Genomic DNA, 44,960 nt, shown 5'->3' with positions numbered 1-44,960 from the left:
GAGACGGGCCCCGGCCCCCGCGCCGGTGAAGCCCGCCGCTGCCGCCCCTGCCGCCGCCCCGGCTCCGGCCGCCGCCGCGGCTCCCGCCCCGGCGAAGCCCGCCGTCGTGAAGCCCACCCCGGCGCAGCAGCCGACCCCGGCCCCCAGGGCCTCCGCCGGCGAGAGCCCCGCGGGCCCCGAGTTCGTGACGCTGCGCGGCCCGTCCGCGGCCGTGGCGAAGAACATGCACGCCTCGCTGGAGCTGCCCACGGCCACCTCCGTGCGCGCCATCCCGGTGAAGCTGCTGTTCGACAACCGCATCGTCATCAACAACCACCTCAAGCGCGCCCGCGGCGGCAAGGTCTCCTTCACGCACATCATCGGCTACGCCATGGTGCAGGCACTGAAGATCATGCCGTCGATGAACTGGTCCTTCGCCGAGAAGGACGGCAAGCCGACGCTGGTCAAGCCCGAGCACGTCAACCTCGGCCTGGCCATCGACCTGGTCAAGCCCAACGGCGACCGTCAGCTCGTCGTCGCGGCGATCAAGCAGGCCGAGACCCTGAACTTCTTCGAGTTCTGGCAGGCCTACGAGGACATCGTCCGCCGCGCCCGGGTGGGCAAGCTGACCATGGACGACTTCTCCGGCGTCACGGCCTCCCTGACCAACCCCGGCGGCATCGGCACCGTCCACTCGGTGCCGCGGCTCATGCCCGGGCAGTCGGTGATCCTCGGCGTCGGCTCGATGGACTACCCGGCCGAGTTCCAGGGCACCTCCCAGGACACCCTGAACAAGCTGGGCATCGCCAAGGTCATGACGCTGACCAGCACCTACGACCACCGGGTCATCCAGGGTGCCGCGTCCGGCGAGTTCCTGCGGATCATGAACCAGTTGCTGCTGGGCGAGAACAACTTCTTCGACGACATCTTCGAGGCGCTGCGCATCCCCTACGAGCCGGTCCGCTGGCTCAAGGACATCGACGCCAGCCACGACGACGACGTCACCAAGGCCGCCCGCGTCTTCGAGCTGATCCACTCCTACCGGGTCCGCGGCCACGTCATGGCCGACACCGACCCGCTGGAGTACAAGCAGCGCAAGCACCCCGACCTCGACATCACCGAGCACGGGCTCACCCTGTGGGACCTGGAGCGCGAGTTCGCGGTCGGCGGCTTCGCCGGCAAGTCCCTGATGAAGCTGCGTGACATCCTCGGCGTGCTGCGCGACTCGTACTGCCGCACCGTCGGCATCGAGTTCATGCACATCCAGGACCCGCTGCAGCGCAAGTGGATCCAGGACCGCGTCGAGCGCGCGCACACCAAGCCCGAGCGCGACGAGCAGCTGCGCATCCTGCGCCGGCTCAACGCCGCCGAGGCCTTCGAGACGTTCCTGCAGACCAAGTACGTCGGCCAGAAGCGCTTCTCGCTGGAGGGCGGCGAGTCCGTCATCCCGCTGCTCGACGCCGTCATCGACGCGGCCGCCGAGTCGCGCCTGGACGAGGTCGTCATCGGCATGGCCCACCGCGGCCGGCTGAACGTGCTGGCCAACATCGTCGGCAAGTCGTACGCGCAGATCTTCCGCGAGTTCGAGGGCAACCTCGACCCGAAGTCGATGCACGGCTCCGGCGACGTGAAGTACCACCTGGGCGCCGAGGGCACCTTCACCGGCCTGGACGGCGAGCAGATCAAGGTCTCGCTGGCCGCCAACCCCTCGCACCTGGAGGCGGTCGACCCGATCGTCGAGGGCATCGCCCGCGCCAAGCAGGACGTCATCGGCAAGGGCGGCACCGACTTCACCGTCATGCCGGTCGTGCTCCACGGCGACGCGGCCTTCGCCGGCCAGGGCGTGGTGGCGGAGACCCTCAACATGTCGCAGCTGCGCGGCTACCGCACCGGCGGCACCGTGCACGTGGTGATCAACAACCAGGTCGGCTTCACCGCCGCCCCGGAGTCCTCCCGCTCGTCGATGTACAGCACCGACGTCGCGCGCATGATCGAGGCGCCGATCTTCCACGTCAACGGCGACGACCCGGAGGCCGTGGTCCGCGTCGCACGGCTCGCCTTCGAGTTCCGCCAGGCGTTCAACAAGGACGTCGTCATCGACCTCATCTGCTACCGCCGCCGCGGTCACAACGAGGCCGACAACCCGTCCTTCACCCAGCCGCTGATGTACGACCTGATCGACAAGAAGCGCTCGGTGCGCAAGCTCTACACCGAGTCCCTGATCGGCCGCGGCGACATCACCCTGGAAGAGGCCGAGCAGGCCCTGCAGGACTACCAGGGCCAGCTGGAGAAGGTCTTCACCGAGGTCCGCGAGGCCACCGCGCCCTCCACCTCGCAGCAGGAGGAGAACGCGGCCCCCGGACCGGAGTTCCCGGTCCCGGTCGCCACCGCGATCAGCCAGGAGACCGTCAAGCGGATCGCGGCCTCGCAGGTCAACATCCCCGAGCGGATCACCGTCCACCCGCGTCTGCTGCCGCAGCTGCAGCGCCGGGCGGCCATGGTCGAGGACGGCACCATCGACTGGGCCATGGGCGAGACCCTGGCCATCGGCTCTCTGCTGATGGAGGGCACCCCGGTCCGGCTCGCCGGTCAGGACTCCCGCCGCGGCACCTTCGGCCAGCGGCACGCCGTCCTGGTCGACCGGGAGACCGGCGAGGACTACACCCCGCTGCTCTACCTCGCCGAGGACCAGGCGCGCTACAACATCTACGACTCGCTGCTCAGCGAGTACGCGGCGATGGGCTTCGAGTACGGCTACTCGCTCGCCCGCCCGGACGCGCTCGTCGCCTGGGAGGCCCAGTTCGGTGACTTCGTCAACGGCGCGCAGACCGTCGTCGACGAGTTCATCTCCTCCGCCGAGCAGAAGTGGGGCCAGACGTCCGGCGTCACCCTGCTCCTCCCGCACGGCTACGAGGGCCAGGGCCCGGACCACTCGTCCGCCCGCATCGAGCGCTTCCTGCAGCTGTGCGCGCAGAACAACATGACGGTCGCGGTCCCGACCACCCCGGCGAACTACTTCCACCTCCTGCGGTGGCAGGTCCACAACCCGCACCACAAGCCGCTCATCGTCTTCACCCCGAAGTCGATGCTGCGCCTGAAGGCGGCGACGTCGACGACCGAGGACTTCACCTCCGGTGAGTTCCAGCCGGTCATCGGTGACTCCGCCGTCAGGCCGGAAGAGGTCCGCAAGGTCGTCTTCTGCTCCGGCAAGGTCTACTACGACCTCGTCGCCGAGCGGGAGAAGCGCGGTGCCTTCGACACCGCCCTCATCCGGATCGAGCGCCTCTACCCGCTCCCGGGCCTGGAGATCCAGGCCGCCCTGGCCCCGTTCACCAAGGCCCAGAAGTACGTCTGGGCCCAGGACGAGCCGGCCAACCAGGGTGCCTGGCCGTTCATCGCCCTCAACCTCATCGACCACCTCGACCTGGTCCTGGGCGCCGCCCCCGACAACGCCGACCGGCTGCGTCGCGTCTCGCGCCCGTCCTCCTCGTCGCCGGCGGTCGGCTCCGCCAAGCGGCACCAGCAGGAGCAGGAGCAGCTGGTGCACGAGGTCTTCGACCTCTGAGGCACCACTGAGCGACACCACGCGAGGGGCCCCGCACTCGTCGAGTGCGGGGCCCCTCGCGTGCCGGGCTCAGATGGGCTGGGGCTCGAAGTCCCCGTACTGCCGTTCCCGATGGCGTACGGACACCGTGTGCGGGTGCCGGGCGCCGAGGGTGTCGGTCGACTGCTGCAGTGCCTCGCGCTCCCACCTGCCCGCCTCCTCGGTGCGCCGCAGGGACCTCAGGTCGTCCGCGAGGGCCGCCTTGCAGGACAGCGTCAGGGGGTGGGTGTCACCCATGATCCGCACGGCCTGCCGGAGAGTGCCGTGGCTCAGCTCGACGGCGTCCTCCTCGTGGCCCGCCGGGCCGAGCGCACCCGCGGCGTTGAGGGCGCAGCCGAGGACCCAGGGGTGGTCCTCGCCGACGGCCCGGCGCATGCCGGCGAGGGTGCGTTCGGCGATGTCCAGGGCGGCGTAGCGCCAACAGATCCCGCGGCTGCGTGCGGTTGGTCACGACGTGTTCGCACGGACTGCCTGAAGGGCACGGCCGGAACGCCCTCGCGCCGCACGGCGGCGACATCGAGCACTGCGGGGGGCCAGGGGGCGGGATCGTGACGCGTTGCCCTCACTCCACCCGCCGCGAGAGGCCCCCGGGGCTGTCGTCGTCATAGGAGACGGCGGGCTCTCCTCCCGGCTCCATCCGGTCCCGCAGATCGGCGAGGACACGCAGCGACTGCGGATGCCCTCTGCCCTCCCGCAGCATCCTCAGGGGATCGACCCCGGTGAAGTCGGGCAGCGCCACCCCGGCCACCGAGGGCGCCACGCCGCCCTGCGAAGCCACCAAGCTCCCCTCCCTCAGGATGTCTCGGCACAGCTTCCCGTGCCCGGGCCCGTACCTGTGGCAAGCCACGTCATATGCCGCCCGCGCACGGGTGCGCGGGCGGGCGGGGGAAGAGGGGGGAGCCTCCGGTTCACGTCGCGGGGAGTACTTATCCTGGCCTGTGACGTCATCCTTCGACCCCTGATCCGGAGCACCCCTTGTACTTCACCGACCGCGGCATCGAGGAACTGGAGAACCGCCGGGGCGAGGAGGAGGTGAGCCTCGCGTGGCTCGCCGAGCGGCTGCGCGAGTTCGTCGACCTCAACCCCGAGTTCGAGATCCCCGTGGAGCGGCTGGCCACCTGGCTCGCCCGGCTGGACGACGACGAGGACGAGTGACCCGAGCGACCTCCGGGGGCCCGGAGGTCCACCGGACCGCGTGCGCGCCTGCCGCGCCCGTCCCCCGGGTCTGACGCGACCCACCGGTAGCCCTGGGCAACCGGTCCTGAAATGCCCCGGCCCGGCCAGGACTCGGCGCCGCGGGACGCGCGAGGGCGCTTGACTTCCGTGTCACGCGATATATCGTGTCTATCGAGAGACGCGATATGTTGCGTTGTCGGTGTCGGCGCGGCCCCCGCGCCCGGCGACCCCGAGGAGGGGCGGAATGAGCGGAACACCCGGCACACGGGAGTGGAAGGTCACCGAGCCGCACAAGCTGGTCTTCGACGGAGCCGTCGACACCTTGCACGTGCGCATCGTCAACGGCGCGGTCAACGTCGTCGGCGTGGACGAGGGCCCGGCGCGGCTGGAGGTCGGCGAACTGGAGGGGCCGCCGCTGATCGTGACCCACGAGGGCGGCACCCTCACCGTCTCCTACGAGGACCTGCCGTGGAAGGGCCTGCTCAAGTGGCTCGACCGCAAGGGCTGGCGGCGGCACGCCGTGGTCTCGCTCGCGGTGCCGCAGCGCACCCAGGTCTCGGTCGGGGTCGTCGGGGCCAGCGCGGTCGTCTCGGGAATCACCGACCGCACGGCGGTCCGCGGGGTCAACGGCGACATCACGCTCGTCGGGCAGGCCGGCCCGGTGACGGCCGAGACGGTGGCCGGGAACGTCGAGGCCCAGGCGGTCTCGGGCGACCTGCGGGTGAACACCGTCTCCGGTGACCTCACCGTGGTCGAGGGCAGCGGCACCCAGGTCAAGGCCGACTCCGTGAGCGGCAACATGGTGCTCGACCTCGACCCGCGCGGCGGCTCCGAGGTCCGTCTCACCTCCGTCTCCGGCGAGATCGCCATCCGCATCCCCGATCCGGCCGACGCCGAGGTGGACGCCAACACCACCAGCGGCGACGTCTCCTGCGCCTTCGACGAGCTGCGGGTCAGCGGGCAGTGGGGCGCCAAGCGGATCTCCGGCCGGATGGGGACGGGGGGCACCCGGCTGAAGGCGACCACCGTCTCGGGCGCGATCGCCCTGCTGCGCCGGCCACCCTCCTCGGACGGCCCCTACGGTTCCGACGCCGCGGACCCGTTCCGGAAGGGCGTCTGACATGGCCCCCGTCTTCGCCCACGGCCGGCTCCGCCTCTACCTGCTGAAGCTGCTGGACGAGGCCCCCCGCCACGGCTACGAGGTCATCCGCCTCCTGGAGGAGCGCTTCCAGGGCCTGTACGCCCCCTCCGCCGGCACCGTCTACCCGCGGCTGGCGAAGCTGGAGCAGGAGGGCCTGGTCACCCACTCCACCGAGGGCGGCCGCAAGGTGTACTCCATCACCGACGCCGGCCGCGCCGAACTCGCCTCCCGCGACGACGAGCTGGCCGACCTGGAGAACGAGATCCGCGACTCGGTGTCCTCCCTGGCCGCGGAGATCCGCGAGGACGTCCGCGGCGCCGCGGGCGACCTGCGCCGCGAGATCCGGGCCGCCACCCAGCAGGCGACGCGCACGCAGCCGAAGAACTCCCAGTCCGACTGGAAGGAGCAGATGCGCCGGTCGAAGGAGGAGATCCGGCAGGCCCGCGAGGAGGCCCGCAACGCCAAGCGCGCCGCCAAGGAGGCCCAGGACGCCGCCCGCGACGAGGTGCAGCGCATCGCGCGCCGCGTGCAGGAGGAGGTCCAGGACCACGTCCGGCGCGGCGACTGGCAGGCCGGGGTCCGTGAGGGCCTGGCCGAACTCTCCCGTGAACTGGGCGCGTTCGGCCGCAACTCCGCCTGGCCGCCCCCGTACGTCAAGTCCGAGCAGCCCGCCGGGACCCCCGAATGGGGGGCGGAGGACGCCGCCGTGACCGATGACCCCGCACGCGACCTGGAACGCCTCCTCGACCGCTTCCGCGACGACGTGCGGGACGCCGCCCGCGACAACGGCGTCGACGCCGAGCAGCTGCGCGAGGTGCGCCGCCACCTGTCCACCGCGGCCGCCCACATCGGCGTCGTCCTGCGCGGCGGGCGCAAGGACCGGAAGGACTGACCGGCCGGCCCGCACGGACGGCGCGGGGGGCGTCCGTGCGGACGGCCCCCGCGCCGTCGGACGTTCGAGCGTCAGAGCGTCAGAGCGTCAGAGCGTCAGGACGACCTTGCCGAACAAGTCGCCTCCGGCCATCTTCTCGAAGCCCTCACGGGCCCGGTCCAGCGGAAGCACGGTGTCGACGACCGGACGCACGCCGGTGACCGCGCAGAAGCTGAGCAGGTCCTCCAGCTCGTCCTTGGTGCCCATGGTGGAACCGACGACCTTGAGCTCCAGGAAGAAGATCCGGTTGAGCTCGGCGGCCGGGGGGTTGGGGCCGGAGGTCGCGCCGGAGATGACGAGGGTGCCGCCCGGCCGCAGCGACTTGACCGAGTGGGACCAGGTGGCGGCGCCCACGGTCTCGATGACGGCGTCCACCCGCCGCGGCAGCCGCGCGCCCGGCTCGAAGGCGGCGTCCGCGCCCAGGTCCTCGGCGCGCTTGCGCTTGGCCTCGTCGCGGCTGGTGGCGAAGACCCGCAGGCCCGCGGCCTTGGCGAGCACGATCGCGGCGGTCGCGACACCGCCGCCCGCGCCCTGGACGAGCACCGAGTCACCGGGTCGGACACCGGCGTTGGTGAAGAGCATCCGGTAGGCCGTCAGCCACGCCGTGGGCAGGCAGGCGGCCTCCTCGAAGGACAGTTCCTTCGGCTTGGGCACCAGGTTCCAGGTGGGGACGGAGACCTTCTCGGCGAAGGTGCCCTGGTACTTCTCGGTGAGGATGGAGCGCGGCTCGTCCGGGCCGACGCCGTGGCCGCTGAGGCCGACGACCGGGTAGACGACGACCTCGTTGCCGTGCTCGTCGATCCCGGCGGCGTCGCAGCCGAGGATCATCGGCAGGCTCTCCTCGCCGAGGCCCACCCCGCGCAGCGACCACAGGTCGTGGTGGTTGAGGGAGGCGGCCTTGACGGTGACGGTGCTCCAGCCGGGCCGGGCCTGCGGTTCGGGGCGTTCCCCGAGTTCGAGGCCGTTCAGGGGCTGGTCGCGGTCGATGCGGGCGGCGTAGGCAGCGAACATGGCCATGACGCTAGCGGCGCGCGGCACTCCGGCGGAACCGCACCGGGATGTGACACGCGCCGCTGGGCGACCGCAACGACGAGAACGACAAGAACGACGAGAGCGATGAGAGGACGACCGGCTCAGCGCCGGGCGACGCCCTCGGCGCGGGCGGCGGCGGCCACGGCCGCGGCCACCGCGGGGGCGACCCGCTCGTCGAAGGGCGAGGGGATCACCCGGTCGGCCGACAGATCGCCGTCGACGACCGCGGCGAGCGCCTCGGCGGCGGCGATCTTCATGCCCTCGGTGATGCGGGAGGCCCGCACCTGGAACGCGCCGGAGAAGATGCCGGGGAAGGCGAGCACGTTGTTGATCTGGTTGGGGTAGTCGCTGCGGCCGGTGGCCACGACGGCGGCGTACCGGTGCGCCACCTCGGGGTGGATCTCCGGCGTCGGGTTCGCCATGGCGAAGATGAAGCACCCCTTGGCCATACCCGCGACGGCCTCCTCGCGGACGTTGCCGCCGGAGACGCCGATGAAGACGTCGGCGCCCTGCAGGGCCTCCTCCAGCGAGCCGGTGAGGCCGGTCCTGTTGGTGTACGAGGCCAGCTCCCGCTTGGCGGAGTTGAGGTCGTCGCGCCCGGCGTGCACCACGCCCTTGCGGTCGGTGACGGCGACGTCGCCGATGCCCGCCTCGACCAGGATCTTGGCGATCGCGACACCCGCGGCACCGGCGCCGGAGATCACCGCGCGCAGTTCACCGAGCGTACGGCCGGTCAGCCGGACGGCGTTGCGCAGCGCGGCGAGGGTGACCACGGCCGTGCCGTGCTGGTCGTCGTGGAACACCGGGATGTCCAGGCGCTCCTGGAGCTTGCGCTCGATCTCGAAGCAGCGGGGTGCGGAGATGTCCTCCAGGTTCACCCCTCCGAAGGACGGCGCGAGGCGCACGACGGTCTCGACGATCTCGTCCACGTCGGTGGTGGCCAATGCGATGGGCACCGCGTCGACTCCGCCGAACTGCTTGAAGAGGATCGCCTTGCCCTCCATCACCGGGAGCGAGGCCTCGGGGCCGATGTCGCCCAGGCCCAGCACCGCCGTGCCGTCGGTGACGACGGCGACCACCTGGGACTTCCACGTGTAGTCGTACACCAGCTCGGGCTTCTCGGCGATGGCCGTGCACACGCGCGCGACGCCCGGGGTGTACGCGAGCGACAGATCGTCGGCGTTGCGCACCGGGACGGTCGCGGACACCTCCATCTTGCCTCCGCGGTGCAGCGCGAAGGCCGGGTCCACCGGGCTCTCGGGGCCTTCACGGCCCGCGCTGTCACCGGATTCACTGCCATTGGTGCGAGGATTCAGAATCTCCGCTGCCACTCTCGACCCCTTTGTCCGAATTGTCTATGAGGGTACTACCCCCTGCGGCAGGGGATAGGTGGGCTGGCTTCCGCGCCCGGGCGCGCAGTGGTCCCGGGCAGCCCGGACGCCGGGCGCGCCGCACGCACGCCGGGGCCCCAGGTGAGGGGTAAGGGTCTGTTGTACCGGAAGACGGTTTCCGCCGACGAGCCAACTCCGCCGTTCCGCGGTGTCGCACATCGGAGAGTTCCTCCGGAACGCGACAAGTCGTCCGAATAGCGGGACGGGAAGGTGATCCGCACAACGCCGCGGCGCGACCTCACCGCGGTCCGGCCTTGGTGTACCGGCCCGGAGAGGCCCAGGGGATCGCCCGTTATGCGATTTTGACACAACCGGACACCTATGAAGACATGCCCGGATGGCAAGATGCGGGGATCACACGCTGTAGCGATAACCGAATACATGTACCCGGATGATCGGCTACTCCAGGACTCCCGCAGGAGGAACCAGCAATGACCGCACCCACCCCCCGTCGCTCGACCGTCACGAGCCGCCTCGCCGCGGTCGGAGCGATCGCGGTCGCCGGTGCCCTCGTGCTCACCGGCTGCGGCGACCAGACGGACAAGGGCACCTCCGCGTCGCCCTCCGCCGGCGCCCCCAAGGCACCGCTGTTCGACAAGCTGCCTGAGTCGGTGAAGTCCGCCGGTGTGATCAAGGTCGGCTCCGACATCGCGTACGCGCCCGTGGAGTTCGTCGACGGCGGCAAGACCGTCGGCATGGACCCCGACCTGGCCGACGCCCTCGGCAAGCAGCTCGGCGTCAAGTTCGAGTTCAACAACGGCACCTTCGACACCCTGCTCACCGGTCTGCGCGGCAAGCGCTACGACGTGGTGATGTCCGCGATGAGCGACACCAAGAACCGCCAGGACGGCGTGGACTCCGCCACCGGCAAAAAGGTCGGCGAGGGTGTCGACTTCGTCGACTACTTCACGGCCGGCTCCTCGATCATCGTGAGGAAGGGCAACCCGGAGGGCATCAAGTCGCTCGCCGACCTGTGCGGCAAGAACGTCGCCGTGCAGCGCGGCACCACCTCGCAGGACCTGCTCAAGGCGCAGAAGTGCGACAAGCCGATGGCGATCCAGCCCTTCGACACCGACGCGGACGCGCAGACCCGCCTCAAGGCCGGCGGCGTGGTCGCCGACGTCTCCGACTTCCCTGTGGCGGCCTACGCGGTGAAGACCTCGGGCGGCGGCCAGAACTTCGAGCTCGCGGGCGAGCAGGTCGAGGCCGGCCCGTACGGCATCGCCGTGTCGAAGTCCAACACCCAGCTGCGCGACGCCCTCCAGGCCGCGCTGGACGCCATCATCAAGGACGGCTCCTACACCAAGGTGATGGACAAGTGGGGCGTCGGCGACGGCGCCGTCACCGAGGCCAAGGTCAACGGCGGCTCCTGAGTCACGGCCGCAGGAGGCACTCCCCATGTCTGACATGTCAGAACCGAACGACGAGGAGAAGGCGGTCCCGGCCGGCACACCGGCCGGGCCCCCCGTCACCGTGACCTCCCACCCCGAGGCCATCAAGGCGATCCCCGTGCGGCACTACGGCCGGTGGGTCGCCGCGGTGGCGGTGCTCGCGGTGCTGGGCCTGCTCGTCAACGCGTTCGCCAACGCGAACATCAACTACGCGGCCATCCCGGACTTCCTGTTCGACTCGGCCGTCCTCAAGGGCCTGCGCAACACCGTGATCATCACGGTCGTCGCCATGCTCGTCGGCCTGCTGCTGGGCATCGTCCTCGCCGTGATGCGCCTGTCGAAGAACCCGGTCACCTCCTCGGTGGCCTGGGGCTACATCTGGTTCTTCCGCGGCACCCCGGTCTACGTCCAGCTGCTGATCTGGTTCAACCTGGCGCTGATCTTCCCGGTCGTCAATCTCGGCTTCTACAAGGACGAGATGAACCAGTTCATGACCCCGTTCATGGCCGCTCTGCTGGGCCTGGGGCTGAACGAGGCCGCGTACATGTCGGAGATCGTGCGGGCGGGCATCCAGTCCGTCGACGAGGGCCAGACCGAGGCGTCCCACGCGCTCGGCATGACCCAAAGCCAGAACCTGCGCCGCGTGGTGCTGCCGCAGGCGATGCGGGTGATCGTGCCGCCGACCGGCAACGAGTTCATCAACATGCTGAAGACCTCGTCGCTGGCGGCACAGGCCGCGCAGTACGCGGAACTGCTGCGCTCCACCACCGACATCGGCAACACCACCGGCGCCACGGTCGAGATGCTCTTCCTCGCCGCGGTCTGGTACCTGGTGCTCACCTCGGTGTTCTCCGTCGGCCAGTACTACCTGGAGCGCCGCTACGCGCGGGGCACGACACGCAACCTGCCGCCCACCCCGTGGCAGCGGATCAAGCAGAACCTGGGCTCCGTCCGCCGCAGCCCGGTAGCGGGAGGTGCCTGATGACCGACTTCAGCGAGGGCACCGGCGGCCGTCCCATGGTCAAGGCCGAGGCGGTGCACAAGTACTTCGGCCCGGCCCACATCCTCAAGGGCATCGACCTGGAGGTCGCGCCCCGTGAGGTCTTCTGCCTGATCGGCCCGTCCGGCTCGGGCAAGTCCACCTTCCTGCGCTGCATCAACCACCTGGAGCAGATCAGCGCGGGACGGCTGTCGGTCGACGGCGAACTCGTCGGCTACCGGCAGAAGGGCGACAAGCTCTACGAGCTCAAGGACCGCGAGGTCGCCGCCAAGCGCCGCGACATCGGGATGGTCTTCCAGCGCTTCAACCTCTTCCCGCACATGACCGCGATGGAGAACATCATCGAGGCACCGGTGCGCGTGAAGAAGGAGTCCAAGGCCGTCGCCCGCGAGCGGGCCGAGCGGCTGCTGGACCGGGTCGGTCTCGGCGACAAGGCGGGAAGCTATCCCTCGCAGCTGTCCGGCGGACAGCAGCAGCGCGTGGCGATCGCCCGCGCGCTGGCGATGGAGCCGAAGCTGATGCTCTTCGACGAGCCGACCTCCGCGCTCGACCCGGAGCTGGTCGGCGACGTCCTGGACGTCATGCGCGGGCTCGCCGAGGACGGCATGACGATGATCGTCGTGACGCACGAGATGGGCTTCGCCCGCGAGGTCGGCGACGCGCTCGTCTTCATGGACGACGGTGTGGTGGTCGAGTCCGGCCACCCCCGCGACGTGCTGACCAACCCGCGGCACGACCGCACCAAGGCGTTCCTTTCCAAGGTGCTCTGACCGGAGCACCCGGGCACGGGAACAACGACGACGAGGGACGGCGCCCGGCGGCGCCGTCCCTCGTCCTTTCCCGGACGTCCGGGTCAGCGCAGCCCGAGGACGATCGCGTCCGTCGCCGAACGCCACACCTCGCGCGCCTCGGCGAAGCCCGCCTCGCGCAGCGCCGCGACGTGCCAGGAGGGCGGCAGCTCGTCGCCGTCCGCGTGGGAGCCGTAGATCGCGTAGCGCTCCTCGGTGGGGCCGGCGAGCAGCGGGTCGGCCTTGGCGGTGGCCCACCACTGCTCCCAGTCCAGAGCGCCCTCGGTCCTCTCGCGGTCGCGGCGGGCGTGGTCGAGGGCGCGGACGGCGGCGTTGATCCGCGGGGTGGAGGCGTCGGGCATGTGGTCGGCGTTCATCAGCACGCCGCCCTCGCGCAGCAGCCCGGCGAGGGTGCCGTACAGGGCGCGCAGCGGCTCCGGCTTGAGCCAGTGCAGGGCGGTGGCGGTGAGGACGGCGTCGTATCGGCCGTGCGGCAGCCGGGCCGGCCATTGCGGGTCGCGCAGGTCCGCGGTGACGAACTCGACGCGCTGTTCGCCGGCGAAGTGGCCGCGGGCGATGGTGAGCAGCGCCGGGTCGAGGTCGACACCGGTGGACGTCGCCCCGGGGAAGCGGCGCAGCAGGCGGTCGGAGATACTGCCGGTGCCGCACGCGAGGTCCAGCACCCGGGGCTCCGGGCCGGCCAGGGCCCCGACCATGTCGAGCATGACCCGGAAACGCTCCTCGCGGTCCGGGAGGTACCACTCCTGCTGCCGGTCCCAGCTGTCCTGCCAGGCCTGCCAGTCAGCCGGCGCGGTGGTTTCGGACATACGGATCCCCTCCAGATGTAATACCCTGACAGCCAGATCAGCCATTACCGACCTTAGAGCGCGGGCGTAAGGACTACAAGTGGAACTGGCCCATTACTCAGATCTCGCCTCGCGCCTGGTGAACAGCGAGGAACCCGAGCGCGGCATCGACACCCTGACGTCGGTGGACGCCGTGAGGACCCTGTTCGGCCCGTCCAGCCTGGCGGCGGCCCGGGTCACGGAGGCCGATGTGCAGCGGCTGCGCGGCGTGCGCACCCGGCTGCGGGGGGTCTTCGAAGCCGCCTCCGAGGGCGACGAGGTGCGGGCCGTGGACCTGCTCAACTCACTGCTGCTGGAGTTCCCGGTCAGCCCGCAGATCTCCGGGCACGAGCACCTGGACGAGAGCGGCCGGCCCGACTGGCACATGCACCTGGCCGAGCACGCGGCCACCGCGACCGCCTCCTACGCCGCGACCGCCTGCATGGGCCTGGCGTTCCAGCTCACCGACCTGGGGGTGGACCGGCTCGGCATCTGCCAGGCCGCCTCCTGCCGCAACGCCTACATCGACACCTCGACCAACCACTCGCGCCGCTACTGCTCCGACCGCTGCGCCACCCGGGCCAACGTCGCGGCCTACCGCGCCCGCAAGCGTCTGGAGAACGACCGGTCCGCCCTCAGCGGCCGCACCGACGACGCCACCCAGCCCGCCACACCGGCCACCGAGCGCTGAACCTCGATCGGCGGCCGGAACCGGCCGAGCCCCCGGGCGAGCACCAGCTCGTCCGGGACGGTGCCGAACTCCCGGCTGTCGTTCTCCACGAAGGTGTTGTCGCCCAGCACCCACCAGCCGCCTTCGCGCCGCTCCACGGCGCGTTTGACGATGAGCAGGTCCTGCTGCAGCGGATGGCGCAGCACCACGACTTCGCCCTCGCGGACCTCGTCGGCGCCCGCGACGTGGCGCACGAGCAACCAGTCGCCGTGGACCAGTGTCGGCGCCATCGACGGACCTGTGACCTCGACCAGCTGGAACGGCACTCTCCTCCTCTGCCCAGCCCCCGGCTCCCGCATGCTCCGCCTCCTCGTCCCGTCCTCCACCAGCCCAGGGTGTCACCAGACTTTTGTCCTAAGCACCAAGGGGCCCCGAGAAAACCACCCGGACAGGGAGTAATCTCGCTCGTGGAAAGACGATCACGAGGAAGGACAGTCATGCTCGCTCGCCTGTTCGCGCCCAAGGTGAAGGTCAGCGCCCACTGCGACCTGCCCTGCGGCGTTTACGACCCGGCCCAGGCCCGCATCGAGGCGCAGTCCGTCAAGGCGGTCCAGGAGAAGTACCAGGCCAACGAGGACCCGCACTTCCGCGCGCGCGCCATCGTCATCAAGGAGCAGCGTGCGGAGCTCGTCAAGCACCACCTCTCGGTGCTGTGGAGCGACTACTTCAAGGCCCCGCACTTCGAGAAGTACCCCCAGCTGCACCAGCTCTTCAACGACGCGCTGAAGGCCGGCAGCGCCGCCAAGGCGTCGACCGACCCGGCGACGGGCCAGAAGCTGCTGGACCTGATCGACCAGATCGACGCCATCTTCCAGGAGACGAAGAAGGCCTGACCTGGCAACGGCAGGTGCGCGCCCGGCCGCTTCGGCGGCCGGGCGCTCGGCGTTCCCGGCACCACACGCCGTCAGGCGCGGGCTCCCCGGGGCGGGTTCACCCGCGGTCGCGGACGCCCGGCGGCGGCACCGGGGAAGGGGTGCCGCGCACTCGGCGCAGGAATGCCAGCTCGTCCAGGACGCACAGGACGGTCATGGGCAGCAGCGGCTCGGGGGCCGGCGGCCGGCGGCGCGCCCCGGCGAGACGTCGGACCAGGCGGGTGGCGCGCGGCAGGACGCCGCGGCCCGGCCGGAACGGGCGCGAACCCCGCCGCCCACGGAGGACCGCCCGCATCTAGGACGCCGCCGGTCTGGAACGCAGCCAGCAGATCACGGCGTTGACCGTCGGAAAGTCCAGTTCGGCGATGCGGGCGACGGCCCAGGCGTCGTCGCCGCGCATGCGGACCCCGGCGGCGTCCAGCGCGCAGTGCAGCATGACCTGGTGGGCCTGGGTGGCGGGCAGGGTCTGCCCCGGCCGGATGTGCTGCCGCAGCGACGAGGAGATCGGCAGCGGCGGCGTCGGTCGCTCCACGGTCATGCGCGGATCCCCTCGAAGTAGTCGGACAGGGCGCCGGTGAGTTCCGGCCTGCTGTGCCATTCCCGGTGGCCGACGAGTTCGTTGTAGACCCGGGACCAGAAGGCCGCGACCACCGCGTGGTCGGCGCGGTCGGCCACCAGACCGGTGGGCGGGGCCAGTCCGCCCGCGTGCGCCCGGTCGGTGAAGACGAGCGTGACGAGGGGGGCACGCTCGCTCTCCTGACCCGCGTCCGCGGGTGGCGCGTCGCGCAGGACGGCCCTGCTCAGAGCGTCCGCGGCGACCCCGGCGGCGGGTGCCGGCCCCGTGCTCCAGCCCATCAGCCGGCGGCTGTGGGCCTCCAGGACGACCACGCACAGCACGTCGCCCTGCCGGGTCGGCAGCGAGACGGCGTCGGTCACCCACAGCCGTCCGGGAACGCCGGACCTGCCCTGCAGACCGGCCCGGCGCATGAGCAGTTCCACCGTGCCGTGGCTGACCGAGACCCCGTGCCGCAGCAACAGTTCCTCGTGGACACGGCGGTACCCGAAGGTGCCGCGGGAGGCGGTGTGGATCGAGGTGATGAGGTCGGTGAGCCATGCGTGGCGCAGGGAGCGGGCCGAGGGAGTGCGGTTGCGCCAGGTGAAGTAGCCCGACTCGGAGGTGCCGAGCACGCGGGTGGCGGTGCGGACCGGCAGCCCCTCCCCCGCCATCATGTGCACGGCCTCGAAACGCCTTTTGGGGACACCACATCGCGCAGCAGTTCCGTCGCGCGCCGGTGCACGGCCAGTTCGGTCTCCAGCTCGCTGATGCGCCTGCGCGCCGCGCTGAGCTCGGCGCCGGTCGTCGGCTGCCGGCGCTTCCTGCCCAGGTGCGGCAGGTGGGTGCGCCGCCACTGGTAGACCGTCTGGTCGCTGAGGTCGAGTACGTCGGCGACCTTCCGCACGGGCTCACCGGCGGTCAGCAGATCGAGGGCCTTGCGGCGCAGCTCGGGCGGGTAACGGCGACTGGGCACTTCTTTTCCTCCGGGGGGAGCCGGTTCGGGGTGTGCCCCGGACCGGGGCCCGCCCTGGGGGTAAGGGGGTGTGTGCGGGCGGGCCCCGGTCCGGGAGTCGGGAGTTCGGGAGTTCGGGAAACGTTTCAGCTGACGTGGCGGCGCATGCTGACGGTGGGCTGGAAGTCGCTCAGCGGGCTGACGCCGCGTCCGGCCGGCACGGCGTCCGCCGCGCGTCCGAGGATCGCCCTCACCTCCGCGGCCAGGGCGTCGGCCCGGCGTTCCACCACGTCGGCGGAGTCGTCGCAGCGCTCCAGCGCGGCCAGCCGGCGGCGCACGTCGGCGAGCCGGGCGCGGTCGGCCCGGCCCAGTACGAGCGGGCGCGGGGTCGCGACGATGAACTGGTAGGCGCCGGCGAAGGTCTGGCAGCCGGCGCAGTGCTCGTTGACGGCGCGGCTGATGTTCGTGGCGGTGATCCGCCGGATGTCCACCCCGGACGTGGTGACGATCTGGAAGGACAGGGCGACCGACCGGCACGGACGGTCGAGCGAGCAGCCGACGGAGGCGGCGACCGCCCGGTTGTGCGCGGCGGCGGCGACCAGGGGACCGTACTCGTGGAGGGAGAACGAGTCGTCGTACTGGACCCGGTGGGCGCGGTTGGCCAGCGTGTGGGCCTCGTCCACGGCGGCGGCGACATCGCGGGGGACGGCCGACCGCGGTGCCACGATCGCGCCGGCCGGGGCCGCGGTGGCGAGGGCGGCCAGTCCTGCGGTGGCCAGCATGACCGGCCCGACGGCCTTGCGGCCGAACGTGCCGGTGCGGGGCTTTCGGTGCGTCACGTGCTTCTCCTGTACGGGTGTGCGGAAGGGGAGGGTGCGACAGGTGGCTGGAACCGGCCGCGCGTCACGAGGGGAAGGGCGCGGGGCTGCTGAACGTGAACGGCGGGGTGGACGGCGGCACCGACGGCGTCTGCGACTCCGAGGGCGAGGCGCTGGGCGAGCCCTCGGACGGACTGGGCCCGGCCGTGGCGGAGGTCCAGCTGCCGCTGGGGGTCGGGCCGCTGCGGGTGGGCCGCGGCGTGGCGGAGGTCCTGACGGCCGAGGGGGAGGCGCTGGGCGTCGGCGGAGCGGAGGAGGAGGCGCTCGGCGACGGTGACGCGGACGGCTCGGCCGTCAGGGGCACGGTGCTCGCCGCCGGGGGCGGCGAGGGCGGGGTCGTGCTGGGCAGCGGCGAGGGGGCGACCGTGCGCAGCGGCCGGATCTCCGGCACCCCGGGCTGCAGGATCGGCGCGATCGGCGGCTGCGGCGGCAGCGGCTTGGGGGTCACACCGCCCAGCCACGCGCCGCACAGCGCGGCGCCTCCCGCCAGGACGGCCCCGGCCAGGGCCAGCCGCAGCCGCAGGTTGCCCTCGGTGGCGCGGACCACGGCGCGGACCAGCCGCCCGCCCAGGCGGACCGACAGATAGGCCGCGCCGGCCAGCGGGCAGATCAGCATGAGGCTGCCGAGGATGCCGACCAGGCCCGCGGCGATCTCGCCGTCGGCGAAGGCGAACCAGGTGCCGGCCAGTTGCTCGGCCAGCGACCGCAGGCTGGTGGCCAGCAGGCGCGGCAGGTTCCACAGCACGTAGCCGAGTTCGGCCAGCAGCAGCGGCACCATGGTGACGACCCACGCGGTGACGATGACCCGGGCGGAGCGCTTGAGGTCGGCGACGTCCGGGTGCACCGGGCGGCCCGGCCGCATGCTGAGCAGGATGGGCTTGATCTTGCCGAAGAGGTCGGGGACCCCGGCCAGGTCGCCGAGGATGTAGTAGCCGTCGAGCCGCACGGCCGGCATCAACTGCTCGACGATCTCGAAGTGCGCGAGGTAGATCGCGCCGAGGAAGAAGGAGTGCCCGGTGGCGAAGTACCCGCCGGCCAGGGCGAGTATGAAGACGACGTTGAAGTAGACGCCGCCCAGGTCGGTGCGCATGCGCCCGGCCCGGCCGATCCGGTAGACGTCGGTGACGTCGGTGTACATGGACGGCCAGATCAGGAAGAGCCCGCAGCCGATGGCACCGGGCCGTGCTCCGCTGTAGCGGCACGCCGAGGCGTGCCCGAACTCGTGGAAGACCAGGGAGGCCACCGTCAGCGCGAACACCACCAGCATCAGCACCGGCTGTTCCAGCACTTCGAGCACCGGTGTCATCGCACCGTGCACCAGGAACAGCCAGAGCTCCATGACCGCCGCCGCGCCGAGCACCAGCGCGACCACCGGTGGCCGGTGCAGCCAGGCCAGGGCGCTCGCGATCCGGGCGACCTGGCGCTCGCGCAGGACCACCCGGTGGCCCTTGAGGACCAGCAGCAGGTCTGCGGTCGGGCCGCTGACCTTGTCGTCCTCCTGGTCGAACGGCACGGTGACACCGAGCGGCTGGAGCTTGTGCTCGATCAGGTAGTGGATGTTGTCCGCGCTGACCTCGCGGCCGAACCGCCCGCTCACCCGGTGCGAGACGGCCTCGGTGTCCCGGCGGCCGTCGATGGCGCCGGCGACCAGGTAGAGCAGCCTGCTCAGCTGCACGACCTGCCCGTCTCCCCGGCGGACCAGGTAGCGGGGCTCGGTGAAGCCCGATCCCTGGTACTCGCCCAGGAGTTGGAGTCCCGCGCCGAGGCGCGGAACCGGAAAGCCGGTGTCGTACGCGGGGACGCTCTGCTCCGCCTCGTACACCGCCGTTCCCGTGGGGCCGGGACTGCCCGCCCTGTGACTGTGGGGCACCGTCTGCTCTTCCTCCCGAGGCGGACCGCACCGCGCCGGGCGCGGTCCGCACGGATCCGGGGTGTCGTTACTGGCGGATGCTGATCGCCTGGGTGGCCTCGGACTGGGCGACCGCGAACGGCGAGTCGACGTTCACGGCGAGCGAGTCGTTGTGGGCCTCGACGTGCGCCACGTGCTTGGTCACGTGCGTGGTCTTGACGAAGCTGAACTTCAGCTTGCCCAGGGCCTCCCGGCCGGGCAGCAGCTCCGCGGACTCGGCGTCGAGCTGGTCGTTGTTCATGAACGGGTACCTCTCTCGGATGATGTGGAGCCGGCGGCCGCGGACTACTGGCAGATGCTGATGGCCTGGGTGGCCTGCGACTGCGCGACGGCGTACGGGGAGTCGACGTTGACGCCGAGCGACTGGTTGTGGGCGTCGACGTGCGCGACGTGCTTGGTCACGTGCGTCGTCTTGACGAAGCTGAACTTGAGCTTGCCCAGGGCCTCGCGGCCGGGCAGCAGCTCCGCGGACTCGGTGTCCAGCTCTCGCATGTCGAGCATGGGGGTTCCTTCGGACGAGGGGTGCGGGCAGGGAGCGGATCCCAGAATCCGTCCATCCACACCGGACGAACTGTCTGACGGCGTTGGACAGTAGCCGCGCACCCCACCCCCGGCAAGCGTCGCCACCGGTTCCGACGGTGCGTCAACTGCGCTTCCTGACACGGGAAACAACTGGTGGGAGGCCCCTGCATGGCCGGCCGGCCGCACACCCCCGGCCACGCCGTTATCACCCGAACGGGTCAATCCGCCCGCTTCCCGAACTGAGGAAGTGCGCACGGAAGCGGCGAAGTCCGGCGAAACGGTGGCTATCCTCTCGATCTCCGAGGCGCACGAGCCGACCGAGCCTCCGGTGAGAGGGGTGCACGTGCTTTTCGTTCAAGGGGCGTCCGCGACCGCAGTCGTCCGCCACCGGACGGGAGAGTCCGTCGTCCTGCTTTCCGGCGAACTCCCCGCCGTGCTGACCCCGTCGAGTCTGAACGAACTGCTGAATCTGGCGGCGGCCGTTCTGGGCCCGGAGGAGATGGCGCTGTTCCGCAGCTGCCTGACCGCGCTGCGCTGCGGGGAGAAACTGCAGGAACGTCGCATCGAGGTCAGCGGCGCGGTCCTCACCGTCCACAGCAGCTGAAATACATCACGAGGAATTTGGCAGACGGAATTTCCGGGGCATTTACAAAAACACCCCGGACGACCGACATGCCGAATACCGGTCACCCTGGAGTGTGTTTCCCGGGACCGTTCCCGGAAAGCCCTTCCAGCAGCCGACGGCAAAGCTCACAGGCGGTTTTCCCGCTCGTCAACGCCCCCCTCGCAGGGTCGTCCGATCGGCCTCCAGGACATCCGTCGCCGAATGAATTCCGTGCGGTCGCCGAGTAACGTCTGGCGGGCCATCCGGCAATTCATCCACTGTGAGGAGAAAACCGATGAGAAAACTCGCTCGGGCCGCTGCGACGACCGCTCTGGCAGCCGTCGCGGTGATCGTGCCGCTCACCGGCACGGCCCAGGCCGCGCCCTCGCACGCCGTGACCGGCGGCTGGGACGAGGGCGGCTACGGCCGGGGCGGCTTCGACCGGGGCCACCACGGAGGCCGGTGCGGGGAGCACCGGGGCGGTGTCCGACTGTGGACCTACTACCGCTGGAGCAACCACTGGGGTCACGGCCGGGGCTGGGACGACCGCGGGGGTGATCGGTTCGGCTTCGGACGCGATCGCTTCGAGTTCGGACGCGACGGGAGGGACTGCGGCTGCAGCTACGCGTTCCGTGGCGGGCGCTTCTGATCCCGCCGGCTCATGAGGCGGGCCCCCGGGGGGCGCATTCCCCCGGGGGCCCGCCCCTGTCCGCCATGATGCGGGATCAGCTGCTGTAGACGGTGAGGACCGCGCCGCTGACCTCGATGCGACGTTCCTGCAGTTTCTCCCCGCAGCGCAGCGCGGTCAGGCAGCTGCGGAACAGCGCCATCTCCTCCGGGCCCAGAACGGCCGCCGCCAGATTCAGCAGTTCGTTCAGACTCGACGGGGTCAGCACGGCGGGGAGTTCGCCGGAAAGCAGGACGACGGACTCTCCCGTCCGGTGGCGGACGACTGCGGTCGCGGACGCCCCTTGAACGAAAAGCACGTGCACCCCTCTCACCGGAGGCTCCGGGGGTCCACCACTCGTCCCGGGACTGGAGAGAATATCCCCGCTCCCCCCGCCCTTTGTCCCTTCTTGGGTTACTTCACCACCACACACCACGGCAGAACCGGCATGGGCATGCCGCTCCGGAGGGGATGCCCCGGTCAGCGGCCCCCGGCAATGGCCAAATCAGCACCCTGCTGCATCAGACCGTCCGGGCCATCGGCAGTACCTGTCCGTCCACCAACCGCGTCCCCATCTTCCCGCTCCCGCAGCGGCTGTGACGGGACGTCAGCCCGAGGACTCCGGGGCGGCCTCAGGGCCGGCACCGGGCGCGGGTCGGGACTCCGGCCCGGGCGCGCTGCGCAGCAGGGACTCCACGAGAGCGGCGACGTGCCGGCGATCGGCCTCGGACAGCCGCTGGACACTGGCGATCAGGGTGGCGACCTCGGGGTCGGGGGCGGCGCCGCCCTCACCGCCGGCCGCCGCGCCGTCCGCGAAGTAGAGGTGGATCCCGCAGGCCTCGGCGGCGGCTCTGCGCACGGCGTCCAGCGGGAGTTCCAGGCCCCGGGCCAGTCCGTCCAAGGTGGACTGCTGGGGCATCCTGGTGACCCGCGCGCTGGTGGCCAGGTGGTGCACGGTCGACCGCGGCACACCTCCCCGGCGTGCCACCTCGCCGTACGACCAGCCCCGCTGCTCCAGCCGGCGCCTGATCAGTTCCTGCAGTGCGTTCACCACGGGATGGATTCTTCCTGCTAGCACGTCGGTTGACCCGTCCGAGTGAGATCGAGTCTATATCCGCCACCGCGGTTCGCCCCGGCTGCGGCCGCCCTCACCTGCACCTTCACCCTTCCATGCGGCGCCGTCCGGACCCAAATGCCGCGAAATGCTTGCCGCACGACGTTCCAGCCACTAGCGTCCAACGTGACCAGACGGGCCGTCCAATACTTCTGGACAGCGCAGCGCGGACCACCGTCCGCCCCGTCCGTCCGGGCCGGCCCTCCTTCCGACGGCGGTCCGTGTCCCGGAATCCTGACAGTGATTCCACGCGCCCCGGGGCGATTCTCCGCAGCATCACGAAAACTGCACTCCGGCCGCGTCGTCCGCACCTTCAACGCTCCCGCGATGCGGCACGTCACGCCCGGCACCCGCCGCATCCGGACGGAATCTAGAGGTGATCAACCCCAGCGAAACCCAGATGCCCAAAACTGGCCGCTTTTGCTCCATCCGATCAAGTGATTCAACGTCATGGGCATTGCTCACAGCACATGCCGACAGCAGACTTTCGGTGTTTTGCCGACACCTCGCGCCGGTCCCTCGCGCTCACGCTGATCACTTGCGGCAGATCCGGGAGAGGTATGTGCGACGAATTCTGCGGGCCCGCCCTCGCGGCCTGGCTCGCCCAGGGAACCGGTGGGACGGCGTGCCGGCTGCGCGCGTGGGAGCGCGCCAGGAACCGGGTGCTGCTGCTGCCCGCCGGCGTGCGCTGGGACGCGGTGCGCGTCCCCGAGCGACCCGGCCACGAGATCCACGCCCGGCTGCAGGACAGCGCGGCGCCCCTGGGGCCGGTCATGTGGGACCGCCGCTGCGGCTTCCTCTACTTCCTTGTGCCGCCCCACGGCGAGGACGTATGGGCCCCGTTGGGGCTGCGCCGTCTCACCCGCGGGTCGTGGCTGGCCGCACGGGACCCCCGCCGGGCCGCCCCGCACCCGGCGGTGTGGCTCTACCCCAGGGACGGCGTCCGCCTGACCTGCCCGGCGTTCCTCCTCATCGCCTGCATGGAGGTGCTCGCCGCGGACACCGGCGCCCGGCGGCGGCTGCCGGTGCCCCTCCGCTGACCGCCGCGGTCAGCTCCTGACGGCCCGCAGCGTACGCACGATGCGCCGCACGGCCGGGTGGCGGCGCAGCGCCTCGGCGCGGACCGGCGCCCCGCCCGGGAGCCGCAGGCTGGTCAGCCGGCGGCGCTTGAAGTACCGCGCGGGGCCCGCCTGATGGCCGGTGAGCCAGGCCTCCGCGTCCGGGCGGAGTGCCGGATGGGCCCGCGCCTGCATGCAGTAGCCGACGGCTCGGATCAGCGGCGCGAGTCGTTCGGCGACCAACTCGCCGGTGAGCGCGGGAGGCTTGCCCACCACCTCCGTGTCGCGTTCCAGATCGGGCAGCGCGGCGTCGATCAGTGTGAGCGGCACGCGGTTGCTGTTCTCGTACGGGGTGATCCGTTCCAGCAGCAGTTCGGTGCCGACCCGGGCGACCGGGATGCCGTAGAAGGACGCGGCGGTGACCAGCGCCGTCGAGAAGCAGCCCACGACGAGCTCGGGGCGGTCCCGTTCGAAGAGGGTCTCGGCGAGCACCGGTGAGCCGAGGACGGTGAGTTCCGCCCCGAGCTCCGCGGCCGCCCGCTCCAGGGAGCGCGACTGGTGCACGGGGGCACTGGGGTGCGGTTTGAAGAGCACCGAGGTGTGGCCCGCGGCCACCGCACCGCGCAGTATGCGCGCGTGCAGCTCGTCCTCCTCCCCTTCGGAGATGAGGTCGAGCGCCGACAGGTACTGGCCGAGGAGCACCGCGGTGTAGCGGCCGGGCGCGGGCGGCGCGCCGGCGCCGATGCCGGAGAGCGTGCGCAGGAAGGTCTCGACGGGGATCGGCACCGCCTCGACGTCGTACTCGGAGAGCAGCAGGGGGCGCAGTCCCGGGAGCAGGTCGAGGTGGAGCAGGCGCGCCACGCGGCAGGCGATGCCGCCGGGCAGTCGGTCACGGGTGGGGCCGTAGCTCATCAGGCCGTCGGCGTACACGTGGATCGTGCTCTCGGCGAAGATCTCGGCCGCCGCGCGGGAGGGGTTGGCCTGCAGCGACTCGCAGGCGATCTCGACGGGGCCGTCCCCGAGGTCCCAGGCCAGGCGCAGCGCCCTTTCCCACACGGTGAGGTCCTGCTCGCGGGGGGACCAGCCGACCGGGTGGTGCGGGGCGATGGTCTCGTTCCAGGAGTGCACCGCGTCGAACTCCGGGCGCAGCTCCTCGAAACCGGCCATCCGGTCCAGGGGCGTGGTCAGTTCGGGGATGGCCGAGGTGTTGCTCACCACGAGGAGGCGGCGGTGCCCCTCGCGCGGGCCGAACAGCCCCGCCCGGACGGCCGCCGTGACGGTCGCCGCCGCGTACTGGGTCGCCGCGAAGAAGATCTGGATCATCTAGGACAATTCCTTCATGCCGGGCGCACGCCCGCCGCGCACCCGGCGCGGCGTCTGGTCCGGGCGCAGCCGCTTCCTGCTCAGCATCACGGCCCGGCTCCCCCCGGACCAAGCCGGGCTGCCGGATATCACCGGACCGGGTGACCCCTGTACGGACGGCTTACGCGCACGTCACCCGTTTGCCCGCCCTCGTGGTCCTGGCCCGCTCCGCCGCCGGGGAGCACGGCCGGCGGGTACCGCCGGGTAGCGCCGGGTGCCGCTTGGAAAAAATCCTCGGCCGACGTGTCGATCCGTGTGCCGCCCGTTCGACGCGTATGCAGAAGCGGGGCCGCGGCCCCGCCGGAACAGCACGAGAACGACCGACACCGAGGAGTACGGCAATGCGTTTCATGTCCCTGATCCTGATCAACGAGGACAAGGTCCCGGCGGGCGGCCCGAGCGAGCGGCTGATGGAGGACATGGGCAAGCTCATCGAGGAGATGTCCGCGGCCGGCGTGCTGCTGGACACCGCCGGGCTGCGCCCGCCGGCCGAGGGCTTCCGGATGCACTGGGACCACGGCGAGCTCACCGTGACCGACGGGCCCTTCGCCGAGTCGAAGGAGTTCATCGGCGGCTATGCGATCGTCCAGGCGAAGTCGAAGGAGGAGGCGCTGGAGTGGACCAAGCGGTTCCTCCAGGTGCACGGCGACGAATGGGAGCTCACCTGCGAGGTTCGCCAGATGGAGGAGGCCCCGGAGCTCGCTTGAGGGCGGGGGCGCGCCGCTCCGCCGAACGGGTTGCGGCTGCCCGGGGCGGCTGCTCTGATGGGTGGCTGTGACCGGTACGGCTTCTGGCTCAGATGACGCCCGCCGAGCGATCGACGCGGTGTGGCGGATCGAGTCGGCCCGGGTGATCGCCGCTGTCGCGCGCATCGTGCGCGACATCGGCGTCGCCGAGGAGCTGGCCCAGGACGCCCTGGTGGCCGCCTTGGAGCAGTGGCCGCGGGACGGCGTCCCGGCCAACCCCGGCGCCTGGCTGACGGCCGCGGCCAAGCGCCGCGCGATCGACCTCGTCCGCCGCAAGGAGGTCTTCGCGCGCAAGCTGGAGGAGCTGGGGCACGCCCTGGAGGCGCGCCCGCCGGAGTCCGAGGCCGGCTTCGCGGCGGCCGAGGCGGCGGCGGACGACGACATCGAGGACGACCTGCTCCGGCTGGTCTTCACCGCCTGCCACCCGGTGGTGTCCACCGAGGCACGGGTGGCGCTCACCCTGCGGCTGCTGGGCGGGCTGACGACCGCCGAGATCGCGCGGGCCTTCCTGGTGCCCGAGGCGACCGTCGCACAGCGCATCGTGCGGGCGAAGCGGAACCTGGCGAAGGCGGAGGTGCCCTTCGAGCAGCCGCAGGGACCGGAGCGGGTCGAGCGGCTGTCCTCGGTGCTGGAGGTCATCTACCTAGTCTTCAACGAGGGGTACTCGGCGACCGCCGGGGACGACTGGATGCGCCCGGCGCTGTGCGAGGACGCGTTGCGCCTGGGAAGGCTGCTGGCGGGCCTGATGCCCAAGGAGCCCGAGGTTCACGGGCTGGTCGCGCTGATGGAGATCCAGGCCTCCCGCGCCGCCGCCAGGACGGGCCCGGACGGCGAGCCGGTGCTGCTGGTCGACCAGGACCGGCGGCGCTGGGACCGGCTGCTGATCCGCCGCGGTTTCGCCGCCCTGGCCCGCTCCGACGCGGCCGGCGGCCCGCCCGGGCCGTACGCGCTGCAGGCGGCCATCGCCGCATGCCACGCCCGGGCGGCACGCGCGCAGGACACCGACTGGCGGCGTATCGCGGACCTGTACGGGGTCCTGGCGGCACGTGCACCGTCCCCGGTGGTGGAGCTGAACCGGGCGGTCGCGGTCACCATGGCGTACGGCCCGCAGGAAGGGCTGGCGGTCGTCGACCGGCTCACGGAGGAGCCCGCGCTGCGCGCGTACCACCTGCTGCCGAGCGTGCGGGGCGACCTGCTGGAGCGCCTGGGCCGGCACGACGAGGCGCGCGCGGAGTTCCTGCGTGCCGCGGAGCTCACGCGCAACGAACGGGAGCGCGCGCTGCTGCTGGGACGTGCCTCGTCGGCGGCTCAGCCCCGTGACGGGGAGTCCGGCGGCCGGACCTGAAAGCCGCCACGGCGCGGGGCGCGGAGCGCGTGCAGCATGATCGCCATCAGCAGCGGGCACATCAGGGCGACGGCGAGGATGAACACCGCGGCGAAGGGCACGCCCGTACTCAGGGCGACCACCACGGCGACGGCGGCGAGGACGGCGGCCGGCGCCCAGTGGCGTCCGGTCCGCGGCAGTCCCGTCGTCCCCGGCATCCGTGGCGTCTGCTGCGTCTCCGGCGTTCCGGGCGTTCGCATCGCGGCCTCCCGCGTCAGCTCGCCGATGGCGTCCTTCCATCGTACGCGGGAGGCGGCCTCCCGCCCCCGGTGGCGGCCCTCGGGATGCGGGACGCGGGCGCGTCAACTCCCCCCTGACCGAGGGCGATTGAGAGGCGGGTGCCGCCGGGCGGCCGGACGGCGCGTGGCATCATCCTGCGGGGTACGCCCCGCGGCACGGCGGAACCGGGCCGGTGCGGGGGACGTCTCCACGCCCAGCATCCCCGACACCCGAGAGGGGCCCGGCATGACCGGCACGGCGAGCCGCTACCTCTATCTGACCCGCCACGCGGAGGCGCTGCCCGACGAGAGCGGCCTGACGGAGAACGGCTTCCGGCAGGCGGAACTCCTCGGCGCGCGCCTCAAGGGAACGCCGATCGCCGCCGTCCACCACGGCCCGCTCCCCCGGGCCGCGCAGACCGCCGCGCTCATCGGCGAGCGGCTGGGCGCCGCGGTGCCCGTGGAGGCGAACGAGCTGGCCGGCGACTACCCGCCCTATTTCCCGCAGGAATCCGAGCTGCCCCCCGACAGCGCGTACTACCTCTCCCGGTTCCTGGACCGCTTCGGCCCGGAGGACCGCGCGTGGGGACCGCAGCTGGCGCGGGAGGCACTGGCCCGGTTCACCGGGCCGCCCGCCGCGGGCAAGGCCACGCACGAGCTCGTGGTCACCCACAACTTCCTCATCGGCCGGCTGGTCTCGGCGGCACTCGACGCGCCGCCGTGGCGCTGGCTCGGCCTCAACCACGCCAACGCCGCCCTCACCGTCATCCGCTACACGCCGGGACGTCCGCATTCCGTCGTGCTCTACAACGACATGCGCCACCTTCCCGAGGAACTGCGCTGGACGGGTTTCCCCGCCGAGCTGCACTTCTGAGGCCGTCCGCGCGCGCCCCGCGGTGCCGGGGGGCGCGCCGACGGCCCCTCCGGCTCTGGCAGCGCCCCACCCTCAGTGCTAGAAATGCGACATGGTCGACTTTTTCGGCCGATTCGGGGCGTACCGGTGCGGTCACTGAGCGAGAAGAGTCCCCGTAGCGTCGCCGGGCAGGTGTTCATCCTGCAGGTGGCGGTGGTCGTGCTGCTCGTGGTCTGCGGAATGTTCGCGCTGGTGCTGCAGTCGCGGCACGACAGCGAGCGCGAGGCCGTCAACCGCTCCGTCGCGGCCGCGCGCGTCTTCGCGCGTTCCCCGGGGCTGCCGGAGGCGCTGAAGGGCCCCGACCCCTCCAAGGTGCTGCAGCCGGTCACCGAGCTGGCCCGCAAGGAGGCGGGGGTCGACTTCATCGTCGTCATGGACACCCACGGCATCCGCTACACGCACCCCATACCGGCGAGGATCGGCCAGCGGTTCGTCGGCACCATCGAGCCGTCGCTGCACGGCCGGATCCACACCGAGAGCGTCCACGGCCCGCTCGGCCACGAGGTGCAGGCCGTCGTGCCGGTCCACGACCCCGTCGACGACCCGCACGGAAGGATCGTCGGCCTGGTGTCGGCCGGCATGAAGGTCACGAACGTGACCGTCGTGGTCAACCGGCAACTGCCGATCATCCTCGGCGCGGGCGCCGCCGCGCTCGCCCTGGCCATGGCCGGGACGGCGCTCATCTCCAAACGGCTGCGACGGCAGACCCACCGCCTGGACCCCGTCGAGATGAGCCGCATGTACGAGCACCACGACACGGTGCTGCACTCCGTCCGGGAGGGCGTGCTCATCGTCGCCGGCAACGGCCGGCTGCTGCTCGTCAACGACGAGGCCGAACGCCTGCTCGACCTGCCGGCCGACGCCGAGGGGCGGTACGTCACCGAGCTGGCGGACCTCGAGCCCGCCATGGTCGAGCTGCTGACCTCCGGTCGCGAGGCGACCGACGAGTTCCTCCCGGCCGGCGACCGCCTGCTGGCCGTGAACCAGCGGCGCACCAACGCCACCGGCGACCTGACGGGCTCGGTGGTGACCCTGCGCGACTCCACCGAGCTCCAGGCCCTCGCCGGCCGCGCCGAGGTCGCCCGCGAACGCCTCAAACTGCTCTACGACGCGGGCCTGGCCATCGGCACCACCCTCGACGTGGTCCGGACCGCCGAGGAGCTGGCCGAGGTCGCGGTCCCGCGCTTCGCCGACTACGTGACCGTCGACCTGGCCGACCCCGTCCTGCATGGCGAGGAGCCCACCGGCGGGAAGGCGGTCGACATGCGGCGCACCGCCGTCTGCGGCATCCACGGCGACGCCCCGCTGTACCCGCTGGGCAAGCTGATCGACTTCCTGCCCTCCACCCCCCAGGCGCGCGGCTTCGGGACCGGACGCTCGGAGCTGGTGACCGACCTCGGCAACGACCCCGGCTGGCTCGCCCAGGACCCCGAGCGGACGCGCGACGTCGTCCGCTACGGCATCCACTCCCTCGTCGCGACCCCGCTCAAGGCCCGCGGCGTCGTCCTGGGGGTGGTCAACTTCTGGCGCTCGGAGAAACCGGAACCCTTCGACGAGGAGGACCTCTCGCTCGCCGAGGAGCTGGTCGCCCGCGCCGCCATCAACATCGACAACGCCCGCCGCTACACCCGTGAGCACGCTCTGGCCGTCACCCTGCAGCGCAGCCTGCTGCCGCGCGCCCTGCCGGAACAGAGCGCCCTGGACGTCGCCCACCGCTATCTGCCGGCGCAGTCTGGCGTGAGCGGCGACTGGTTCGACGTGATCCCGCTGCCGGGCAACCGGGTGGCGCTCGTCGTCGGCGACGTCGTCGGCCACGGACTGCACGCCGCCGCCACCATGGGCCGGCTGCGCACCGCGGTGCACAACTTCTCCACCCTCGACCTGCCGCCGGACGAACTGCTGTGCCACCTGGACGACCTCGTCGGCCGCATCGACCAGGACGAGTCGGACACCGAGGTCGGCGCCGGGGTCATGGGGGCCACCTGCCTGTACGCGATCTACGACCCGGTCACCGGGCGCTGCACCATGGCCCGGGCCGGGCACCACCCGCCCGCCCTGGTGCGGCCCGACGGCAGCGTGGAGTTCCCCGACCTTCCTGCGGGCCCGCCGCTGGGGCTGGGCGGCATGCCGTTCAGGACCGCGGAGCTGGAGCTCGCCGAGGGCACCCAGCTCGTGCTGTACACCGACGGCCTCATCGAGGACCGCACGCGCGACCTGGACGTGGGCATGGAGATGCTGCGCGCGGCGCTGGCGGCCCGGCCGAAGCGGCCACCGGAGGAGAGCTGCCAGGCCGTGCTCGACGCGCTGCTGCCCGGCCGGCCCAAGGACGACGTGGCCCTGCTGATCGCCCGGACCCGCCGGACCCCCGCGGATCACGTCAGTGAATGGGACGTGCCGATCGACCCCGCGGCCGTCGCGGGCGTGCGGGCGGCGGTGACCGGGCGACTGGAGGAGTGGGGCCTTTTCGAGCTGAGTTTCGGCGCGGAGCTGATCGTCAGCGAACTGCTTACCAACGCCATCCGCTACGGCTCCCCGCCGATCTCCGTGCGGCTGCTCCGCGACCGGGCCCTGACCTGCGAGGTCTCCGACGGCAGCAGCACCTCGCCACACCTGCGCTACGCGGCCACGACCGACGAGGGCGGCCGCGGCCTGTTCCTCGTGGCCCAGATCGCCGAGCGCTGGGGCACTCGCTACACCCCCGGCGGCAAGGTCCTGTGGGCCGAGCAGCCGCTGCCGGCGTGGGACGCCGGGGAGGCCGCCGTGGGGCTGCCGGACGCCCTCGACGCGGCGGCCCCCTGACAGCCCCCGCCCGGGTCCCGCGCGCCCCTCGGGTGCCGCGACAATGAAGCGGTGATCGCGGATGTCCGGCTGCCCTCCCCCCTCGTCGAGCTGACCGGCGACGAGCGGCTGACGGGGCGCGGCCTGCGCATGCTGGTCAAGCGGGACGACCTGATCCACCCCGAGGTGCCCGGCAACAAGTGGCGCAAGCTCCACCTCAACCTGCGCGCCGCGGCCGGCGCGGGACACCGGGTGCTGCTGACGTTCGGCGGCGCCTACTCCAACCACCTGCGCGCGACCGCCGCGGCGGGCCGCCTGCTGGGACTGGCGACCGTCGGCGTGGTGCGCGGCGACGAGCTCGCCGGGCGCCCGCTGAACCCCTCGCTCGCCCGTGCCGCCGCCGACGGGATGCGCCTGCACTTCCTGGACCGCGCGACCTACCGCCGCAAGGACGAGCCCGAGGTCCTCGCGGCACTGCTGGAGCGGTTCGGCCCCGCCTATGTGGTCCCCGAGGGCGGCAGCAACGCCCTGGCCGCACAAGGGTGCGTGGCACTCGGCGAGGAACTGCGCGGCGCGGCGGACGTGGTCGGGGTCGCCTGCGGCACGGGCGGCACCCTGGCGGGGCTCGCGGCGGGGCTGGGCCCCGGGCAGCGGGCGATCGGCTTCCCCGTCCTCAAGGGGGGCGGATTCCTGCGGGAGGACATAGCCCGCCTCCAGGAGGCGGCCTTCGGCGGGCCGCGCGGCGACTGGCACCTGGAGGAGCGGTTCCACCACGGCGGCTACGCGCGCCGCACCCCCGCCCTCGACGCCTTCGCGGAGGACTTCGGCGCGCGCCACGGCTTCGTGCCCGACCCCGTGTACGTCGCCAAGATGCTGCACGGGCTGTTCACGCTGGCCGGCGAGGGCGCCTTCACCGAGGGGACGGTCGTCGCGGCCGTCGTGACGGGCCGGCCGAGCGGTTAGCCTTGGCCGCATGATCCGATCCGCGGCGCCCGAAGACATCCCGGAGATCCACGCGATGATCCGCGAACTCGCGGAGTACGAGCGGGAGCCGGACAGCGCGCGGGCGACCCCGGCGCAGCTCCACGAGGCGCTCTTCGGACCCGGGGCGGCGGTCTTCGCGTTCATCGCCGAGGACGACGACACCGGCGCCGTGGTGGGCTTCGCCGTGTGGTTCCTGAACTTCTCCACCTGGACCGGCACCCACGGCGTGTACCTTGAGGACTTGTTCGTACGCCCCTCCGCACGCGGGGGCGGCCACGGCAAGGCACTCCTCGCCGAACTGGCCGCCGTCTGCGTCGAGCGGGGCTACGAGCGCTTCGAGTGGTCCGTACTGGACTGGAACGAGCCGTCCATCGCGTTCTACCGTGCGATGGGCGCCCGTCCGCAGGACGGATGGACGGTGCAGCGGCTGACCGGCGAACCGCTGCGCACCCTCGCGGAGCAGGCACGTGTCAACAAAGCGACTTCTCTTTCGAATTGAGACCCCTCGCCCCCTACCCACGGTGCGTGCGCATGCGCCTACTATGGGTGACAGTCATGGGGTGCCGGGCCGGGGCTCATTCATGGCGGCGGCCGTGCTCCGTCCGGGCGACACCGGGGCACGGATCGCGATAGCGTCGCTGGCGAACCGAACCAGATCAGTGCAGTGCCGATGAGGGCAGTGCGAGTGCCACCTTGGAGGTGAGGGTGTCCGAGATCGCAGGCGAGCCCGGGTCGAAGGACTTCGTCGAGGTCCGGCTGCCCGCGGCGGGGGCCTATCTTTCGGTGCTGCGTACGGCGACCGCCGGTCTCGCGGCCCGCTTGGACTTCACCCTCGACGAGATCGAAGACCTGCGCATCGCCGTTGACGAGGCGTGCGCGATCCTGCTCCAGCAGGCCGTCCCGGGGTCCGTGCTGAGCTGCGTCTTCCGCCTGGTCGGGGACGCACTGTGGGTGACCGTGTCGGCTCCCACGACCGACGGCCGCGCCCCGGAGCGCGACACCTTCGCCTGGACGGTGCTCTCCGCCCTGGCGGGCGAGGTGGACTCCAGCGTGGCCGAGGACAAGACCGTGAGCATCGCCCTGCACAAGAAGCGCGGTGCCGGACCGGGACAGCTGTAACGGGGGAATCGCCGTGAACGATCTGGAAGGCAGTACGCCCGGGGTGAGGGGCCGCCCCGTACCCGCCCCTGCGGCGCGACAGGACGAGGCACGGCCCCACCCCGGCAGTGGACCGGCGGACCGTCCCGACGACAAGGACGCGCCCGAGCAGACGGATCAGGCGGATCAGGCGGGTCGCATGGAGCAGGAGCAGCAGGCGCAGCACGAGCACCACGACCCGCACGACCGGGCCGGGGCGCGTGCGCTCTTCGTGGAGCTGGGCAAGCTTCCGCCGGGTTCGCCGGAGCGCGCCGAGCTGCGCAACCGGCTGGTGCGCATGCACCTGCCGCTGGTGGAGCACCTGGCCCGGCGGTTCCGCAACCGCGGCGAGCCGCTGGACGACCTCACCCAGGTCGCCACCATCGGCCTGATCAAGTCCGTCGACCGCTTCGACGTCGACCGCGGGGTGGAGTTCTCCACGTACGCCACCCCCACCGTCGTCGGCGAGATCAAGCGGCACTTCCGGGACAAGGGCTGGGCCGTGCGCGTCCCGCGGCGGCTCCAGGAGCTGCGCCTGGCGCTGACCACCGCCACCGGCGAGCTCTCCCAGCGGCACGGGCGGGCCCCGACCGTCCACGAGCTGGCCGAGCACCTGAAGATCACGGAGGAGGAGGTCCTGGAGGGCCTCGAATCCGCGAACGCCTACAGCACCCTCTCGCTCGACGTCCCCGACACCGACGACGAGTCGCCGGCCGTCGCCGACACCCTGGGCGCCGAGGACGACGCCCTGGAGGGCGTGGAGTACCGGGAGTCCCTCAAGCCGCTGCTGGAGCAGTTGCCGCCGCGCGAGAAGAAGATCCTGCTGCTGCGCTTCTTCGGGAACATGACGCAGTCGCAGATCGCCCAGGAGGTCGGCATCTCCCAGATGCACGTCTCCCGGCTGCTCGCCCGCACCCTGGCGCAGCTGCGCGACAAGCTGCTCGTCGAGGAGTGACGGCCGCCGGGCCGCGGGGCTAGCCCTCGGTGGCGGCGATGCCGAGGGCCTCGGTGGCGGCGGGGTGCACGAGGAGCACCAGCTCGGCGATCGCCGCGGCGCCCAGTGCGGCGCCCGCGGCGATCATCACGCCGCCGTTCTGCGCCATCGTCCAGGCGACCGGCAGCGCGACGAGCTGGATGATGAGGGCGGGTCCGCGGCTCCAGCGGCGGGCGTGCCACAGTCCGTAGGCCGCCGCCAGGGGCATGGCCGCCAGGGCCAGCACCGTCAGGCCGCCGGCCTCGGCCTGGCGCGGGCTGTCGGGGTTGCCGACGAGGCCGAGGACGACCATCGTGATGCCCCACGCCGCCAGCGCGGCGCCTTCCAGTGCCGCGACCGCGGCGGCCGCCGCGAGGCGGCGCGTACGGCCCGGGCGCACCGGGTTCTCCTTGCCACTCACCCCAGCAGGGTAGCCGCCCGGCTCCACCGGGAGTACGGGGCGGTACCGCCCGGTAGGTACCCTGGCGGTCATGCGCGCTCTCCTCGTGGTCAATCCCGCCGCCACCACCACCAGCGCCCGTACCCGCGACGTGCTCGCGCACGCGCTGGCCAGCGACCTGAAGCTGGAGGTGGCCGCCACCGAGTACCGGGGCCATGCGCGCGACCTCGCACGGCAGGCCGCCGAGGGCGGCGAGATCGAGCTCGTCGTGGCCCTGGGCGGCGACGGCACCGTCAACGAGGTCGTCAACGGGCTGCTGCACAACGGCCCCGACCCGGAGGGGCTGCCGAAGCTCGCCGTGGTGCCCGGAGGCTCCACCAATGTCTTCGCGCGCGCCCTCGGCCTGCCCAACGACCCCGTGGAGGCGACCGGCGCCCTGCTGGACGCGCTGCGCGAGGGCAGCTCGCGGACGGTCGGCCTGGGCCGGGTGAGCGGCACGCCGGGCACGGCGGACGAGGGCGTGCCGGCGCGCTGGTTCACCTTCTGCGCCGGCCTCGGTTTCGACGCGGGCGTCGTCGGCCGGGTCGAACAGCAGCGGGAGCTCGGCAAGCGTTCGACACACGCGCTCTACATACGGCAGATGCTCCGGCAGTTCCTCGCCGAGCCCTCCCGCCGCGGCGGGTCGATCACGCTGGAGCAGCCGGGCGAGGACCCGGTCACCGGCCTGGCGATCGCCATAGTCTGCAACACCGCCCCCTGGACCTACCTGGGCAATCGCCCGGTCTACGCGTCACCGCGGGCATCCTTCGACACCGCCCTGGACGTGCTCGGGCTGTCCCGTCTGTCGACCACCGCGGTGACCCGCATCGCCACCCAGCTGCTGCGGTCGACCCCCGAACGGGGGCCGCACGGCAAGCACGCGACCTCGCTGCACGACCTGACGGACTTCACCTTGCATTCGCAGGCGCCACTGCCGTTCCAGGTGGACGGAGACCACCTGGGACTGCGAATCAGCGCAACCTTCTCAGGCGTACGCCGTGCACTGCGTGTGATTGTGTAAGCAGAAGGACATAAAGTCCTTCCACTCGAACGTTTAGGCTGCCCTGCACCCCATGGAAGTACGGCTGTGACCGAGCCGACACCGAGGAATCAAAAAAAAGTTTCCGGAAGGGGTTGTATCCGCAGCCCAGGTTTGCGAGTCTCTTCTTGGCGATCGGGACAGCCGCTCTTCGGGCGTCCTCAGTAGCCGGAATCCTCACCACACCCCCGCGGGACCGCACCCAGGAGACTGGGCGATGTCCCGTGTCGTGTCTGGGGATTCGTGAAAGCGTTCACATTCACAAGCAACGTGCAAGCAATACAAGGAGATGGAGCAGCCATGGACTGGCGTCACAACGCCGTTTGCCGCGAAGAAGACCCTGAGCTCTTCTTCCCTATCGGCAACACCGGTCCTGCGCTGCTGCAGATCGAGGAAGCCAAGGCCGTCTGCCGCCGCTGCCCCGTCATGGAGCAGTGCCTGCAGTGGGCGCTCGAGACCGGCCAGGACGCCGGCGTGTGGGGTGGCCTCAGCGAGGACGAGCGTCGCGCAATGAAGCGCCGCGCCGCCCGCAACCGCGCCCGCAACGCCAGCGCCTGACGCACTCGCTTACCCCCGAGCCGCAGCGCGCAGCACCTCCGAACCGCGCAGCATCGCGACGCAAAAAGCCCCGGCAGCTCGCCCGAGCAGCCGGGGCTTTCGCGTTCCTTGCGGCCGGTCGCGCGACGGGCGTTCAGCTCTCCAGGGAGAGTTCCAGCACCACCTTCGTGCCGCGCTCCTCGGCCGGGACCATGTCGAAGGTGCCGCCCAACTCCCCCACCACCAGGGTCCGTACGATCTGCAGACCGAGGTTGCCCGCCCGCTGCGGATCGAAGCCCTCGGGCAGCCCGCGGCCGTCGTCGCGCACCGCGATCGCCAGCTTCCCCTGGCGCCGCTCCGCCGAGACCTCGACCGAGCCCTGCTCGGTGGGACCGAATCCGTGCTCCAGGGCGTTCTGCAGCAGCTCGGTGAGGACCATCGCCAGCGGGGTGGCGACGTCCGCGCTGAGGATGCCGAAGCGGCCGGCGCGCCGGGTGGTGACCCGACCGGGTGAGATCTCGGCGACCATGGCCAGCACGCGGTCGGCGATCTCGTCGAACTCGACGCGCTCGTCCAGGTTCTGCGACAGGGTCTCGTGCACGATCGCGATCGAGCCGACCCGCCGCACCGCCTCCTCCAGCGCCTCACGCCCCTGGTCGGAGTCCATCCGGCGGGCCTGCAGCCGCAGCAGGGCGGCGACCGTCTGGAGGTTGTTCTTCACCCGGTGGTGGATCTCCCGGATCGTGGCGTCCTTGGTGATCAGCTCCCGCTCGCGGCGGCGCAGTTCGGTGACGTCGCGCAGCAGCACCAGCGAGCCGCTGCGGACGCCCTTGGGGCTCAGCGGGATGGCGCGCAGCTGGATGACCCCGCCGTTGCCCTCGATCTCCGTCTCGCGCGGCGCCTTCCCGCTGGCGACGGTCACGAGCGCCTCGTGGCTCTTGCCGCGCGAGGGGGCCAGCTCGGCGGTGGCGGCCCCCAGGTGGTGGCCGACGAGGTCGGCGGCCTGGCCGAGGCGGTGGTAGGCGGAGAGCGCGTTGGGACTGGCGTACTGGACGATGCCCTCGGCGTCGAGGCGGATCAGTCCGTCGCCGACGCGCGGCGACGCGTCCATGTCGACCTGCTCGGACGGGAACGGGAAAGTGCCCGCCGCGATCATCTGTGCCAGGTCGGACGCGCTCTGCAGATAGGTGAGCTCCAGCCGGCTCGGGGTGCGCACGGTGAGCAGATTGGTGTTGCGCGCGATCACCCCGAGGACCCGCCCGGCCCGGCGCACGGGGATCGACTCGACCCGTACCGGCACCTCCTCGCGCCACTCGGGGTCGCCCTCCCGCACGATCCGGCCCTCGTCGAGCGCCGCGTCCAGCATCGGGCGGCGGCCGCGCGGGACGAGATGGCCGACCATGTCGTCCTGGTAGGAGGTGGGCCCGGTGTTGGGACGCATCTGCGCGACGGAGACATAGCGCGTGCCGTCGCTGGTGGGGACCCACAGAACGAGATCGGCGAAGGAGAGGTCCGAGAGCAATTGCCACTCCGACACCAGCAGATGGAGCCACTCGAGATCGGAATCGTCGAGGTCGGTGTGCTGGCGTACGAGATCGTTCATGGAGGGCACGCAAATGAGCGTACCCGCGCTCATGGCAAGCGCTGACATCCAGTCCCCCACAAAGGCCTTCGAGCCCCTATGATCTGACTGCGTCAGCTTATGGACAACGGATAATGGTCTAGTCCAGAATTGACGTGAACAACTGAACTTCCGCCCTTCCCGCACAGAAGGGTGGAGCGAGGCCGGGGCGCTCTCTGCCCTGACTGCGCCAGGCCTCACGAGTCGGCCCTAGCGGGCCGCGGGACCGCACAGCCCGCGTGCCACGGCGCCGACAGCAGCTCCGGGCTGCGGTGCTGGACGGGTTGAGGGTCCCGTTCCGGCGCCGCGGCCCGAAGTGGTTTCCGGCGCCCTTCGCGCCTTCGCCTCCCCCGGCTTCCCGCTGTCCGCGCGCCGCCTCCACGGTCGCCCCGGGTATGTCAGACGGCGCGGCTTCACAGCTTTGACGTTCGGCGCCGGCCCGGCACGTGAAAAGCCCGTGGACGCGGCGGGCGGGAGGATTCCCCCACCCTCCGCGCCCACGGGCCGGGGCGCGGGACGGGACGGCGTCAGTGCGTCTCGGTCACCTTCGCCAGGGCGCGCGGCGCGTCCGGGTCCTGGCCGCGGGCGATCGTGACCTCGTAGGCCAGCATCTGCAGCGGCAGGATCTCCAGGATCGGCTGGACCTCCTCGGCCACCTCCGCGGTCGGCAGCACGAAGCCGGCGGAGGCGGCCTCCACGGACGCCTGGTTGCCGATCACGACGAGGTCGGCGCCCCGGCCGCGGAGCCGGTCGAGGACCGGCTGCAGTGCCTGGCCGCCCTTGCCCTCGGTGACGATGGCGATCACCGGCGAGACGTTGTCGACCATGGCCAGCGGACCGTGCAGGAGGTCGGCGCCGGAGAAGGACAGAGCCGGGATGTAGCTGGTCTCCATCAGCTTCAGCGCGGCCTCCTTCGCGGTCGGGTAGCCGTAGCCCCGCGAGGTGAGCACCAGGCGCTCGGCGAAGCGGTAGCGGCCGGCGAGCGCCTTGACCTCGTCACGGCGGGCGAGGATCTGCTCGGCCAGCTCGGGGAGGATCTTGGCGGCGTTGCCGTCGCCGCCGCGCAGGCCCTCGACGAAGAGGTAGAGGGCGAGGAGCTCGGCCGTGTACGTCTTGGTCGCCGGGAGCGCCTTCTCCGGTCCCGCGAGCACGTCGATGTGGAACTCGGAGACCTCGGCCAGCGGCGAGTCGGCGTTGTTGGTGACCGCCAGGGTGATCGCGCCGGCCTCCCGGGCGGCGCGGGTGGAGGCCACCAGGTCCGGAGAGCCGCCGGACTGGCTGACGGTGATGACCAGGCAGTCGGTGAGGTCCGGGCGGGCGCCGTAGGCGGTCGTGGTGGACATGGAGGTCAGGCCCGCCGGCTTGCCGAGCAGCACCTCGATCAAGTACTTCGCGTACAGCGCCGCGTTGTCGGAGGTGCCGCGCGCGGTGAGCAGGACGAAGCGCGGCCCGCGCGCGGCGATCTGCTCGGCGATCTCGCGGATGCGCGGCGCGCCCTCCTCGAGGATGCGGCGCAGCACGGCGGGCTGCTCGGCCATCTCGCCGGACATGATCCGGCCCGGCATCGGGGGCTGCTGGGTCGGAGTCGGGGCGGACATTCTGGAAGCCTCCAGGTCGGTCTCTGGAACGGGTGGCGCCTCCGGGGCGGTCAGGCGTCGGCGTCCTTGCCGACGATGACCTCCGCGGCCGCTCGCCCGCACACGCGGGCCGCGCCGTGGGTCGCGATGTGCAGCGCGCCGGAGGGCGGAGCCTGGGGGACGCCCATCTCCACCACCGCCGTGTCCGGCCGGGCGGCGAGCAGGGCACCCAGCGCCTCGGCCATCCACGGGTGACGGTGCACGTCACGGACCACTGCGACGATCCTACGGTTCGCCGCGGACCGGAGCACATTTGCGGTCAAAGCATCGCCCTGGCGGAAGGTGCCGGTCACCGTCCCGGGCAGGAGCCGGTCCAGTTCGGCGGCCACCCCCCACGGCGTCTCGGCGCCGACCGCGATGTTGGCGACCGGGGTGAACGCGGCGACGTAGGGCGCCTCGGCGATCGGCAGGTACTCCTCGGTCCGGGTCACGCGCAGCGCGCGCCGAGCCGCCGTGAGGCCGATTTCGGGGTCCGGCGCGGGGCCGGCGGCGGAGCCGGCCGCGCCCCTGGTCCAGGCGGCCAGTGCCCGCACCCGGGCGGCCGCGTCGGCGAGCCGCCCGCGGGGAAGTTCGCCGGCGCGCACCGCGTCGACGATGGCGTCCCGCAGCGCGACCACGGTCTCCTCGTCGGCGAGGCCGCCGCCGACGCAGATGGCGTCGGCGCCGGCCGCGATCGCCATCACCGTGCCGCGCTCGACGCCGTAGGTGTCGGCGATGGCGCGCATCTCGATGCCGTCGGTGACGATGAGGCCGTCGTATCCGAGCCCGTCGCGCAGCAGCCCGGTCAGGACGGCGGGGCTGAGCGTGCCCGGGCGGTCCGGGTCGAGGGCCGGGACGAGGATGTGCGCACTCATCACGGCCTTGGTCCCGGCGGCCAGGGCGGCGCGGAACGGGACCAGTTCGCGGGAGTGCAGGGTGTCCGGGTCCACGTCCACCTTGGGCAGGGCGTGGTGGGAGTCGACGGAGGTGTCGCCGTGCCCGGGGAAGTGCTTGGTGCAGGCGGCCACGCCCGCGGACTGCAGCCCCTCGACGTAGGCGGCGGTGTGCCGCGCGACGAGCAGCGGCTCGGAGCCGAAGGACCGCACCCCGATGACCGGGTTGTTCGGGTCGGAGTTGACGTCGGCGGAGGGCGCCCAGTTGAGGTTGACCCCGCAGGCGGCCAGCCGGCGGCCCAGCTCGGCGGCGACGTCGCGGGTCAGGGCGGTGTCGTCGACCGCGCCGAGTGCGAGGTTGCCGGGGAAGGAGGAGCCGGTGCGTGCCTCCAGCCGGGTCACGTCGCCGCCCTCCTCGTCGGCGGCGATCAGCACCTCGGGCCGCACGGCGCGCAGCTGCGCGGTGAGCGCGGCGAGTTGCCCGGGCGACTCGATGTTGCGGGCGAACAGCGCCACGGAGCCCAGGCCCTCGGCGAGCCGGCGCAGCAGCCACTCGGGGGCGGTGGTGCCGTGGAAGCCCGGCTGCAGGACGGCCAGGGCGTCCCGCGCGAGGTCCTCGGCGTCCGCGGTGCCGTCGGGGATCTGACTCAAGGTCTCGGTCATCCCTTCACCGCCCCGGCGGTCAGGCCGGCGGCGACCTTGCGCTGCACGATCAGGAAGAAGATCACCACAGGAACGCCCATCATCGTCGAACCCGCCATCATCGGCGCGTAGTCCGTGCCGCGCGAGGTGACGAAGTTGCCCAGCCAGACGGTGGCCGTCTGGTGCTCCTGGCTCATGATGAGCATCGCGTAGAGGTACTCGTTCCAGGCCTGGATGAGCGCGTAGATCGAGGTGGCCACGAGGCCGGGGGCGAGCAGCGGCAGCACGATCCGGAGGAACGCGCCCATGCGCGTGCAGCCGTCGACCATCGCCGACTCCTCCAGTTCCTTGGGGATGTTGACGATGAAGCCGCGCAGCGTCCAGACCGTGAAGGGCAGGATGAAGGTCAGGTACGTGATGACCAGACCGGAGAGCCTGTCGATCTGGTCGATCTGGTTGAGCAGCAGGAAGACCGGGATGATCATCGCGACCAGCGGCACCATCTGGACGGCGAGGATCGCGACGATGACCGCCTTGCGGCCGCGGAAGACGAACCGCGAGATGGCCAGCGCCGCCAGCAGCCCGATGATCAGGCCGAGGCCCACCGTCGAGCCGGAGACGATGAGGCTGCGTCCGACCGAGCCCCAGAAGTCGCCGATGTCGAGGGCGTCGGAGAAGTTCTGGAAGGACAGGCTGGTCGGGAAGAACTTGGGGTTCGGGTCGATGGCGTCCTTGGCCGGCTTGAACGCCGTGTTCAGCATCCAGTAGACCGGGAAGCCGGTGACCACCACGACCAGCAGGCCGAGCAGGTTGTAGACGGTGCGTCCCTTGCGGCGCGGGCGCCGGCCGACGCGGCGGGCCGGGGAGGCGGGCGGGGCCGCCGGGGCGGGGGCGGTGTCGAGCACGGTCGTCACTCCACCTCTCCGATCTTCAGCATCTGGCGCATGTAGACGGCCATCACGCCGAGGAGCAGCAGCACGGTGATGACGGCGATGGCCGCGCCCGCGTCGTAGTCGTTGGCGACGAAGGCCTGGTCGTACGAGTAGGTGGTGAGCACCTGGTAGTCGGGCTCGGGGTGGCCGTCGCGCATGAGGAAGACCTGCGGGAAGACGCCCATGTCCCAGATGACCGACAGCGTGGTCAGCATGACGATCAGCGGCTTGAGCACCGGAAGGGTGACGTGCCGGAAGACCTTGACCGGGCCGGCGCCGTCCATGCGGGCGGCCTCCTCCAGCTCCTTGGGCACCTGGGTGAGGCCGGCGTGCAGGGTGATGGCGATGAAGGGGATGGCGCCCCAGACCACCATCAGGGTGATGACGAGGAAGCCCTGACGGGTGTCGGTGAACCAGTTGTGACCGCTGAAGTCGACCCCGGGCAGCCGGCTCAGCAGCCAGTTGAGGACGCCGTAGTCGCTGTCGAACATCCACTTGAAGACGGTGATGGCGACGACGATGGGCATCGCCCAGCTCGCCACCAGCGCGATGTTGATCAGCGTCTTCATCCAGGGCGAGACCCGCTGCAGCAGCAGCGCCACCGCCATCCCGAGGACGAGGGTGAGCAGCACCGCCGCGACGGTGAAGAGCAGAGTGCGCAGGACGACGGCCCAGAATTCCGAATCGCCGAGCACGTGGGTGTAGTTGGCGAATCCCTGCCAGTCGCCGGGCAGTCCCTGCCAGAGCTCGGCCTGCCCGTACTGCTTGAAGGACAGGGTGACCAGCCGGACCAGCGGGTACCCGAGGACCAGCACCAGAACGCCGATGGTCGGTGCGAGCAGGGCCCAGGGAAGCGCGGCCCCGCCCAGTCGGCGCGGCTTGCGGCCCGGTCCCGCCGGCGGCCGCGCGAGCGGCACCTTGTCGAGCGGTGTGTCAACGGCACTCATCATGTGCTCCTCGGCTACTCCAGTCCCTGGCGTTCGCGCACCGGGGCCGGCCGCCCGTGGGCGGCCGGCCGGCGTCGATCACTGTGCTGCCCCGGCCACCGGTCAGCCGGCGTTGATCACCGCGTTGATCTGGTCGTCGGCGGACTTCGTCGCGTCCTCGATGGACGCCTTGCCGACGGCGATGTCGTTGAGCATGTTCTGCAGGATCTGCTTCTTCTCCACCTGCAGCCAGCCCGGCGCGGTCGGGACGAACCAGGTGTTCTCGTTGGCGCGGGCCGAGGCGGCCGTGGCCGGGTCGTCCTTCAGCGGCGCGAGCAGGGACTTGGCGTTGGGCAGGTTGCCCTTGGAGATCAGGACCTTCTGGGCGGCCGTGTCGGTGAAGTCGTTGATCCAGTCGGCGGCGAGGTCCTGCGCGCCGGACTTGGCGGGGATGACCAGGTCGGAGCCGCCGATGAAGTTCGGCAGCAGGTCGCCGTTCGGGCCGGGCAGCGCGAAGGTCTCCAGGTTGTCCTTGAGCTTGCCGGTCTTGTCGGTCTTCGGGTCGGCGGCCGCGCCGCCCTCCCAGCTGGCGCCGTAGATGAGCGCGGACTTGCCCTGGCCGTAGACGATGTAACGGTCGGACTCGTCCTTGTTCTTGTCGCCGTGGAAGTACTTGTCGAGGACGCCCTTCCAGGTCTTCAGGCCCTCGATGGACTTGGGGTCGGACAGCGAGGCGGTCCACTTGCCGCCGTCCTCCTTGGCGACGTCGCCGCCGGCGTCCTTGACGAAGGCCAGCGCGGTGTACCAGTCACGGCTGGGCTGGTACCAGGCGGAGAACTTGTCGCCGTTCTTCTTCTGGATCTTGTCGAGCGCGTCGGTCAGCTCGGCCCAGGTGGTCGGGGCCTTGGTGACACCGGCCGCCTTGGCGACGTCCTTGCGCCAGGTGCCGACGCGGGCGCCGGCGTAGTAAGGCACGCCGTAGGTCTTGCCGTTGTACGTGACCGAGCCCTCCAGGGCGTCCAGCCAGTCACCGGAGTTCTCGAACTTGCTCTTGTCGATCGGGGCGAACGCGCCCTTGACCAGGTAGCCGAGCGTCTCGGTGTTGCCCATCTCGACCACGTCCGGCACCTTCTTGGTGGCGAGCACGGCGTCGAGCTTCTGGTTCTTGGCGGTCCACTCGTAGTACTCGTGGTGGATCTTCACGCCCTTGTGCGCGGCCGTGAAGGCGTCGTCCGCCTGCTTCACCAGCTCGGGCCAGTTCTTCTGTGCGTCGACCGTCAGCCAGACGGTGATCTCCTTGGGCGCGGCGGCCTTGTCGGAGCCCTTGTCGTCCGAACCGCAGGCCGCAACGCCGGCGACCATGACTGCGACACCGATCGCCGCGATCAGCTTGCGCTTCACAACACCCTCCCCAGGGCAGTGAGTACCAAGTGGTGTAGACCAGTGCCCGAAGCTTGGCCTAGACCTTTGGGGGTGTCAAGGGTGTATAAGAGCACCGGTCGCGTCCGTTACCGGACCGACATCTGGGCCCGTAACGCGATTTGGGCCCTGGCCGTGCCACGATGTGAGCCGCGAATGACGGAGGAGCCGGTGACGGCAGCACGACAGCACACGGGAGCAGGGGCGATGGACAGCGACGGCGAGGCCGGTAACGCGGTAACGGAGTCCGCGGAGCCCGCGGCGACCGCGGCCGGACGAACCGCCCGGGTGCCCAAGTACTACGGGCTCAAGCGCCATCTGCTGGAACTGACGCAGACGATGCCGCCCGGCTCGCCGGTACCCCCGGAGCGCACCCTGGCGGCGGAGTTCGACACCTCCCGCACCACCGTGCGCCAGGCCCTGCAGGAACTGGTCGTCGAGGGACGGCTGGAGCGCATCCAGGGCAAGGGCACCTTCGTCGCCAAGCCGAAGGTCTCCCAGGCGCTGCAACTCACCTCGTACACCGAGGACATGCGCGCCCAGGGCCTGGAGCCCACCTCGCAGCTGCTGGACATCGGCTACATCACCGCCGACGACCGGCTGGCCGAACTGCTCGACATGAAGGCCGGCGGGCGCGTCCTGCGCATCGAACGGCTGCGGCTGGCCAACGGCGAGCCGATGGCGATCGAGACCACCCACCTGTCGGCCAAGCGCTTCCCCGCGCTGCGCCGCAGCCTGGCCAAGTACTCCTCCCTGTACACCGCGCTCGCCGAGGTCTACGACGTAAGTCCGGCCGAGGCGGAGGAGACCATCGAGACCTCGCTGGCCACACCGCGCGAGGCCGGGCTGCTCGGCACCGACGTGGGCCTGCCGATGCTGCTGCTGTCCCGGCACTCCCTCGACACCGACGGGCAGCCGGTGGAGTGGGTGCGCTCGGTCTACCGCGGTGACCGCTACAAGTTCGTGGCGCGGCTGCGGCGGCCGTAATCCCGGGAGGATGCCGGGAAGTTCCCGGATGGTTCCCGTCTGGTTCCAGCCCGTCGAGATCGTTTCCATACCGCAATACGAACGGGTAGTGACGTGCGCCGGTGCCTGACCTAGATTTCGTGCGCATTACACAGGAGTGAGATCAGGACGGAGCCGCAGCAATGTCCGAGCAACCAACCGGAACTCCGGTCCGGCCGCCGGTGGTCACCCCCACCCGTGTGATCGCCGGCGTCTGCCTCGTCATCCCGTTCGTCGCGATGCTCTGGGTCGGCTC

General features: G+C 71.5%; 47 protein-coding genes. 23 read left to right on the top strand and 24 right to left on the bottom strand.

Features of this window, described 5'->3' with window-relative positions; genetic code table 11:
• The coding region (locus PV364_RS39290; RefSeq protein ID WP_319665735.1) for a multifunctional oxoglutarate decarboxylase/oxoglutarate dehydrogenase thiamine pyrophosphate-binding subunit/dihydrolipoyllysine-residue succinyltransferase subunit at nucleotides 1-3,544 on the top strand (3,544 nt) is incomplete at its 5' end.
• A 69-nt stretch (nucleotides 3,545-3,613) separates the two neighbouring features.
• Here the strand turns inward: PV364_RS39290 and PV364_RS39285 are convergent.
• Entirely contained in the window at nucleotides 3,614-3,988 is a 375-nt protein-coding gene (locus tag PV364_RS39285) for a tetratricopeptide repeat protein (RefSeq protein WP_319665742.1), read from the bottom strand.
• 157 nt (nucleotides 3,989-4,145) lie between these two features.
• Nucleotides 4,146-4,364 (bottom strand): hypothetical protein, encoded by a 219-nt coding sequence (locus PV364_RS39280; protein WP_319665734.1) that lies wholly within the window; start codon nucleotides 4,362-4,364, stop codon nucleotides 4,146-4,148.
• A gap of 194 nt (nucleotides 4,365-4,558) precedes the next feature.
• Between PV364_RS39280 and PV364_RS39275 the strand changes: the two genes are divergently transcribed.
• From PV364_RS39275 to PV364_RS39265, 3 genes are all read left to right on the top strand, one after another.
• A complete protein-coding gene (locus PV364_RS39275; protein WP_319665733.1) occupies nucleotides 4,559-4,738 on the top strand; it encodes a DUF6104 family protein in 180 nt (59 codons plus the stop codon).
• Nucleotides 4,739-5,003: 265 nt separating this feature from the next.
• Nucleotides 5,004-5,879: a DUF4097 family beta strand repeat-containing protein gene (locus tag PV364_RS39270; protein WP_319665732.1), complete on the top strand. Its 876-nt coding sequence runs from the start codon at nucleotides 5,004-5,006 to the stop codon at nucleotides 5,877-5,879.
• A gap of 1 nt (nucleotide 5,880) precedes the next feature.
• Nucleotides 5,881-6,792 carry a PadR family transcriptional regulator gene (locus PV364_RS39265; protein WP_319665731.1) on the top strand — a complete coding sequence of 304 codons (912 nt, stop codon included), beginning with the start codon at nucleotides 5,881-5,883 and terminating at the stop codon, nucleotides 6,790-6,792.
• A gap of 87 nt (nucleotides 6,793-6,879) precedes the next feature.
• Here PV364_RS39265 and PV364_RS39260 read toward each other — a convergent pair whose 3' ends face one another.
• Entirely contained in the window at nucleotides 6,880-7,842 is a 963-nt protein-coding gene (locus tag PV364_RS39260) for a zinc-binding dehydrogenase (protein ID WP_319665730.1), read from the bottom strand.
• A gap of 122 nt (nucleotides 7,843-7,964) precedes the next feature.
• Entirely contained in the window at nucleotides 7,965-9,194 is a 1,230-nt protein-coding gene (locus PV364_RS39255; RefSeq protein ID WP_319665729.1) for an NADP-dependent malic enzyme, read from the bottom strand.
• A gap of 491 nt (nucleotides 9,195-9,685) precedes the next feature.
• On the opposite strand from PV364_RS39255, the gene PV364_RS39250 reads away from it, so the two are divergent.
• Genes PV364_RS39250 through PV364_RS39240 form a run of 3 tightly spaced genes read left to right on the top strand, consistent with a single transcriptional unit; the run spans nucleotide 9,686 to nucleotide 12,415 of the window.
• Complete coding sequence (locus PV364_RS39250) at nucleotides 9,686-10,627, top strand: ABC transporter substrate-binding protein (RefSeq protein WP_319665728.1); 942 nt, start codon at nucleotides 9,686-9,688, stop codon at nucleotides 10,625-10,627.
• 34 nt (nucleotides 10,628-10,661) lie between these two features.
• Complete coding sequence (locus PV364_RS39245) at nucleotides 10,662-11,627, top strand: amino acid ABC transporter permease (protein WP_319665741.1); 966 nt, start codon at nucleotides 10,662-10,664, stop codon at nucleotides 11,625-11,627.
• Entirely contained in the window at nucleotides 11,627-12,415 is a 789-nt protein-coding gene (locus tag PV364_RS39240; RefSeq protein WP_319665727.1) for an amino acid ABC transporter ATP-binding protein, read from the top strand. Before PV364_RS39245 ends, PV364_RS39240 begins: the two co-directional genes overlap by 1 nt.
• Nucleotides 12,416-12,498: 83 nt before the next feature.
• On the opposite strand, the gene PV364_RS39235 is transcribed toward PV364_RS39240, so the two are convergent.
• Nucleotides 12,499-13,260 (bottom strand): class I SAM-dependent methyltransferase, encoded by a 762-nt coding sequence (locus tag PV364_RS39235; RefSeq protein ID WP_319665726.1) that lies wholly within the window; start codon nucleotides 13,258-13,260, stop codon nucleotides 12,499-12,501.
• 79 nt (nucleotides 13,261-13,339) lie between these two features.
• Between PV364_RS39235 and PV364_RS39230 the strand changes: the two genes are divergently transcribed.
• Complete coding sequence (locus PV364_RS39230; protein WP_319665725.1) at nucleotides 13,340-13,969, top strand: CGNR zinc finger domain-containing protein; 630 nt, start codon at nucleotides 13,340-13,342, stop codon at nucleotides 13,967-13,969.
• On the opposite strand, the gene sodX is transcribed toward PV364_RS39230, so the two are convergent.
• Nucleotides 13,873-14,307: a nickel-type superoxide dismutase maturation protease gene (sodX, locus tag PV364_RS39225; protein ID WP_319665724.1), complete on the bottom strand. Its 435-nt coding sequence runs from the start codon at nucleotides 14,305-14,307 to the stop codon at nucleotides 13,873-13,875. The two genes, PV364_RS39230 and sodX, sit on opposite strands and share 97 nt — an antisense overlap.
• Before the next feature lie 138 nt (nucleotides 14,308-14,445).
• Between sodX and sodN the strand changes: the two genes are divergently transcribed.
• Nucleotides 14,446-14,841, top strand: a complete 396-nt coding sequence (gene sodN / locus PV364_RS39220) for a superoxide dismutase, Ni (protein WP_018563636.1) — start codon at nucleotides 14,446-14,448, stop codon at nucleotides 14,839-14,841.
• A 334-nt stretch (nucleotides 14,842-15,175) separates the two neighbouring features.
• Here sodN and PV364_RS39215 read toward each other — a convergent pair whose 3' ends face one another.
• The 7 genes from PV364_RS39215 to PV364_RS39185 form a co-directional block, all read right to left on the bottom strand.
• Entirely contained in the window at nucleotides 15,176-15,418 is a 243-nt protein-coding gene (locus tag PV364_RS39215; protein ID WP_319665723.1) for a hypothetical protein, read from the bottom strand.
• The gene (locus PV364_RS39210) at nucleotides 15,415-16,110 is read right to left on the bottom strand and encodes an IS3 family transposase (protein WP_319665740.1); all 696 of its coding nucleotides are present in this window, start codon (nucleotides 16,108-16,110) and stop codon (nucleotides 15,415-15,417) included. Before PV364_RS39210 ends, PV364_RS39215 begins: the two co-directional genes overlap by 4 nt.
• A complete protein-coding gene (locus PV364_RS39205) occupies nucleotides 16,107-16,409 on the bottom strand; it encodes a transposase (protein WP_319665722.1) in 303 nt (100 codons plus the stop codon). Before PV364_RS39205 ends, PV364_RS39210 begins: the two co-directional genes overlap by 4 nt.
• 125 nt (nucleotides 16,410-16,534) lie before the next feature.
• Complete coding sequence (locus tag PV364_RS39200) at nucleotides 16,535-17,227, bottom strand: hypothetical protein (RefSeq protein WP_319665721.1); 693 nt, start codon at nucleotides 17,225-17,227, stop codon at nucleotides 16,535-16,537.
• Between the two features lie 64 nt (nucleotides 17,228-17,291).
• On the bottom strand, nucleotides 17,292-19,136 hold the full coding sequence (locus tag PV364_RS39195) for a hypothetical protein (RefSeq protein ID WP_319665720.1): 1,845 nt from the start codon (nucleotides 19,134-19,136) through the stop codon (nucleotides 17,292-17,294).
• Between the two features lie 67 nt (nucleotides 19,137-19,203).
• On the bottom strand, nucleotides 19,204-19,416 hold the full coding sequence (locus PV364_RS39190; RefSeq protein WP_319665719.1) for a hypothetical protein: 213 nt from the start codon (nucleotides 19,414-19,416) through the stop codon (nucleotides 19,204-19,206).
• A gap of 44 nt (nucleotides 19,417-19,460) precedes the next feature.
• Nucleotides 19,461-19,676: a hypothetical protein gene (locus PV364_RS39185; protein WP_319665718.1), complete on the bottom strand. Its 216-nt coding sequence runs from the start codon at nucleotides 19,674-19,676 to the stop codon at nucleotides 19,461-19,463.
• Nucleotides 19,677-19,944: 268 nt separating this feature from the next.
• Between PV364_RS39185 and PV364_RS39180 the strand changes: the two genes are divergently transcribed.
• Both PV364_RS39180 and PV364_RS39175 read left to right on the top strand, forming a co-directional pair.
• Complete coding sequence (locus PV364_RS39180; RefSeq protein WP_319665717.1) at nucleotides 19,945-20,301, top strand: hypothetical protein; 357 nt, start codon at nucleotides 19,945-19,947, stop codon at nucleotides 20,299-20,301.
• 295 nt (nucleotides 20,302-20,596) lie between these two features.
• Entirely contained in the window at nucleotides 20,597-20,950 is a 354-nt protein-coding gene (locus tag PV364_RS39175; protein WP_319665716.1) for a hypothetical protein, read from the top strand.
• Between the two features lie 76 nt (nucleotides 20,951-21,026).
• Here the strand turns inward: PV364_RS39175 and PV364_RS39170 are convergent, their stop codons facing one another.
• Both PV364_RS39170 and PV364_RS39165 read right to left on the bottom strand, forming a co-directional pair.
• A complete protein-coding gene (locus PV364_RS39170; protein WP_319665715.1) occupies nucleotides 21,027-21,287 on the bottom strand; it encodes a hypothetical protein in 261 nt (86 codons plus the stop codon).
• A gap of 288 nt (nucleotides 21,288-21,575) precedes the next feature.
• Nucleotides 21,576-22,022, bottom strand: a complete 447-nt coding sequence (locus tag PV364_RS39165) for a helix-turn-helix transcriptional regulator (protein ID WP_319665714.1) — start codon at nucleotides 22,020-22,022, stop codon at nucleotides 21,576-21,578.
• 620 nt (nucleotides 22,023-22,642) lie between these two features.
• Here PV364_RS39165 and PV364_RS39160 point away from each other — a divergent pair.
• Nucleotides 22,643-23,122 carry a hypothetical protein gene (locus PV364_RS39160; RefSeq protein ID WP_319665713.1) on the top strand — a complete coding sequence of 160 codons (480 nt, stop codon included), beginning with the start codon at nucleotides 22,643-22,645 and terminating at the stop codon, nucleotides 23,120-23,122.
• Nucleotides 23,123-23,131: 9 nt separating this feature from the next.
• Here the strand turns inward: PV364_RS39160 and PV364_RS39155 are convergent, their stop codons facing one another.
• On the bottom strand, nucleotides 23,132-24,463 hold the full coding sequence (locus PV364_RS39155) for a polysialyltransferase family glycosyltransferase (RefSeq protein ID WP_319665712.1): 1,332 nt from the start codon (nucleotides 24,461-24,463) through the stop codon (nucleotides 23,132-23,134).
• 380 nt (nucleotides 24,464-24,843) lie between these two features.
• On the opposite strand from PV364_RS39155, the gene PV364_RS39150 reads away from it, so the two are divergent.
• The gene (locus PV364_RS39150; RefSeq protein ID WP_319665711.1) at nucleotides 24,844-25,209 is read left to right on the top strand and encodes a YciI family protein; all 366 of its coding nucleotides are present in this window, start codon (nucleotides 24,844-24,846) and stop codon (nucleotides 25,207-25,209) included.
• Between the two features lie 61 nt (nucleotides 25,210-25,270).
• The gene (locus PV364_RS39145) at nucleotides 25,271-26,593 is read left to right on the top strand and encodes an RNA polymerase sigma factor (RefSeq protein ID WP_319665710.1); all 1,323 of its coding nucleotides are present in this window, start codon (nucleotides 25,271-25,273) and stop codon (nucleotides 26,591-26,593) included.
• Here PV364_RS39145 and PV364_RS39140 read toward each other — a convergent pair.
• Nucleotides 26,557-26,832: a hypothetical protein gene (locus PV364_RS39140; RefSeq protein WP_319665709.1), complete on the bottom strand. Its 276-nt coding sequence runs from the start codon at nucleotides 26,830-26,832 to the stop codon at nucleotides 26,557-26,559. The genes PV364_RS39145 and PV364_RS39140 overlap by 37 nt on opposite strands.
• A gap of 265 nt (nucleotides 26,833-27,097) precedes the next feature.
• Here PV364_RS39140 and PV364_RS39135 point away from each other — a divergent pair, with 265 nt between their 5' ends.
• The 6 genes from PV364_RS39135 to PV364_RS39110 all read left to right on the top strand — a co-directional run bounded on the left by PV364_RS39135 (nucleotide 27,098) and on the right by PV364_RS39110 (nucleotide 33,617).
• Nucleotides 27,098-27,724 carry a histidine phosphatase family protein gene (locus PV364_RS39135; protein ID WP_319665708.1) on the top strand — a complete coding sequence of 209 codons (627 nt, stop codon included), beginning with the start codon at nucleotides 27,098-27,100 and terminating at the stop codon, nucleotides 27,722-27,724.
• Nucleotides 27,725-27,808: 84 nt separating this feature from the next.
• A complete protein-coding gene (locus tag PV364_RS39130) occupies nucleotides 27,809-30,562 on the top strand; it encodes a SpoIIE family protein phosphatase (protein WP_319665707.1) in 2,754 nt (917 codons plus the stop codon).
• 51 nt (nucleotides 30,563-30,613) lie between these two features.
• A complete protein-coding gene (locus PV364_RS39125; protein WP_319665706.1) occupies nucleotides 30,614-31,504 on the top strand; it encodes a 1-aminocyclopropane-1-carboxylate deaminase/D-cysteine desulfhydrase in 891 nt (296 codons plus the stop codon).
• 10 nt (nucleotides 31,505-31,514) lie between these two features.
• Nucleotides 31,515-32,024: a GNAT family N-acetyltransferase gene (locus tag PV364_RS39120; protein WP_319665705.1), complete on the top strand. Its 510-nt coding sequence runs from the start codon at nucleotides 31,515-31,517 to the stop codon at nucleotides 32,022-32,024.
• A 206-nt stretch (nucleotides 32,025-32,230) separates the two neighbouring features.
• Nucleotides 32,231-32,644, top strand: a complete 414-nt coding sequence (locus tag PV364_RS39115; protein WP_319665704.1) for an anti-sigma regulatory factor — start codon at nucleotides 32,231-32,233, stop codon at nucleotides 32,642-32,644.
• Between the two features lie 43 nt (nucleotides 32,645-32,687).
• On the top strand, nucleotides 32,688-33,617 hold the full coding sequence (locus PV364_RS39110) for an RNA polymerase sigma factor SigF (protein ID WP_401977137.1): 930 nt from the start codon (nucleotides 32,688-32,690) through the stop codon (nucleotides 33,615-33,617).
• Nucleotides 33,618-33,636: 19 nt separating this feature from the next.
• On the opposite strand, the gene PV364_RS39105 is transcribed toward PV364_RS39110, so the two are convergent.
• Complete coding sequence (locus PV364_RS39105; protein WP_319665703.1) at nucleotides 33,637-34,056, bottom strand: hypothetical protein; 420 nt, start codon at nucleotides 34,054-34,056, stop codon at nucleotides 33,637-33,639.
• 70 nt (nucleotides 34,057-34,126) lie between these two features.
• Between PV364_RS39105 and PV364_RS39100 the strand changes: the two genes are divergently transcribed.
• Nucleotides 34,127-35,095: a diacylglycerol/lipid kinase family protein gene (locus tag PV364_RS39100; RefSeq protein ID WP_319665702.1), complete on the top strand. Its 969-nt coding sequence runs from the start codon at nucleotides 34,127-34,129 to the stop codon at nucleotides 35,093-35,095.
• A gap of 318 nt (nucleotides 35,096-35,413) precedes the next feature.
• Nucleotides 35,414-35,671, top strand: coding sequence for a WhiB family transcriptional regulator (locus PV364_RS39095; protein WP_018563321.1), 258 nt, complete (start codon nucleotides 35,414-35,416; stop codon nucleotides 35,669-35,671).
• A gap of 133 nt (nucleotides 35,672-35,804) precedes the next feature.
• Here the strand turns inward: PV364_RS39095 and PV364_RS39090 are convergent, their stop codons facing one another.
• The 6 genes from PV364_RS39090 to PV364_RS39065 form a co-directional block, all read right to left on the bottom strand.
• Nucleotides 35,805-37,253, bottom strand: a complete 1,449-nt coding sequence (locus PV364_RS39090; RefSeq protein WP_319665738.1) for a sensor histidine kinase — start codon at nucleotides 37,251-37,253, stop codon at nucleotides 35,805-35,807.
• Nucleotides 37,254-37,798: 545 nt separating this feature from the next.
• On the bottom strand, nucleotides 37,799-38,869 hold the full coding sequence (locus PV364_RS39085; protein ID WP_319665701.1) for an SIS domain-containing protein: 1,071 nt from the start codon (nucleotides 38,867-38,869) through the stop codon (nucleotides 37,799-37,801).
• 50 nt (nucleotides 38,870-38,919) lie between these two features.
• Nucleotides 38,920-40,443, bottom strand: a complete 1,524-nt coding sequence (locus PV364_RS39080) for a glycoside hydrolase family 3 protein (protein WP_319665700.1) — start codon at nucleotides 40,441-40,443, stop codon at nucleotides 38,920-38,922.
• Nucleotides 40,440-41,327 carry a carbohydrate ABC transporter permease gene (locus PV364_RS39075; RefSeq protein WP_401977136.1) on the bottom strand — a complete coding sequence of 296 codons (888 nt, stop codon included), beginning with the start codon at nucleotides 41,325-41,327 and terminating at the stop codon, nucleotides 40,440-40,442. The genes PV364_RS39080 and PV364_RS39075 overlap by 4 nt, the downstream gene beginning before the upstream one ends.
• Before the next feature lie 5 nt (nucleotides 41,328-41,332).
• The gene (locus PV364_RS39070; RefSeq protein ID WP_319665699.1) at nucleotides 41,333-42,301 is read right to left on the bottom strand and encodes a sugar ABC transporter permease; all 969 of its coding nucleotides are present in this window, start codon (nucleotides 42,299-42,301) and stop codon (nucleotides 41,333-41,335) included.
• Nucleotides 42,302-42,403: 102 nt separating this feature from the next.
• Nucleotides 42,404-43,681, bottom strand: a complete 1,278-nt coding sequence (locus PV364_RS39065) for an extracellular solute-binding protein (protein ID WP_319665698.1) — start codon at nucleotides 43,679-43,681, stop codon at nucleotides 42,404-42,406.
• Nucleotides 43,682-43,906: 225 nt separating this feature from the next.
• Here PV364_RS39065 and PV364_RS39060 point away from each other — a divergent pair, with 225 nt between their 5' ends.
• On the top strand, nucleotides 43,907-44,686 hold the full coding sequence (locus PV364_RS39060) for a GntR family transcriptional regulator (protein ID WP_319665736.1): 780 nt from the start codon (nucleotides 43,907-43,909) through the stop codon (nucleotides 44,684-44,686).
• Nucleotides 44,687-44,960 lie beyond the last annotated feature (274 nt).

This window comes from Streptomyces sp. MI02-7b (assembly GCF_033793585.1).
Taxonomy (GTDB): Bacteria; Actinomycetota; Actinomycetes; order Streptomycetales; family Streptomycetaceae; genus Actinacidiphila.
This window is presented reverse-complemented; position numbering and strand designations above follow the sequence as displayed.

Bases quoted from the DNA above. Each gene is read 5' to 3' on its own strand.
- PV364_RS39215 (WP_319665723.1), bottom strand. From the start codon at position 15,418: ATGACCGTGGAGCGACCGACGCCGCCGCTGCCGATCTCCTCGTCGCTG.
- PV364_RS39100 (WP_319665702.1), top strand. From the start codon at position 34,127: ATGCGCGCTCTCCTCGTGGTCAATCCCGCCGCCACCACCACCAGCGCC.
- PV364_RS39175 (WP_319665716.1), top strand. From the start codon at position 20,597: ATGAGAAAACTCGCTCGGGCCGCTGCGACGACCGCTCTGGCAGCCGTC.
- PV364_RS39120 (WP_319665705.1), top strand. From the start codon at position 31,515: ATGATCCGATCCGCGGCGCCCGAAGACATCCCGGAGATCCACGCGATG.
- PV364_RS39250 (WP_319665728.1), top strand. From the start codon at position 9,686: ATGACCGCACCCACCCCCCGTCGCTCGACCGTCACGAGCCGCCTCGCC.
- sodN (WP_018563636.1), top strand. From the start codon at position 14,446: ATGCTCGCTCGCCTGTTCGCGCCCAAGGTGAAGGTCAGCGCCCACTGC.
- PV364_RS39140 (WP_319665709.1), bottom strand. From the start codon at position 26,832: ATGCGAACGCCCGGAACGCCGGAGACGCAGCAGACGCCACGGATGCCG.
- PV364_RS39130 (WP_319665707.1), top strand. From the start codon at position 27,809: ATGCGACATGGTCGACTTTTTCGGCCGATTCGGGGCGTACCGGTGCGG.
- PV364_RS39090 (WP_319665738.1), bottom strand. From the start codon at position 37,253: ATGAACGATCTCGTACGCCAGCACACCGACCTCGACGATTCCGATCTC.
- PV364_RS39135 (WP_319665708.1), top strand. From the start codon at position 27,098: ATGACCGGCACGGCGAGCCGCTACCTCTATCTGACCCGCCACGCGGAG.
- PV364_RS39160 (WP_319665713.1), top strand. From the start codon at position 22,643: ATGTGCGACGAATTCTGCGGGCCCGCCCTCGCGGCCTGGCTCGCCCAG.
- PV364_RS39190 (WP_319665719.1), bottom strand. From the start codon at position 19,416: ATGAACAACGACCAGCTCGACGCCGAGTCCGCGGAGCTGCTGCCCGGC.
- PV364_RS39245 (WP_319665741.1), top strand. From the start codon at position 10,662: ATGTCAGAACCGAACGACGAGGAGAAGGCGGTCCCGGCCGGCACACCG.
- PV364_RS39210 (WP_319665740.1), bottom strand. From the start codon at position 16,110: ATGATGGCGGGGGAGGGGCTGCCGGTCCGCACCGCCACCCGCGTGCTC.
- PV364_RS39150 (WP_319665711.1), top strand. From the start codon at position 24,844: ATGCGTTTCATGTCCCTGATCCTGATCAACGAGGACAAGGTCCCGGCG.
- PV364_RS39080 (WP_319665700.1), bottom strand. From the start codon at position 40,443: ATGACCGAGACCTTGAGTCAGATCCCCGACGGCACCGCGGACGCCGAG.
- PV364_RS39155 (WP_319665712.1), bottom strand. From the start codon at position 24,463: ATGATCCAGATCTTCTTCGCGGCGACCCAGTACGCGGCGGCGACCGTC.
- PV364_RS39265 (WP_319665731.1), top strand. From the start codon at position 5,881: ATGGCCCCCGTCTTCGCCCACGGCCGGCTCCGCCTCTACCTGCTGAAG.
- PV364_RS39235 (WP_319665726.1), bottom strand. From the start codon at position 13,260: ATGTCCGAAACCACCGCGCCGGCTGACTGGCAGGCCTGGCAGGACAGC.
- PV364_RS39270 (WP_319665732.1), top strand. From the start codon at position 5,004: ATGAGCGGAACACCCGGCACACGGGAGTGGAAGGTCACCGAGCCGCAC.
- PV364_RS39070 (WP_319665699.1), bottom strand. From the start codon at position 42,301: ATGAGTGCCGTTGACACACCGCTCGACAAGGTGCCGCTCGCGCGGCCG.
- PV364_RS39060 (WP_319665736.1), top strand. From the start codon at position 43,907: ATGGACAGCGACGGCGAGGCCGGTAACGCGGTAACGGAGTCCGCGGAG.
- sodX (WP_319665724.1), bottom strand. From the start codon at position 14,307: ATGCGGGAGCCGGGGGCTGGGCAGAGGAGGAGAGTGCCGTTCCAGCTG.
- PV364_RS39240 (WP_319665727.1), top strand. From the start codon at position 11,627: ATGACCGACTTCAGCGAGGGCACCGGCGGCCGTCCCATGGTCAAGGCC.
- PV364_RS39095 (WP_018563321.1), top strand. From the start codon at position 35,414: ATGGACTGGCGTCACAACGCCGTTTGCCGCGAAGAAGACCCTGAGCTC.
- PV364_RS39260 (WP_319665730.1), bottom strand. From the start codon at position 7,842: ATGTTCGCTGCCTACGCCGCCCGCATCGACCGCGACCAGCCCCTGAAC.
- PV364_RS39085 (WP_319665701.1), bottom strand. From the start codon at position 38,869: ATGTCCGCCCCGACTCCGACCCAGCAGCCCCCGATGCCGGGCCGGATC.
- PV364_RS39185 (WP_319665718.1), bottom strand. From the start codon at position 19,676: ATGCTCGACATGCGAGAGCTGGACACCGAGTCCGCGGAGCTGCTGCCC.